Origin of the sequence: Lapillicoccus sp. (assembly GCF_046595215.1) — a bacterium.
GTDB lineage: Bacteria > Actinomycetota > Actinomycetes > Actinomycetales > Dermatophilaceae > Lapillicoccus.
This window is the reverse complement of sequence record NZ_JBKJPP010000139.1, coordinates 1-40,457: the sequence shown is the minus strand read 5'-3', so window position 1 is coordinate 40,457 and position 40,457 is coordinate 1. Positions and strand designations below refer to the sequence as shown.

The 40,457-nt window shown below is 70.1% G+C and carries 32 protein-coding genes, 1 tRNA gene and 1 pseudogene; 27 read left to right on the top strand and 7 right to left on the bottom strand.

What is annotated here, in order from left to right; translation table 11 throughout:
* Nucleotides 1–142 precede the first annotated feature (142 nt).
* Nucleotides 143–568, top strand: a complete 426-nt coding sequence (locus ACLL9L_RS12480) for an Rv3654c family TadE-like protein (protein WP_411284979.1) — start codon at nucleotides 143–145, stop codon at nucleotides 566–568.
* A 17-nt stretch (nucleotides 569–585) separates the two neighbouring features.
* Here ACLL9L_RS12480 and ACLL9L_RS12475 read toward each other — a convergent pair whose 3' ends face one another.
* Nucleotides 586–1,017 carry a hypothetical protein gene (locus ACLL9L_RS12475; protein WP_411284978.1) on the bottom strand — a complete coding sequence of 144 codons (432 nt, stop codon included), beginning with the start codon at nucleotides 1,015–1,017 and terminating at the stop codon, nucleotides 586–588.
* A 52-nt stretch (nucleotides 1,018–1,069) separates the two neighbouring features.
* Nucleotides 1,070–3,514, bottom strand: coding sequence for a DEAD/DEAH box helicase (locus tag ACLL9L_RS12470; RefSeq protein ID WP_411284977.1), 2,445 nt, complete (start codon nucleotides 3,512–3,514; stop codon nucleotides 1,070–1,072).
* Nucleotides 3,515–3,615: 101 nt separating this feature from the next.
* On the opposite strand from ACLL9L_RS12470, the gene ACLL9L_RS12465 reads away from it, so the two are divergent.
* The 7 genes from ACLL9L_RS12465 (at nucleotide 3,616) to ACLL9L_RS12435 (ending at nucleotide 13,779) form a co-directional block, all read left to right on the top strand.
* Nucleotides 3,616–3,957 (top strand): STAS domain-containing protein, encoded by a 342-nt coding sequence (locus ACLL9L_RS12465; RefSeq protein WP_411284976.1) that lies wholly within the window; start codon nucleotides 3,616–3,618, stop codon nucleotides 3,955–3,957.
* Between the two features lie 175 nt (nucleotides 3,958–4,132).
* Nucleotides 4,133–6,583 carry a sodium-translocating pyrophosphatase gene (locus ACLL9L_RS12460; protein ID WP_411284975.1) on the top strand — a complete coding sequence of 817 codons (2,451 nt, stop codon included), beginning with the start codon at nucleotides 4,133–4,135 and terminating at the stop codon, nucleotides 6,581–6,583.
* Between the two features lie 182 nt (nucleotides 6,584–6,765).
* Nucleotides 6,766–8,268 carry a methyltransferase gene (locus ACLL9L_RS12455; RefSeq protein ID WP_411284974.1) on the top strand — a complete coding sequence of 501 codons (1,503 nt, stop codon included), beginning with the start codon at nucleotides 6,766–6,768 and terminating at the stop codon, nucleotides 8,266–8,268.
* A gap of 515 nt (nucleotides 8,269–8,783) precedes the next feature.
* Nucleotides 8,784–9,512, top strand: coding sequence for a TetR/AcrR family transcriptional regulator (locus ACLL9L_RS12450; protein WP_411284973.1), 729 nt, complete (start codon nucleotides 8,784–8,786; stop codon nucleotides 9,510–9,512).
* A complete protein-coding gene (locus tag ACLL9L_RS12445; RefSeq protein WP_411284972.1) occupies nucleotides 9,512–11,248 on the top strand; it encodes an ABC transporter ATP-binding protein in 1,737 nt (578 codons plus the stop codon). Before ACLL9L_RS12450 ends, ACLL9L_RS12445 begins: the two co-directional genes overlap by 1 nt.
* Nucleotides 11,245–13,308: an ABC transporter ATP-binding protein gene (locus ACLL9L_RS12440; protein ID WP_411284971.1), complete on the top strand. Its 2,064-nt coding sequence runs from the start codon at nucleotides 11,245–11,247 to the stop codon at nucleotides 13,306–13,308. Before ACLL9L_RS12445 ends, ACLL9L_RS12440 begins: the two co-directional genes overlap by 4 nt.
* Before the next feature lie 36 nt (nucleotides 13,309–13,344).
* Complete coding sequence (locus ACLL9L_RS12435) at nucleotides 13,345–13,779, top strand: GNAT family N-acetyltransferase (RefSeq protein WP_411284970.1); 435 nt, start codon at nucleotides 13,345–13,347, stop codon at nucleotides 13,777–13,779.
* A 16-nt stretch (nucleotides 13,780–13,795) separates the two neighbouring features.
* On the opposite strand, the gene ACLL9L_RS12430 is transcribed toward ACLL9L_RS12435, so the two are convergent.
* Together ACLL9L_RS12430 and ACLL9L_RS12425 are read right to left on the bottom strand one after the other, a co-directional pair.
* Nucleotides 13,796–14,650, bottom strand: coding sequence for an ABC transporter permease (locus ACLL9L_RS12430; RefSeq protein WP_411284969.1), 855 nt, complete (start codon nucleotides 14,648–14,650; stop codon nucleotides 13,796–13,798).
* On the bottom strand, nucleotides 14,647–15,660 hold the full coding sequence (locus ACLL9L_RS12425) for an ATP-binding cassette domain-containing protein (RefSeq protein ID WP_411284982.1): 1,014 nt from the start codon (nucleotides 15,658–15,660) through the stop codon (nucleotides 14,647–14,649). The genes ACLL9L_RS12430 and ACLL9L_RS12425 overlap by 4 nt, the downstream gene beginning before the upstream one ends.
* Before the next feature lie 159 nt (nucleotides 15,661–15,819).
* On the opposite strand from ACLL9L_RS12425, the pseudogene ACLL9L_RS12420 reads away from it, so the two are divergent.
* Nucleotides 15,820–16,207, top strand: a pseudogene (locus tag ACLL9L_RS12420) (low temperature requirement protein A); the annotation flags it as partial.
* A 16-nt stretch (nucleotides 16,208–16,223) separates the two neighbouring features.
* Complete coding sequence (locus ACLL9L_RS12415; RefSeq protein ID WP_411284968.1) at nucleotides 16,224–17,006, top strand: low temperature requirement protein A; 783 nt, start codon at nucleotides 16,224–16,226, stop codon at nucleotides 17,004–17,006.
* Here the strand turns inward: ACLL9L_RS12415 and ACLL9L_RS12410 are convergent.
* The gene (locus ACLL9L_RS12410; RefSeq protein WP_411284967.1) at nucleotides 16,954–17,826 is read right to left on the bottom strand and encodes a DUF6597 domain-containing transcriptional factor; all 873 of its coding nucleotides are present in this window, start codon (nucleotides 17,824–17,826) and stop codon (nucleotides 16,954–16,956) included. The two genes, ACLL9L_RS12415 and ACLL9L_RS12410, sit on opposite strands and share 53 nt — an antisense overlap.
* Before the next feature lie 68 nt (nucleotides 17,827–17,894).
* On the opposite strand from ACLL9L_RS12410, the gene ACLL9L_RS12405 reads away from it, so the two are divergent.
* Nucleotides 17,895–18,350 carry a VOC family protein gene (locus ACLL9L_RS12405; protein ID WP_411284966.1) on the top strand — a complete coding sequence of 152 codons (456 nt, stop codon included), beginning with the start codon at nucleotides 17,895–17,897 and terminating at the stop codon, nucleotides 18,348–18,350.
* Nucleotides 18,351–18,558: 208 nt separating this feature from the next.
* Here the strand turns inward: ACLL9L_RS12405 and ACLL9L_RS12400 are convergent, their stop codons facing one another.
* Nucleotides 18,559–19,980 carry an MFS transporter gene (locus ACLL9L_RS12400; protein WP_411284981.1) on the bottom strand — a complete coding sequence of 474 codons (1,422 nt, stop codon included), beginning with the start codon at nucleotides 19,978–19,980 and terminating at the stop codon, nucleotides 18,559–18,561.
* Between the two features lie 280 nt (nucleotides 19,981–20,260).
* Here ACLL9L_RS12400 and ACLL9L_RS12395 point away from each other — a divergent pair, with 280 nt between their 5' ends.
* The 7 genes from ACLL9L_RS12395 (at nucleotide 20,261) to ACLL9L_RS12365 (ending at nucleotide 29,393) form a co-directional block, all read left to right on the top strand.
* On the top strand, nucleotides 20,261–22,066 hold the full coding sequence (locus ACLL9L_RS12395; RefSeq protein WP_411284965.1) for a glycoside hydrolase family 3 protein: 1,806 nt from the start codon (nucleotides 20,261–20,263) through the stop codon (nucleotides 22,064–22,066).
* 109 nt (nucleotides 22,067–22,175) lie between these two features.
* Complete coding sequence (locus tag ACLL9L_RS12390; protein ID WP_411284964.1) at nucleotides 22,176–23,486, top strand: exo-beta-N-acetylmuramidase NamZ domain-containing protein; 1,311 nt, start codon at nucleotides 22,176–22,178, stop codon at nucleotides 23,484–23,486.
* Complete coding sequence (locus tag ACLL9L_RS12385) at nucleotides 23,483–25,246, top strand: serine hydrolase (RefSeq protein WP_411284963.1); 1,764 nt, start codon at nucleotides 23,483–23,485, stop codon at nucleotides 25,244–25,246. Before ACLL9L_RS12390 ends, ACLL9L_RS12385 begins: the two co-directional genes overlap by 4 nt.
* Nucleotides 25,247–25,381: 135 nt before the next feature.
* The gene (locus tag ACLL9L_RS12380; RefSeq protein ID WP_411284962.1) at nucleotides 25,382–26,308 is read left to right on the top strand and encodes an N-acetylmuramic acid 6-phosphate etherase; all 927 of its coding nucleotides are present in this window, start codon (nucleotides 25,382–25,384) and stop codon (nucleotides 26,306–26,308) included.
* Nucleotides 26,305–27,600, top strand: a complete 1,296-nt coding sequence (locus ACLL9L_RS12375; protein WP_411284961.1) for an extracellular solute-binding protein — start codon at nucleotides 26,305–26,307, stop codon at nucleotides 27,598–27,600. Before ACLL9L_RS12380 ends, ACLL9L_RS12375 begins: the two co-directional genes overlap by 4 nt.
* 6 nt (nucleotides 27,601–27,606) lie before the next feature.
* Nucleotides 27,607–28,506, top strand: coding sequence for a carbohydrate ABC transporter permease (locus tag ACLL9L_RS12370; RefSeq protein ID WP_411284960.1), 900 nt, complete (start codon nucleotides 27,607–27,609; stop codon nucleotides 28,504–28,506).
* Entirely contained in the window at nucleotides 28,503–29,393 is an 891-nt protein-coding gene (locus ACLL9L_RS12365) for a carbohydrate ABC transporter permease (protein WP_411284959.1), read from the top strand. Before ACLL9L_RS12370 ends, ACLL9L_RS12365 begins: the two co-directional genes overlap by 4 nt.
* 60 nt (nucleotides 29,394–29,453) lie before the next feature.
* Here ACLL9L_RS12365 and ACLL9L_RS12360 read toward each other — a convergent pair whose 3' ends face one another.
* Entirely contained in the window at nucleotides 29,454–30,236 is a 783-nt protein-coding gene (locus tag ACLL9L_RS12360; RefSeq protein WP_411284958.1) for a dioxygenase, read from the bottom strand.
* Between the two features lie 160 nt (nucleotides 30,237–30,396).
* Here ACLL9L_RS12360 and topA point away from each other — a divergent pair, with 160 nt between their 5' ends.
* The 9 genes from topA to ACLL9L_RS12315 form a co-directional block, all read left to right on the top strand.
* A complete protein-coding gene (topA, locus tag ACLL9L_RS12355) occupies nucleotides 30,397–33,222 on the top strand; it encodes a type I DNA topoisomerase (protein ID WP_411284957.1) in 2,826 nt (941 codons plus the stop codon).
* Between the two features lie 3 nt (nucleotides 33,223–33,225).
* Entirely contained in the window at nucleotides 33,226–34,596 is a 1,371-nt protein-coding gene (locus ACLL9L_RS12350; RefSeq protein WP_411284956.1) for a serine hydrolase domain-containing protein, read from the top strand.
* A 186-nt stretch (nucleotides 34,597–34,782) separates the two neighbouring features.
* A complete protein-coding gene (locus tag ACLL9L_RS12345) occupies nucleotides 34,783–35,586 on the top strand; it encodes a MerR family transcriptional regulator (protein WP_411284955.1) in 804 nt (267 codons plus the stop codon).
* A 45-nt stretch (nucleotides 35,587–35,631) separates the two neighbouring features.
* On the top strand, nucleotides 35,632–35,829 hold the full coding sequence (locus ACLL9L_RS12340) for a hypothetical protein (RefSeq protein WP_411284954.1): 198 nt from the start codon (nucleotides 35,632–35,634) through the stop codon (nucleotides 35,827–35,829).
* Between the two features lie 94 nt (nucleotides 35,830–35,923).
* Entirely contained in the window at nucleotides 35,924–36,523 is a 600-nt protein-coding gene (tmk, locus tag ACLL9L_RS12335) for a dTMP kinase (protein ID WP_411284980.1), read from the top strand.
* Nucleotides 36,520–37,659, top strand: coding sequence for a DNA polymerase III subunit delta' (locus ACLL9L_RS12330; RefSeq protein WP_411284953.1), 1,140 nt, complete (start codon nucleotides 36,520–36,522; stop codon nucleotides 37,657–37,659). Before tmk ends, ACLL9L_RS12330 begins: the two co-directional genes overlap by 4 nt.
* A 101-nt stretch (nucleotides 37,660–37,760) precedes the next feature.
* Nucleotides 37,761–39,353 (top strand): alpha/beta hydrolase, encoded by a 1,593-nt coding sequence (locus ACLL9L_RS12325; protein WP_411284952.1) that lies wholly within the window; start codon nucleotides 37,761–37,763, stop codon nucleotides 39,351–39,353.
* 89 nt (nucleotides 39,354–39,442) lie between these two features.
* A tRNA-Thr gene (locus ACLL9L_RS12320) sits at nucleotides 39,443–39,519 on the top strand.
* 540 nt (nucleotides 39,520–40,059) lie between these two features.
* Nucleotides 40,060–40,457 (top strand): hypothetical protein (locus ACLL9L_RS12315; RefSeq protein WP_411284951.1); only part of this gene is annotated, 398 nt, incomplete at its 3' end.

Sequence of the window (40,457 nt, the reverse complement as noted above, 5' to 3'; positions counted from 1 at the left end):
CAGGCCCCAGCGGCGCCGTCGTCACCGTGTCCGCGGGTGGCCCACAGGTCAGGGTCGAGGTGTCCGTCCGCCGTCAGGTGTGGGGTCTCGGCCCCGGGTTCGTCGTGGGCGCCACCTCGCTGGCCCAACCAGAGCAGCAGCAATGAGGCACCCGGGCGGGCAGCGGCTGCGGGGGTGGCAGCCCGAGACGAGGGAACGCGGATCGGCGACGGTCATGGTCGTCGCCGCACTGGGCGTCCTCCTCACCGTCGGCATCGGTGGCCTCGCCCTGGTCAGCGCCGTGGTCGCCTCCCACCGAGCTCATGCAGCAGCCGATCTCGCGGCCCTCTCGGGCGCGGTGGCCCTGGTGAGCGGCGACGGAGCCGTCGCTGCCTGCAGCCGGGCCGATGCCATCACCCGCGCCAACGGTGCGACCCCCCTGTCGTGCCGGGCGGGGTCTGATCAAAGCATCGAGCTCGTGGTGAGCGTCCGGGCCGGGGTCGTGGGTGTGGGCACTGCGACAGCCCGGGCTCGCGCCGGCCCCGATCCATCGGTCTCCGGACCGTCGCACATCGCGGTGGGCGGATGAGCGTGCCGCCTGCGCGTTCAGGCCCGCGGGTCGGCTTTGCGGTCGTTGTCCGCCTTGCGCTCGGTGTCGGCCCGGCGCTCGAGTCCCACGTCGCCCTCGGACGCGACCCGCTCCGCCCGGTCGGGCCCGGTCGGGCCCGGGCGGCCCGACGCCGTGGGCGTGGGCGCGGTCGTGGTCGTGGTCGTGGTGGAGCCTCCCGCCTGGCGCAGCTCCTTGAGCTCGCGGCGCTGGGCCCGCTTGCGGCGGAGACCAGAGGCGGCGAGACGGGTGCCGATCCCCAGCAGGATCACGGCGATGGCGCCGGAGGCAAAGAGGGTGATGGGCAGCAGACCGAACGAGATGCCGCCGCCGGACAACGTGACCGAGGTGGCGGTCTGAAGCGCCAGCCAGCTGAGGTAGGCGCCCCCACCCACCGCGAGAAGGATGAGAATGAGGCCGATCGCGAGCATGGTGCACCTCCAGGTGAGCCCGATCGCGGGTGCGCGACCGCGCCACCTGACCTTACTGCCCCCTGCGGCGGGGTGCAGCCGCCGTGACGGGCCGACTGACCCCCCCTCCCGCTCCAGATCCGGGGGCGCACCCGGGTCCGGCTGCGGCGAGGGTCACGTCGAGCAGGACCACGGCGGCGGCCTTGTCCAGTGGCTCGTTCCCGTTGCCACACTTCGGGGACTGGACGCAGGAGGGGCACCCGGTCGCGCACCGGCAGGCCCGGATCGCGTCACGGGTGCCGGTCAGCCAGGTGCGGACCGCCTCGTACCCCCGCTCCGCGAATCCCGCACCGCCCGGGTGCCCGTCATAGATGAGGATCGTCGGCAGACCGGTGTCGGGGTGCAGCGCCGTCGAGACCCCGCCGATGTCCCACCGGTCCGAGGTCGCGACGAGGGGGAGCATGCCGATCGCGGCGTGCTCGGCGGCGTGCGCTGCGCCGGGGATGTCGGGCTCGCCGATCCCCGCGGTCTCGAGGACCTCCGGGGGGATGGTCCACCACACCGCCTTGGTGGACAGGGTGCGCAGCGGCAGGTCGAGGAGGTGCTCGCCGAGCACCTCCCCGGTCGGCAGTCGCCGCAGGAACGAGGTCACCTGGGTGTGCACCTGGACCGCCCCGAAGCAACAGCTCAGCCGGCCCCATTCCTGCGAGCGCTCGACGCGGACGATGTTGAAGGCGCTCACCGAGCGGGCCTGGGTGGACCAGCCCGGGTCACCGGCCACGACGAGCGCCGAGGCGTCCTCGAGGTCGAGCTCGGTCACGACGTAGGCGTCACCCCGGTGCACGTGGACCGCCCCGGTGTGAACCGCCGCATGGGCGCGGGAGTCGTCGACGGTGCCGAGCACCCGCCCGGTCCGCTGCTCGACGATCCGGACCGTCTCCCCCGACCCACGCAAGGAGACATGGTCGCTCGCCCGGTCCGCCCGCGCCCAGAACCAGCCGCGCGGGCGCCAGCGCAGGATGCCCCGGGCGACCAGGGCGTCGAGCAGCGGAACCATCTGCGGCCCGAAGTAGGCCTCGTCCTCCTGCGTGATGTGCAGCTCCGCGGCGGCGGCGGCGAGGTGGGGCCCGAGCACGTGCGGGTTCTCCGGGTCGAGGACGGCCGCCTCGACCGGGGCGTCGAAGATCGCCTCGGGATGGTGCACGAGGTAAGTGTCCAGCGGGTCGTCAGCGGCCACCAGGACCGCGAGCGACTCCTCGCCGGCTCGTCCGGCACGACCAGCCTGCTGCCAGAGCGAGGCCAGCGTGCCCGGCCAGCCGGCCAGCAGCACCGCATCCAGCCCGTGGACGTCGATGCCGAGCTCGAGGGCGTTCGTCGCCGCCAGCCCCATCAGCTCGCCGCTGCGCAACGCCTGCTCGAGCTCGCGCCGGTCCTCGGGCAGATAGCCCCCACGGTATGCCGCGACCGCGCCCTCCAGGGTCGGGTCCACCTCGCGCAGGTGGGTGCGGGCTGCGGCAGCCACGACCTCGACCCCGGTGCGGGAGCGAGCGAACGCCACGGTCTGGACGCCTTGGGCAACGAGGTCCGCGAGCAGGTCCGCCGTCTCGGCCACGGCGCTGCGCCGACGGGGAGGCGAGCCGTCCGCGCCATTCCCGGCGATCATCCCGGGCTCCCACAGTCCGAAGGTCATCGCCGCGCGGGGCGAGCCGTCCTGCGTGACCGGGCGCACCGGCATACCGACGAGGCGTGTGGCGTGGGCGCCGGGGTCCGCGACGGTCGCCGACGCAAGGACGAAGGTGGGGTAGGAGCGGTAGCGGGCCGCGACCCGGCGCAACCGGCGCAGCAGCAGCGCGAGGTGGGTGCCGAACACGCCGCGATAGACGTGGCACTCGTCGATGACGACGTAGCGCAGGGCCCGCAGGAAGGGGGCCCAGCGCTCGTGGGCCGGCAGGAGCGAGTGATGGACCAGGTCGGGGTTGGTCAGGACGTAGTTGGCGTGGTCCCGGATCCAGCGGCGTTCCTGCGTCGGGGTGTCCCCGTCGTAGGTCGCGGGCCGCAGCCCCGGCAGGGCCAGCGCCTCGAGCCGGGTGAGCTGGTCGTGGGCCAGCGCCTTGGTGGGGGAGAGGTAGAGCGCCGTCGCCGCGCGTCCCGTGGGCGCCATCGCGCCGTCGACGAGGTCCGACGCAACCGGCAGGAGATAGCCGAGGGACTTGCCGGAGGCCGTCCCGGTCGAGAGGACGACGTGCTCGCCCGCGTGGGCGGCGTCGGCCGCCTCCCGCTGGTGGCTCCAGAGCTCACCCACGCCGGACTGGGTCAGCGCCCCATAGAGGGTCGGGGTCACCCAGTCGGGGAACGGGGCAGGCGAGGCCTCGCGGGCCGGCACCCGGTGGATGTGGGTGAGGCGCTCGGCCCGGGCCCCCCGGGAATCCCGCCCCCGCGCCAGCCCGCGCAGCAGGCTCTCCGGAGTGCGGGCCGACGTTGCCGGACGCCCGAGCGGGGCACTGGAGGGTAGGGACATCGTGTTTACGGTATGCCGGGGTGCCGACGCATGTAGGGTTTTGTCGAGCAGAGCACAGTGGCAGGGCCGTGCTTCAGCAAGTCCCCGAACAGGTAGGCACCGTGGATCTCGACATTTCTACGTCCCAACGGGACCACCACACCGTGGTCCACGTCGGCGGCGAGATCGACGTCTACACCGCCCCGGCGCTGCGGGAACGGCTCGACGAGGAGATCGAGCGAGGCGAGCACGACCTCGTCGTGGACCTCAGCGAGGTCACCTTCATGGACTCCACCGGCCTCGGCGTCCTCGTGGGGCGCCTCAAGCTGATCCGGGTCCATGAGGGCGCAATGCGCCTCGTCTGCGACTACGACCGGGTCTTGAAGGTGTTCACGATCACCGGCCTCGACAAGGTCTTCGAGATCTTCCCCACCGTCGACGAGGCTCTCGCCGCCTCCGCCTGACCCGCCGGGGCGCCCTCGAGGCGCTCGCCCGTCCTCGATGACGTGTCCTCGCTCACCTTCTGCTTTGATGGGCCTCGACGCCACCGGCCGGTAACGTGACCCGCGACGTCCCCCGGTTCTCAGGCGCCATCGCACGCCGTCCGGGTGGCTGAGTACCTCAAGGAGGAAGTGCACCATGCCGAATCTCGCCCCGGCCGCGTCACCCACGCTGGCCCTGGACGGCACCAACCTCGTGCTGGTCTACGCGGTCCTCGCGATCGCGCTCATCGCCCTCGCCATGGGCGTCGTCTTCCGGAGGCAGGTCCTCGTCGCCGACCCCGGCACCGAGAACATGCAGACCATCGGCGCCGCGGTCGAGGAGGGCGCCCAGGCCTACCTCGCGCGCCAGTTCAAGACGCTCGGCATCTTCGTCGTCCTCGTCTTCGGCCTGCTGTTCCTCCTGCCGGCCGACACCGGCGGTGTCCGGATCGGCCGGTCCCTCTTCTTCATCGTCGGCGCCGTCTTCTCGGCCGCCATCGGCTATTTCGGGATGTCGCTCGCGGTCAAGGCCAACGTCCGGGTCGCCTCGGCCGCCCGCATGGGTGACCGCGACCTCGGCATGAAGATCGCCTTCCGCACCGGCGGCACGGTCGGCATGGCCACCGTCGGCCTCGGCCTGCTCGGCGCCTCGGTCGTCGTCCTGCTCTACAAGGGCGAGGCGCCCAAGGTCCTCGAGGGCTTCGGCTTCGGCGCGGCCCTCCTCGCGATGTTCATGCGCGTCGGTGGCGGGATCTTCACCAAGGCCGCCGACGTCGGCGCCGACCTCGTCGGCAAGGTCGAGGCGGGCATCCCCGAGGACGACCCGCGGAACGCCGCGACGATCGCGGACAACGTGGGAGACAACGTCGGCGACTGCGCCGGCATGGCCGCGGACCTCTTCGAGTCGTATGCCGTGATGCTCGTGGCTGCGCTCATCCTCGGCTCGGTCGCGCTGGGCGCCCAGGGCCTGGTCTTCCCGCTGCTCATCCCCGCCATCGGCGCGGTCACCGCGATCATCGGCGTCTTCATCACCAAGGTGAAGCCCGGGCAGAACGCCCTCACGGCGATCAACAACGGCTTCTACGTCTCCGCCGCCATCTCCGCGGCGCTCAGCGTCGCGGCGGTCTTCCTCTACCTCAACCCCACGGTGCCGGCGGTCGTTGACGCCGCCACCCAGCAGATCACCTCGCCGGCCATCGAAGGCCTCCGGATCCGGGCCTCGGTCGCGGTCATCATCGGCATCGTCCTTGCCGGGGTCATCCTCTGGCTCACCGGCCACTTCACCGGCACCGACAAGCGTCCGACCAAGGACGTGGCCCGCACCTCGCTCACCGGCGCTGCCACCGTCGTCCTGTCCGGGATCGGTGTCGGCCTGGAGTCCGCGGTCTACACCGCGGTCATCATCGGCGCGGCGGTCTACGGCGCCTTCCTCCTCGGCGGTGGCTCGATCGCCCTGGCGCTCTTCTTCGTCGCCGTCGCCGGCACCGGCCTGCTCACCACGGTCGGCGTCATCGTCGCCATGGACACGTTCGGCCCGGTCTCCGACAACGCCCAGGGCATTGCCGAGATGTCCGGTGACGTCGACGGCGAGGGCGCCAAGATCCTCACCGACCTCGACGCCGTCGGCAACACGACGAAGGCGATCACCAAGGGCATCGCGATCGCCACCGCGGTCCTGGCGGCGACGGCGCTCTTCGGGGCGTTCACCGACGCCTGGAAGACCTCGGTCCGGGCGCTGCTCGACGGCGGCAAGGTCACCGAGAACCCCTCGGTCTTCGACCAGTCGACGATCGTCACCGACATCGTCACGCCCAACGTCCTCGTGGGCGCGCTCCTCGGTGCGGCCGTCGTGTTCCTCTTCTCCGGACTCGCGATCAACGCGGTGACCCGAGCCGCCGGCGCCATCGTCTTCGAGGTGCGCCGCCAGTTCCGGGAGCACCCGGGCATCATGGACTACACGGAGAAGCCGGACTACGCCCGGGTCGTCGACATCTGCACCAAGGACTCGCTGCGGGAGCTGGCGACACCCGGCCTGCTGGCCGCTCTGACCCCGGTCGTCGTCGGGTTCGGCCTGGGCATCGGCGCCCTCGCCGGCTTCCTCGCCGGGGCGATCAGCACCGGCTGCCTGATGGCCGTCTTCCTCGCCAACGCCGGCGGGTCCTGGGACAACGCCAAGAAGATCGTCGAGGACGGCCACCACGGCGGCAAGGGCACCGAGGCGCACGCGGCCACGGTCATCGGCGACACGGTCGGTGACCCCTTCAAGGACACCGCCGGCCCGGCCATCAACCCGCTCATCAAGGTGATGAACCTCGTCTCGGTGCTCATCGCCCCGGCGATCATCACCCTGACGTTCACGACGGGCACCAGCCCGATGATCCGATACGGCATCGCCGCGGTCGCGCTCATCATCATCGTGGCCGCCGTCGCGGTCTCGAAGTCACGCGACATCGCCATCGGCGGGGACGAGGACGAGGAGCCCCCCGTGGGCCATCTGCCGGCGACCCCGCCGGTCGAGGACTCGTCGCCCGCGGAAGGGCGCGAGGAGCTCTCGGGGAGCACCAGGGCGCCCGGGTCCGACTCGTCCGGAACCTCGCTGAGGCACTGAAGCACCGAGGCACTCACACACTGAGGCACCGAGGCACTCACGCACTGAGGCACTAAGGCACTCACGCGCTGCCGCGTGGAGGCACCACGGAAGGGGTCGCCCATCGGGCGGCCCCTCCTGCGTGTCCCGCACGACGGGCCGGGCGGGCCGGTCGTTCCGGGCGCACGGCATACCCTGTCGCGGTGAGCGCCACCCCCGTCGTCCAGGTCGACCTCGTCGCGGCACTGCGAGCCGACCTCGGGGCAGCCGGTTTCACGGTCGACGGTGTCGCGCAGGCCCTCGGTCCAGTCGCCGTCGCTGCCCTGCGGCGGGAGCAGGGGCTGCCCGCCGAGCTGGTCACCAGGGGGCGCACCGACCCGCTCGCCCACCTCATCCGGCTCTTCACCCTCGGCCTGCCGCTGACCGCCCGCGAGCTCGACGGGGTGCTGCCGACGCTCGGCGCGAAGGGCGCGCGACGGTTGGGCCTCGTGGTGGCGCACGGCGACGACGTGGCGGCCGCGTGCGACCTGCGGCCCCACGTGGACGAGACCCACGAGTGGTGGGTGGCCTCCGACCTGTCCGAGATCGAGACCGGGAGGCCGCTCCTGGAGGGCCACGTCCTCGGCATCGGTGCTGCGTCGATGACGTTGGCTGCGTGGACGATCCGGTCCGACGTCGACCGGGCGCTCGACCTCGGCACCGGGTGCGGCGTCCAGGCCCTCCACCTCGCTGGTCACTGCCGGAGCCTTGTCGCGACGGACCTGTCGCAGCGGGCGCTGGACTACGCCCGGTTCAACGCGGCCCTGGCCGGCACAGACCTCGACCTGCGCCACGGCGACCTGCTCGGACCCGTTGCCGGAGAACGGTTTGCGCTCGTCGTCAGCAACCCACCCTTTGTCATCACGCCGAGGGTCGGGGGCGTGCCGCTGTTCGACTACCGCGATGGTGGGCTCGTCGGCGACGGCGTCGTCGAGCGCCTCGTGCGCACCGTCGGGGACCACCTCGAACCGGGCGGGGTCGCGCAGTTCCTCGGCAACTGGGAGATCCTCGCGGGGGCGTCGTGGCGGGGCCGGTGGCACGACTGGCTGGAGGGCACCGGTCTCGACGCATGGGTGATCCAGCGTGAGGTCCAGGACCCCGCCGAGTACGCCGAGCTCTGGTCCCGCGACGGCGGCAGCCGGGCCGGGGTCGAGGGCTTCGAGCAGCTGTACGCGGCATGGCTGGCAGACTTTGCCGCACGCGACGTCGCGCAGATCGGCTTCGGAGTGATCACCCTGCAACGGCCACGCACCGCCCGTGCCCCGTGGATGGACCTCGTCGAGGTGCGCGGCCCCGTGGCCCCGGCGATGGGAGCCTCGGTCGAGGCCGGTCTGGCGGCACGGACGTGGCTCGCCGAGGCGGGGCGGGACGGGCTGCTGGACACGGCCTGGCGCTGCGCCGCCGACGTCACCGAAGAGCGGCACTCCCGCCCGGGCGCTGAGGACCCGGGCGTCATCCTGATCCGGCAGGGGGGTGGTTTGCGTCGCTGCTTCCAGGCCGACACCGTCACCGCCGCCCTGGTCAGCGTCTGCGACGGGGGCCTCACGGCACGACAGGCACTCGTGGCCATCGCGGCCCTGCTGGAGCTCGATCCAGCTGAGGTGATGGCGTCTGCGCTGCCCAGCCTGCGCGACCTCGTCGCCGATGGGCTGCTCGTCCGCGACTGATCCCCCCGACTGCGTCCTCCTGCCGCGTCCCCCGGCTGAGCCCACCTGCCGCGTCCGGCACGTCGGCGATTCTGGCGACCGACCTGCCGGACGCCACGGACGTGATCACGGGAGCTGCGGCCCGCAGTACCGTGGAGCGGCCAACGGCACGGGGAAGCGGGGACAGGGTGAGCGACGACCACGGCGCGGACGTCACGACCTGGCTGACGAGCACCTGTCTGCGGCCCTGGACGACCCACTCCCCGACACGGAGTCGCTCACCCGGGGCCTCCTCGGGGTCGAGCGCGCCCAGCCGGACGAAGACCATCTGGACCATCACGGCGCCGGCCACCCGTCCGGGAGGCGTCAGCAGGCCTCCCCGCTGGCATACGGGAGCGAGACGTCGATCGGCCACCGGCCCGCGTCCATAGAGAAGGCGCTTGACCCTGACCCCGGGTCACGCCGGAGGCTGGAGCCGTGTCGGCAACGTCTTCCCCGGTCTTGTGAGTGAGCACTCACTCACTTATAGTGGATCGGTGCCACCCCGTGCGAAGGCCCTCCCGCCCACCCAGCGACGTGCCGCCCTCGTCGACGCCGCCCGCTCCCTCATCCGCGAGCGTGGCGAGGTCCCGAGCACCAAGGACATCGCCGAGGCGGCGGGCGTTGCCGAGGGCACGATCTTTCGGGCCTTCGAGACCAAGGAGGAGCTGATCGAGCAGGTGATCGCCTCGACGTTCTGCCCCGCTCCGCTGCTGCGCCAGCTGGCGGAGATCGAGATCGCCCAGCCGTTGCGGGACCGGCTCGTCGAGGTGGTCGGTGTGCTGCAGCGCCGCTTCTCTGACGCCTTCGACCTCATGGTGGGCCTGCGCCTGTCCGCGCCTCCCGCGGGAGCGGCAGCCGGCCACCACGCCTGCACGCCCGAGGGAGGACACGTCCCGTCGGACGGCGCCGTCGGGCCGGCGCCCTGCCATGGGCCGGGCCCCCGTGAGCTGGACCGCGGTCATGCCTCGAGCCAGGTCGCCGCCCTCATCGAGCCGGACGCCCACCTGTTGCGCTGCACCCCGCTCGAGCTGGCGCGCTACCTGCGCCTGCTGACGTTCTCCGGCAGCCACCGGGGGATCACCGACGGCAACCTGCTCACCCCCGAGACCATCGTCGACATCGTCCTCAGCGGCGTCATCGCGCAGCCGGCAGCCCGAGGCCGGGCAGGCGGCATACGCAGCTCCAGACCCACCCACGGCCCCCGCTCGAGGAAGGCACCCTGATGTTGCTGCGGATCGTTCGCACCCACCTGGCCCCCTACCGCGGCCAGCTGACGCTCATCCTCGTCCTGCAGCTCGTGGGGACGATCGCCTCGCTCTACCTGCCGAGCCTCAACGCCGACATCATCGACCAGGGCGTGGCCCGCGGGGACACCGGCTACATCTTCCGCACGGGTGGGTGGATGCTCGCCATCAGCCTCGTCCAGATCGTCGCGACCGTCACTGCCGTCTACTTCGGCGCGCGGATCTCGATGGCCCTCGGGCGTGACCTGCGCGGGGCGGTCTTCCACCGCGTCGGGGACTTCTCCGCTCAGGAGGTCTCGAGGTTCGGCGCCCCGACCCTCATCTCGCGCAACACCAACGACGTCACCCAGATCCAGATGGTCGTCTTCATGGCCCTGGCTCTCATGGTCTCGGCGCCGATCAGCATGGTGGGGGGCATCGTCATGGCCCTGAAGCAGGACGTCGGCCTGTCCTGGCTCGTTGCCGTCGCCGTCCCCCTGCTGGCACTGGCCGTCGGCCTCGTGATCCGCCGGATGATCCCGCAGTTCCGGATCATGCAGACGTCCATCGACAACGTCAACCGGATCATGCGCGAGCAGATCACCGGGATCCGGGTCGTGCGCGCCTTTGTCCGGGAGGACTTCGAGGAAGCCCGGTTCGCCGGCGCGAACACGACGCTCACCGGCACGGCGCTCGCGGTCGGCCGCCTCCAGGCGCTGATCTTCCCCATCGTCATGGTCATCCTCAACGCGTCCACCGTCGGCGTGCTGTGGTTCGGTGCGGGGCGGGTCAACAGCGGCGACATGCAGATCGGGTCGCTCACCGCGTTCATGGCCTACCTCGTGCAGATCCTCATCGCGGTGATGATGGCCACCTTCATGTCGATGATGATCCCGCGGGCATCGGTGTCAGCAGAGCGGATCGGGGAGGTCCTCGACACGGTGTCCTCCGTCGCCGAACCGGCCAACCCCGTCACATCGCTCTCCTCCACGTCCCGGGTGGTGTTCGACCGCATCGACTTCCACTACCCCGGCGCCGACCACCCGGTCCTCGACCGGGTCTCCTTCACGGCCGAGCCCGGCCACACCACGGCGGTCATCGGGAGCACCGGCTCGGGCAAGACCACGCTGGTCAACCTCGTCCCGCGCCTCTTCGACGTCACCGGAGGCTCCCTCATGGTGGGCGGCGTCGACGTGCGGGAGGTCGACCTGGACATCCTGTGGTCGCGGATCGGTCTCGTCCCCCAGCGGCCCTACCTCTTCACCGGCACGGTCGCCAGCAACCTGCGCTACGGCAACCCCCAGGCCACCGACGGGCAGCTCTGGGAGGCCCTGGAGATCGCTCAGGCAAGGGACTTCGTTGCGAGGATGCCGGACGGGCTCGAGTCCCCGATCGCGCAGGGCGGGACGAATGTGTCGGGGGGACAACGACAACGGTTGGCCATCGCGCGCGCGCTGGTGCGCCAACCGCAGGTCTTCCTCTTCGACGACTCCTTCTCGGCGCTCGACCTCACGACGGACGCCCGACTGCGGGCGGCCCTGCGACCCGTGACCCGGGACGCGACCGTCATCATTGTCGCCCAGCGGGTGTCGACGATCATCGACGCCGACCACATCGTCGTCCTCGACGACGGACGGGTCGTCGGCCAGGGGCGGCACGACGAGCTGCTGCAGACCTGTGAGACCTACCAGGAGATCGTGCAGTCCCAGCGATCGGCAGAGGGGGCCGCGGCATGAGCGAGGAAGGCGTCAAGAGCGCGGAGGAGAAGGCGGCCGAGGCCAGGCGCGGGCCGGGTGGTGCCGCACGTCGCGGCGGCGGTCACATGCAGATGGGTCTGCCCGGGGAGAAGTCCCAGAACTTCGGCCCGTCCGCCAAGCGCCTGATCCGCCGGCTCCGACCCGAGCGGGGGCTGGTCCTGGTCGTCATCGTGCTGTCGGTGGTCAGCGTGGTCCTCAGCGCCGTCGGGCCGAAGATCCTCGGTCACGCGACCAACCTCATCTTCGAGGGCTACTTCGGGTCCAGGCTGCCCGCGGGTGCGACCAAGGCAGCGGTCATCGAGGGCCTGCGCGCCAGTGGTCAGGGCCAGCTGGCCGACCTGCTGTCCGGGATGAATGTCGTCCCTGGTGTGGGCATCGACTTCACCGCTCTGGGGCAGGTGCTCCTCTTCGTCATGGGCCTCTACGTCCTCGCGGCGATCCTGCAGTGGCTCTCCGGCTGGTTGCTCGCATCGGTGGTCCAGCGCACCGTCTTCTCCCTCCGCGAGGACGTCGAGGCCAAGCTCAACCGGTTGCCGTTGCCCTACTTCGACGGTCAGCCACGTGGTGAGCTGCTCAGCCGGGTGACGAACGACGTCGACAACGTCCAGACGAGCCTCCAGCAGACCCTCAGCCAGCTGCTCACCTCGGTGCTCACCGTCGTTGCCATGGTCGCGATGATGTTCAGCATCTCGTGGATGCTCGCGCTCATCGCCCTGGTGACGATCCCCATCTCGATCGCCCTCACGGCGGCGATCGCCAAGCGCTCGCAGAAACTCTTCGTCCAGCAGTGGAAGCACACCGGCGAGCTCAACGGCATCATCGAGGAGACCTTCACCGGGCACGGCCTCGTCAAGGTCTTCGGCCGTCAGAAGGAGTCGCAGCAGGCCTTCGAGGTCAAGAACGACGACCTCTACCAGGCTGCCTTCGGGGCGCAGTTCATCAGCGGCATCATCATGCCGGCGATGATGTTCATCGGGAACCTCAACTACGTCGTCATCGCCGTCCTCGGCGGGCTGCGGGTCGCGAGCGGGTCGATGACCCTCGGTGACGTGCAGGCCTTCATCCAGTACTCCCGCCAGTTCACCCAGCCGCTGACCCAGGTGGCATCGATGGCCAACCTCCTGCAGTCGGGTGTCGCGTCGGCCGAGCGGGTCTTCGCCGTCCTCGACGCGCCGGAACAGCAACCGGACTCCGCTGCGCCGCAACGTATCCACGACACGCACGGCCGCGTCGCGTTCGAGAAGGTCGCGTTCTCCTACACCCCGCAGAAGCCGCTCATCGACGGACTCGACCTCGTCGTCGAGCCTGGCCAGACGGTCGCCATCGTCGGGCCGACCGGCGCCGGCAAGACGACGCTCGTCAACCTCATCATGCGCTTCTACGAGCTGGACTCGGGCCGGATCACCCTCGACGGGGTGGATATCACCGACATGACACGGCACGACCTGCGATCCCGGATCGGCATGGTGCTCCAGGACACCTGGCTCTTTGCCGGCACGATCCGCGACAACATCGCCTACTCGCGGCCGGACGCGAGCGATGAGGAGGTCATGGAGGCGGCCCGGGCCACCTACGTCGACCGCTTCGTCCACTCGCTGCCGGATGGCTACGACACGGTGCTCGACGCCGAGGCGGGCAACGTCAGCGCCGGGGAGAAGCAGCTCATCACCATCGCCCGGGCCTTCCTCGCGCGGCCCGAGCTGCTCATCCTCGACGAGGCGACGAGCTCGGTCGACACGCGCACCGAGCTGCTGGTCCAGCACGCGATGGCGGCGTTGCGCAGCGACCGGACGAGCTTCGTCATCGCCCACCGGCTCTCCACCATCCGGGACGCCGACGTCATCCTCGTCATGGAGGACGGCCGCATCGTCGAGAAGGGCTCGCACGCCGAGCTCCTCGAGGCGGACGGCGCCTACGCCCGACTCTATGCGGCCCAGTTCAGCGGCGCGTCCGACGACCTCGACGGAGCACCGGCTCCCGGTGCCCCGGCTCCTGCTGGTCCGGTCATGGCCGGCGCGCCCATGGCCAGGCGCGACTGAGGGCTACGCTCGTCAGACGCCTGACAGAGGAGTGTCATGATCAGTGTGGACCGGCTCCAGCCGAGCGACCGGCCCGTCTGGGATGAGCTGTTCCGCGGGTACAGCGAGTTCTACGGGCAACGCCTCGATCCGGATGTGGCAGCGCGGGCCTGGGGGGCGTTCGCCGCGGACACCGAGATGCACGCGCTCGGGGCCCGACTCGACGGGCACCTGGTCGGCATCGCCCACTTCCTCGTCCACCCGAGCACGACCGGCCCTGACGTGTGCTATCTGGAGGACCTGTTCACGGCGGCCGATGTGCGCGGCGAAGGGGTGGGTCGCACCTTGATCGCTGCGGTGGCGCGGTGGGCCGGGGACCATGAGTGTTCACGGGTCTACTGGCAGACGGCGGAGTCCAACGAACCGGCCCGGCGGCTCTATGACCAGATCGCCGTGAACAGCGGCTTCATCGTCTACACCCTCTCCGTCTGATCGGCGCGCTCGCCGCTCAGCGGGCCACCGCGCGGCGATACTGGCGCGTCGCGAGCGGGATGAAGACCATGAGCAGGACGACGACCCAGATCAGGGTATAGAGCTCGGCGTGCTCCAGTGCCCACGTGTACTCGATCCTGGAGCGCATCTGCTCGGCCGTCAGGGTCGGGTCCTTGAGCGCCCCGAGGTTGCCGAAGTTGTCCCGGGCGGCGTGGGTGATCGTCGAGACGGGGTTCCACCCGGCGACCGTCCGGAGGGTCGCGGGCAGGTTCTCTGCAGGGACAAAGGTGTTGGCAATGAACGTCATCGGGAAGACGACGATGAATGACGCGTTGTTGACGATCTCCGGAGCACGCACGACGAGGCCGACGAAGGCCATTACCCACGAGACGGCGTAGGCGAACAGGAGCATGAGGGCGTAGGCCAGCACCGCATCGAGGACGCCTCCGTGGATGCGCCACCCAATGGCGAGCCCGGTCGCTGACATGACGACGAGGACGATGACGTTGTTGGCGACGTCGGAGATGGTCCGTCCGAAGAGCACCGAGCTCGGGTGCATCGGGAGGGTGCGGAACCGGTCGATGATGCCCTTCTGCATGTCCTCGGCCATGCCGTAGCCCGTCAGGGTCGCGCCGAAGACGATGGTCTGCGCGAAGATGCCGGCCATCATGAACTCGCGGTAGCTGGATCCGTCGCCCCCGTCGCCACCGGCGATGCCACCGATGGCGCTGCCGAACACGAAGCCGAAGAGCAGTACGAACATGATCGGCTGCAACGTCGTGAACACGAGCAGGTCCGGCACGCGCTTGATCTTGATGAGGTTGCGGCGGGCGACGGTGAACGCGTCGCTCACGAAGTAGCCGACGTTCACTTCGTCTCCTCCGCGGCGGCTGCACCCGAGTCGTCCGCGGCCTTGCGCCCGGTCAGGGAGAGGAAGGCATCATCCAAGGTCGGCCGCCGGATCCCGATGTCCTCCACGATGATGGCCGCGTCGTCGAGCCTGCGCACCGCCTCGAGCAACGATTGCGTGCCGCCGGTGACCGGCACGGTCACCCGACGGGACGGCTCGTCCCGATCGGGCGCCCCCGAGCCGATCTGGCCCAGCAGGTCTGCGACGGGACGCAGATGTGCAGGGTCGGTCACGATGATCTCCAACCGTTCCCCGCCGACCTGCTCCTTGAGCTGGTCGGCCGTGCCGCGGGCGATGACCTTCCCGTGGTCAATGACGATGATCTCGTCGGCCAGTCGATCGGCTTCCTCGAGGTACTGCGTCGTCAGCAGCAGGGAGGTCCCCTCCCGCACCAGGTCGGCGATCACGTCCCACATCTCGCCGCGCCCGTGAGGATCGAGACCTGTCGTCGGCTCGTCGAGGAAGATCACCGGCGGGCGGGCGACGAGCGCCCCGGCGAGGTCGAGGCGTCTGCGCATGCCGCCCGAGTAGCCCTTGGCCGGTCGGTCGGCCGCGTCCTCGAGTCGGAACTGGGCGAGCAGCTCTCGCGCCCGAGACCGGGCGTCGGCTCTGGGCAGGTGGTAGAGACGGCCGACCATCTCGAGATTCTCGTAACCCGTGAGGTATTCGTCGACTGCGGCGTACTGGCCCGAGACACCGATCAGCCGTCGGACGGCGCCCGGGTCCTTGATCACGTCCTTGCCGGCGACCGAGGCGTGTCCGGCGTCCGGTCGGATCAGGGTGGTCAGGATGCGGACGGTCGTCGTCTTGCCCGCACCGTTGGGTCCGAGGACCCCGAGCACCCTGCCGGCCGGGACGGTCAAGGACACCCCGTCGACCGCCGTGACGTCTTTGTAGCGCTTGACCAACCCTTCCGCGACGACCGCGTCGTCGCGGCTCCCCGTGACAGGGCCGGTCCGGACACGCGCCACTCCGCTCTCGACGCCGGCCTGGAGCGACCCGAGCCGAGTCGTCCTCGATTCCTCGACCAACGCTTCCTCCCTTACCAGTCGGGCGATCTTAGGCTTCCGCACGTCACGATAGGTGGCGAGGCGGAGGGCCCGCAACGGGCGATCGCCTGAGGTAGGGCCATGGCCAGACTGCCGCTGCGCCGGGTGGGTGCGCGCGAGGAGTCCGTCGCGGGGGCTGTCACCACGCTCGAGCTGTTCTTCGATCTCGTCTTCGTCTTCACCATCACCCAGCTGACGGCCACGCTCGGTCAGGACCACGGCGGGGGTGGGGCGGGCCGTCCTGCTCCTGGTGCCGATGTGGTGGATGTACGGCGGCGATGCGTGGCTGACCAACGCCGCCCCTCCGGTCACCACGGTCCGTCGGGTGCTCCTCCTGCTCGGCATGACGGGCAACGTCGTCATGGCGCTCGCCGTCCCGCACGCGTTCACGACAGATCGGGTCGTCTTCGCCGTCGGCTACTGCGTCGTCGTCGCAGTGCACACGGCGACCTACCTCACAAAGTCTGCGCGGGTCACCCCCCGGCATGGTGCTGCAGCCGCTCGTCTGGAACGTCATGGCCGCCGTGCTCATCCTCGTCGGCGCCCTCGTCGGGGGCACCGTGCTGCTGGTGCTGTGGATCCTGGCTGTCCTCACCGAGACGGTGGCCCCCCAGGTCGCTGCCCGGACTCCGTTGCGACGTCTCGACGGCGGTCCCGCCTTCCACCTCGCTCCGGGGCACTTCGTCGAGCGGCACGGGTCGATGCTCATCATCGTCCTCGGGGAGTCGGTCCGGGCGATCGGGGTGGGGGCGAGCAGCGGCGTCTCGGCGATCGGTGTGGCGCAGATCGGCTTCGCGGCGGTCAGCCTCGCGCTGGCCGCCTCGCTCCACTGGGCCTACTTCGGCTCCCACCAGGACGAGGCGCAGGAGGCACTGACGGCCGCGCCCCCCGAGCGGCAGCAGAGCGTCGCCCCCTGGCCCTTCGGTGATGCGCTCGCCGTGGTGCTGCTCGGTGTCGTGTTCGCCGCGTCCGGGCTGCACCACGCCCTGGAGAAACCGGCGGCGCGCCTCGAGACCACCTCGGCTGCCCAGCTCGCGGGCGGTGTCGCCGCGTTCTGGGTCGGCCTTGCCGGCTTCCGGGTCGCGGTCGGACGGCGCGACGTCGGGCTGCGACTGGTCGGCGGACTCGCCCTCGTGGCCGCCACCGTCATCGGCGCGCAGGTCTCCGGGTTCGTCGAGCTCGTCGCCCTGCTCGCCGGATCGGTCGCCATCCTGCTCATCGAGCGCGCACGGCATACCTCGCCGGCGGCATCCCGACCAGCGCGGTGAACTCCCTCGTGAAGTGGGCCTGGTCATACCAGCCCAGGCTCACGGCGAGCGCGGCCAGGTCGGTCACCTCGCCGGTGTCGATGAGGGTGACGGCGTCGTGGAGGCGGTAGCGCTGGAGCATCCACTTGGGGCCGACCCCGACGTAGCGGTGGAACAGCCGCTGCAGCGACCGCGCCGGTATGCCGTGTCGCCCGGTGACGTCCTCGACACGGGTCAGCGTGCGGTCGCCGAGCATGTCGCCGACGATGTCGAGGAGCTGGTCATAGCGGGCGTCAGGGCCGGGGCGCCGCGCGATGAGGAAGGCATCGACGAGGGCCTGTCGGTCGAGGTCGTCGTCGGCGCGAATCACGCTGTCCCGCAACCGGTCTGCGTCGTCGCCGAAGTAGGTGCGCAGGTCGACGGCCCGGTCGAGCGAGCCGGCGACGTCCAAGCCGGTGAACGCCCCGAAGCCGCCCGGTCGGAACTTCACCGCGAAGGCGCGCCCGGCCCCGGAGAGCTCGACCCGGAAGCGGGTGGTGATGACGCCGTGGAGGAGGGCAGCCGGCATACCGAAACCGTGGCGAGGGGCGGGGCCCGACTCGATGCTGAGGTGGATCGCCGGGTGGGAGATCACCTCTGAGACGTAGTGCGTCCCCGCCGGGAGGTCCCACCGCACGGACCAGCACCAGTCGACCCACCGATCGAGCAGCGGGTCCGGGGGGTAGTGGCCGAGGGTGGCGTACTGCGGGAGCTCGTCCGGGCGCAGGATCCCCGCGCGCGTGCTCGTCCTCGGGAGCCGCGCCGCGGGTGCCGCGAGCGTCGCGTTTGTCCAAGACGACATGGGGCCAGCGTAGGGAGAGTGGGGGACATGACACAGAACCTGACAGACCCGGCCCCTCGGTGACCCCGGTGCCGGCCGGATACACCGCGATCACGCCCTACCTCTGCGTCGCCGGCGGCGCCGCGGCGATCCAGTTCTACGAGCGGGTCTTCGGTGCCGCCGTCGTCGGGCGCAACGACGGCCCGGACGGCACCGTGGCCCACGCCGAGCTCGACTTCGGCAACGGTCGCATCCAGCTGAGCGACCCGGCGCCCGAGCACGACCTCGTCCCGCCGGACGGCAGCGACAGGGTCAACCACTCGTACGTGCACTACTGCGCCGACGTCGACGCGACGTATGCCGCAGCGGTGGCGGCGGGCGCGAAGGGGTACGGCGACCCGGAGACGTTCATGACGGGGGACCGCTACGGCGCGGTGCTCGACCCGTGGGGCCACCGGTGGACGCTGATGACGCGCGTCGAGGACGTCGACCCTGCCGAGGCGAAGCGTCGCGTCGACACCTGGCTGGCCTCCCAGAGCTCCTGACTCCCCGATCCGTCCCCGTCCCCGTCCCGTCCCGCCCCGTCCCCGCCTCTGTCCCCGGCCCCACATGTTGCGGTTGGCGCCGCGAGATTGCGGTCCCCGGGTCCCCAGAAGCGGTTCTCCCCGCAACAAGTGGGAAGAGGGGGGAAGGGGGGAGGAGAGGGGAGGGGGGAGCGGCGCGTGGAGGCTCCCGCAGGCCCTTGTCCAGAACTCAGCCGGCGTCGAGCGCGAGCTGGCGATCTCGCCCGTCTGCGGCAGACCGGTCAATCGAGTCGGCGCCCGACGGGGCGTCGTCGGCGCGGGCCCTGGGCATGAAGAGCGCGGCCAGGACCGTGAGCACCGCGGCGGCCAGGACGGCCAGGAACACGGCTGACCCGGCCGAGGTGATGACCGTGGGGTCGGACTCCCCGCCGCTCGAGGCGCCGATGATGCCGTTCGCCACGGCGCCGAAGATGGCGATCCCGACCGCGCTGCCGATGGAGCGGGCAAACATGTTCGTGCCGGTCACGACGCCCCGCTCGTCCCAGTCGACACTGGCCTGCGCGGAGATCAGGCCCGGGGTGGCGACGAGGCCCATGCCGAGGCCGATGACGAAGCAGCTCGCGGCCACGACGGCCAGCATGGGGGTGTGGGCGAAGAACGCGAGGGCGGCCGCGCCGCCGACGACGAACACCATGCCGATGAGGATGGTCGGGCGGAATCCCCGCCGCAGGTAGATCCGTCCCGAGAACGTCGCGGCCAGCGGCCACCCCAGGGTGAGCGCGGCCAACGCCAGACCGGCGACGAGCGGCGGGGACCCGATGGCGCTCTCGAGGTAGGTGGGGACGTAGGAGGTGAGTCCGATGAGGATCGCGCCGACGCCGAGGGCGAGAAGGCTGGTGGTGAGCAGCAGGCGGCGACTGAGCACCCACAACGGGAGCACGGGCTCGGCGGCGCGCTTCTCGGCAAGGACGAAGCCGACGAGGAGCGCGGCGCCGGTCGCGAAGATGGCGATGCTCGTGGGAGATCCCCATGCCCACGCCTGCCCACCCTCGAGCACGCCGAGGATGATCAGCGTCATCGAGATGGTGAGGAGGATCGCCCCCGCGTAGTCGATCCGATGGGGACGACGCTCGACCTGCTCGTGGAAGTTGCGGACCAGGAGGAAGCCGGCTAGAAGGCAGAGCGGCACGTTGACGAAGAAGATCCAGCGCCAGAGATTCAGCTGCGAGAAGAGGCCGCCGAGGGTTGGCCCGACCACGGACGAGACGGCCCACACGCTGGCGAGGTAGCCCTGGGTCCGCGCTCGTTCCGCGACCGTGTAGATGTCACCGGCGATGGTGATCGCCATCGGCTGGACGGCGCCCGCGCCGAGTCCCTGCACGGCGCGGAAGACGATCAGGGCCGGCATGCTCCAGGCGAACCCGCAGAGGACCGAGCCGAGCAGGAAGAGGCCGACGCCGAGCAGGATGAGGGGTTTGCGCCCCAGGGTGTCGGCGAGCTTGGCGTAGACCGGCACCGAGACCGCCTGCGCGAGCAGGTAGACCGAGAAGAGCCAGGGGAAGAGCGCGAAACCGCCGAGGTCCTTGACGATGGACGGCACCGCGGTCGCGAGGATGGTCGCGTCGATCGCGATGAGCCCCGTCGAGACCATCAGCGCGAGGAGGATCGGTCCCCGCTCGGACCGCAGTCCCACACCCGTGTCCGCCACGACGCTCCTCCCGGGTACGCCGATGCGGACCACAGACGAGTTCAAGGTGTGCGGAGGGCAGATCATTCCCGGTCGTGCGTGCCCGTGACGGTGATCTCGCCCGCGAGGACTTCGAGCAACTGGTGGCGCTCAGTCGTTGACCCTACGGCAAGGAGTGACTAAGTTACGTTGGGTGGGAATCGCAGGTAAATAACTCACCCACAGTGAATCCCCCGGAGGCGTCATGCCCAACCCCGTGATCTCCCGCCGACTGCGTCTCACCGGCGTCCTGTGCACGGCCGCGCTGGCGCTGCCGGGCCTCAGCCCTGCGCAGGCCGCACCCGGGAGCCAGGCCCCCGGGCGCAACGCCGGGGTGGCCGCCGCCTTGCGGTTCATGTCGCTCGAGGAGAAGGTCGGCCAGCTCTTCGTCCAGAACGTCTACGGCTCTGACGCCACGACCCCGGACGTGCGCAACATCCCGTTGTACGGCGTCGCGTCGCCGGCCGAGGTCGTGCAGAAGTATCACCTCGGGGGGGTCATCTACTTCGCCTGGACCGACAGTGTGAAGAACCCGACGCAGATCACAGGCCTGTCCAATGGCCTGCAGAAGTCCGCGATCGGGTCGGGTGCCCACGTCCCGCTGATGATCGCCACGGACCAGGAGCAGGGCGTGGTCACCCGCGTCGGGCCGCCGGCCACGCAGTTCCCGGGCTCGATGGCCCTCGGCGCGGGACGGAGCATCGACGACGCCCGCACCGCCGCCACCATCACCGGGCAGGAACTGAAGGCGATGGGCATCAACACCGATCTCGCACCGGATGCCGACGTCAACGTGAACGCTCTCAACCCGGTCATCGGCACGCGGTCCTTCTCCTCGGACCCGGCGCTGGTCGCGTCGATGGTCGCCGCGCAGGTCAACGGCTACCAGAAGGACGGCGGCGTCGTCGCCGCAGCAAAGCATTTCCCAGGTCACGGAGACACGGCCACCGACAGCCACACCGGGATCCCGATCATCACGCACACCAAGGCGCAGTGGCAGCAGATCGACGCGCCGCCGTTCAGGGCCGCCATCGGGGCGGGCGCGGACATGATCATGAGCGGGCACCTCGTGGTCCCGGCACTGGACCCCTCAGGCGACCCCGCCACACTGAGCCAGCCCATCCTCACCGGCATCCTTCGCCACGAGCTCGGCTTCCGCGGCGTCATCATCACCGACTCGTTGGGCATGAAGGGCGTCCGCGACAAGTACGGCGACGGAGAAGTCGCCGTCCGCGCGGTTCTGGCCGGTGCTGACAACCTCCTGATGGCCCCGGACATGGATGCGGCCCACGCCGCGGTCCTCGCGGCGGTGGCAAGCGGCCGGATCAGTCAGAAGCGCCTCGACGAGAGCGTGGCGCGGATCCTGCTCCTGAAGCTCAAGCGGGGCATCCTCTTGCACCCCTACACCGACCCCTCCGGCCTCGACTCGGTGGTGGGCACGCCCGAGCATCTGGCCAAGGCCGCTGCGATCACCGACCGCACCACGACGGTCCTCAAGAACGACAATGCCACGCTGCCGATGGCTGCGGGTGGCAAGAAGATCCTCGTGACCGGCTACGGAGCCGCAGTCACCACCACGCTGAGCGACGCCCTTACCCGTCGCGCTGCGGTGGTGACCAGGCGCGAGACGGGCGCTGCCCCCGCCGATGCGGCGATCGCGGACACCGTGGCCAAGGCTGCGGGCCAGGACGCCGTCGTCGTGACGACCATGAAGGCCTGGGACACCACGGTGACCGACCGCCTGGGCGGGCAGCAGAGGCTGGTCGCGGCGCTGCTCGCCACCGGCAAGCCGGTCGTGGTGATCGCCGTTCGCGACCCCTACGACATCGCCTACCTACCCGGCGCGAGGACCTATCTGGCGACGTACTCCTACAGCCCGGTCGCGATCGAGTCGGCCGTCCGGGTCATCACCGGTGAGGTCGCACCGACGGGCAAGCTGCCCGTCGTCATCCCGGTCGCGGGTGACCCGGCCACGGCCCTCTACCCGTTCGGCTTCGGGATCACCTGGTGACCCCGGCCCACCCGATGCGGGCCAGTCCTCGGCGCGTGGCCCCTGGTGCCAGTGACCACCGACCGATGGTCGCCACGGCGCAGACACCTCTCGGATCGGAGCACCACGCATGAGCAACCTCAACCGTCGACAGCTGCTCGGCGCAGCCGGCCTCAGCCTGGCGGCCCTGCCCGCAGCCGCCGGAGCCGCCGGAGCCGCAGCGGCCACGCCGAGCGGGAGCGCGCCACCGTCGGCTCCGCGACGCGGTGTCACCACCGGTGCGGAGCACCTACGAGCCAGCGGCTGGGCCGCCTTGCGCGGTCAGCGCGTCGGTGTCGTGACGAACCCCACCGGCGTCCTGGGTGACCTGAGCCACGTCGTGGACGCGATGGTCGGCTCCGGCGACGTCAACGTGGTCGCGGTGTTCGGCCCGGAGCACGGGTTCCGCGGCACGGCCCAGGCAGGTGACTCCGAGGGGAACCACGTCGACCCACGGACCGGCGTCATGGTCTACGACGCCTACGGAGCGACGTCCACCAAGCTGGCCGGGTTCTATCGGGACGCCAAGGTCGAGACCGTCGTGTTCGACATCCAGGACGTCGGTGCCCGCTTCTACACCTACATCTGGACGATGTACGAGGCGATGAAGGCGGCCGTCGAGACCGGCGCGCGCTTCGTGGTGCTGGACCGGCCTAACCCCGTGGGCGGGTCGGCGCGTGGCCCCATGCTGCGCCCCGGGTTCACCTCTGGAGTGGGCAGGAAGGAGATCGTCCAGCAGCACGGCATGACGGTGGGTGAGCTGGCCCGGTTCTTCGACGGGGAGTTCCTGCAGGCCGAAGTCGGAGCACGGCTGTCCGAGCTCACCGTCCTCGAGGTGACGGGCTGGCGCCGAGAGCAGACGTTCGCCGACACCGGCCTCACCTGGGTCATGCCCAGCCCGAACATGCCCACCCCGGACACGGCGCTCCTCTATGCGGGCACCTGCCTCTTCGAGGCCACGAACCTGTCCGAGGGGCGTGGGACGACGCGGCCCTTCGAGCTCATCGGAGCCCCCTACATCGACCATCGGTGGGCGGAGGCGCTGAACACGCTGAAGATCCCGGGCGTCCGGTTCCGGGAGGCCTACTTCACCCCGACGTTCAGCAAGCACGCCACCAAGGTCTGCGGCGGCGTCCAGGTGCACGTCACCGACCCGACCAAAGTCGAGGCGATCACCGTCGCGACACACATGATGGTCGAGGCGAAGCGGCTGTATGCCGGGTTCGACTGGCGTGGCGACGCCGGACGCTGGATCGACCTGCTCACCGGTTCGACCCGATTCCGCGACATGCTGATGACTGGCGCGCCGGCGGCCGAGATCGTCAACGCCTGGCGCACGGAGCTTTCCGAGTGGAACCGCCGAGGCCAGCAGTACCTTCTCTACCCGGGTTCGCTCGGATGAGGGTGCCCCGACGGAGTCTCGTCATCGCGTTCGTCAGCGTTGCCCTGGCCGGCGCGTCGCTCCTCACGCCGTTGACCGCGTCAGCCAAGGACGCACCCGTGGCCCGCTTCGACCGGCCCTTCGAGGGCTTCGCCAGCCCGAGGACGGTCCTGACGGACAGCACGCCGGCCGCCGCGGGGCTCGACGCCAGGCCGATCGAGGACGCCCTGACCCAGATCGCTGGCTGGGAGGAGCCGTCGGGCAGTACGCGCCCCCTGTATGCCGGTGCCGTCACGTTGCTGGGGCACGATGGTCACGTCGTGGCCCGCGAAGCCAGCGGCTACGCCCTGCGCTACGCCGACGGCGCCGGGACGGAGCTGCCGCGAGAGCAGTGGGTCCCCATGCGCGAGGACACGATCTTCGACATGGCGTCGGTCTCGAAGCTGTTCACCTCGATCCTGGTCGTGCAACAGATCGAGCGAGGCGCCATCCGGCTCGAGGAGCCCGTGGCCACCTACCTGCCCGCCTTCGGGGCCAACGGCAAGGGCGCCATCACGGTGCGCCAGCTGCTCACGCACACCTCGGGACTCAAGCCGTGGATGCCCCTCTGGAGCGGATGGCCGGACAAGGCGTCGCGGATCCAGGCGGTGATGGACGTCGCGCCGACCTCACCGCCCGGGACGACCTACGTCTACAGCGACCTCAACCTCATCACCCTCGGCGTCCTGCTCGAACGGCAGACCGGCAGGGGGCTCGACCAGCTCGTCCGCGAGCGGATCACGGCCCCGCTGCGGATGACGGACACCGGATACAACCCCGACCCCTCGCTGCGGCCGCGGATCGCCGCGACGGAGTTCGAGGCCAGCCCGTCCCGGGGGATGGTCCGGGGGGAGGTCCACGACGAGAACGCGTGGTCCCTCGGTGGGGTCGCCGGTCACGCCGGGATCTTCTCGACGGCACAGGACATGGCGGTGCTCGCCCAGACCATGCTCAACGGAGGCACCTATGCCGGCCGCCGCATCCTGTCGACGGAGAGCGTCACAAGGATGATCACCAACGACAACCAGGCCTTCCCCGACCATTCCCACGGCCTGGGATTCGAGCTGGACCAACGCTGGTACATGGGTGGCCTGTCGAGCCCGACGACCGCGGGTCACACGGGATACACCGGCACCTCGATCGTCATCGACACCATGTCGCGCTCGTTCGCGATCGTGCTGTCCAACCGCGTTCACCCGAGCCGCACCTGGGGCAGCAGCAACCCTGCCCGTCGAGCGGCCGCGCAAGGACTGGCGCTCGCGCTGGGCGTGGAGCCGCGACATGGTGCCACCGCGTGGTTCAGCGGCACGAACGACGCCACGACCGTGACCCATACCACCAGGACCCTCACCACCAGGACCCTCGACGTCCCCAGCCGGGCGTCCCTCGTGTTCGACCTGTTCGTGGACACCCCCTCGTCCGACCCGATGAGCCTGGAGTCCTCGACCGACGAGGGGACGACCTGGCATCCGGTGCCGTTTACGGTCCGTGACCGAGAGACGGTGTCGCAGAGCGACGGCTCGATCGCCATCAGTGGGACGAGACGCTGGCTGCGGGCGCGCGCCGATCTGCCGGCCGGTCCACAGCGCCTGCGGTGGCGTGTCACGAGTGACGCGAACGATGTCGCTCGAGGGGTCTACGTCGACGACGTGCGCGTCGCCGGTGAGCGGGGCGTCGTGCTGGACGGGGAGCGACACCCGGAGACCATGGTCGCGCTCGGCTGGACGCAAGCGCGCAGGTGACCGCACGTGACGCCGCGCAGCCGCGCCGTCCATCGATGTCGGTATGTAAGTTATTCACAGAGTTGACAAGCCCGCGGGAGTAACTAACATGGGATGGTGACCCATGGAGCAGCCCCACCGCAGCCCGAGGCATCCGTGAGCGCCCCGACCGAGGAACGCCATCCGGACACCGAAGCGATCGACTCGATGAGCACGTTGGAGCTGGTCCAGACGATCAACAGCGAGGATGCCCGCGTCGCGACGGCGGTGGCGCAGGTCCTTCCGGAGCTCGCCGTCGCGGTGGACCTCGCGGTGGAGCGGATCCGTGCCGGAGGGACCGTGCACTACTTCGGTGCCGGGACCTCCGGGCGCCTGGCGGTGATCGACGCGGCCGAGCTGATGCCGACCTTCAACGCCCCGGACGGGCTCTTCGTGGCCCACCAGGCCGGGGGAGCGGAGGCGTTGCTTCGGGCCGTCGAGAACGTCGAGGACGACGCCGATCTCGGTGCCGCTGATGCGTCCGTGATCCGACCCCTCGACGTCGTCATCGGGATCACCGCCTCCGGCCGGACGCCGTACGTCGCGGGGGCGCTGTCGGTGGCCCGCGCGCGGGGAGCGCTGACCGTCCTCGTCACCGCAAACCCCCGGGCCGAGCTCGCCGGCCAGGTCCAGCACCTCCTGGCCGTCGACACCGGCCCCGAAGTCATCGCCGGCTCGACCCGGCTCAAGGCGGGCACGGCGCAGAAGCTCGTACTGAACAGCTTCTCCACCTGCGTCATGGTCCGGTTGGGGCACACCTGGTCCAACCTGATGGTGGACGTCGTGGCCACCAACGCGAAGCTGCGCGGGCGGGTGATCCGGATCCTGCGCGAGGCCAGCGGGGCTGACGAGGTGGATGCTCGCAAGGCACTCGAGCTGACCCGCGGCGAGCTCAAACCCGCTCTGGTCGTGCTCATGGCCGGGGTCGACCCGGACACCGCCAAGGCGTCGCTGGAGCAGAGTCAGGGGTCGGTTTCAGGTGCCATGCGATCGTTGCAGCCCGAGGACGGCCCAACAATCGACCGACAGGAGATCGCCCGATGAGCAGCGCCCACCATCGGCACCTCGCCGTCCTCGCGCTGGCTTCAGCCGTGGCCGCCCTTGCTGCCTGCTCGCCCTCCGGCCCCTCGAGCGGCGCCGCCGGCGCCGGACGCAGCCAGGACGTGACCCTTTCGGTGTGGTCGTGGCGGACGGAGGACGTCGCGGCATACACCGCCATCTTCGCCGTCTACGAGAAGGAGCACCCGGGGACGAAAATCGACTTCACGTCCTTCAAGAACACCGAGTACAACCTGATCCTCACGACCGGCCTGGCCGGATCGAAGGGCCCCGACGTCGCGCAGGTGCGGTCCTACGGGCAGCTGCAGCCGACCATCGCGTCCAAGAGTCTCCTGCCCCTCGACGGGGTCGTTGACCTGAGCAGCTGGGACGCCAACGTCGTCAAGAGCGCCAAGGGCAAGGATGACGGCAAACTGTATGCCGTTCCGCTGGCCCAGCAGACGCTGCAGATGTTCTACAACAAGGACATCTTCGCCGAGAACGGCCTCACGCCGCCCACGACCTGGGCCGAGTTCATGACGGCCAACGAGACGCTCAAGAACCACGGCGTCACGCCGATCGCCGTGGGCGCGAAGGACTCCTGGACGCTCCCGATCGTGCACCAGGTGCTCGCGGCCCCCCGCTTCGGGGGCAGCGTGTTCGAGAAGGCGGTCGCGACCGGTCAGAAGACCTTCAACGACCCCGACTGGGTGGCGTCCGTGGACGTGGTCAACGCCCTCAAGCCATACCTGCCGGAGAGCGCCGTCGGGGTGGCCTACACCGACGCCCAGATCCTGTTCACCTCGGGCAAGGCAGCCATGTTCCCCGGCGGCTCCTTCGAGCTCGGGTTCTTCGAGAAGCAGAACCCGGGGCTGAAGATGGGCGTGTTCGAGGTGCCGGCGCCGCAGGGCTCGCCGTCGACGGCCCCGACCACCACCGGCTATGCCGACGGCGCCTTCGGTGTCTCGGCCAAGAGCGACGCCCAGGATGCCAGCAAGGAGCTGGTGAAGTGGATGGCCACCAAGGAGTTCGGTCAGCTCGTCGCGGACAAGGTCAAACAGCTCTCCGCGGTGCCCGGCGTCAGCTACTCCGACCCGCTGCTGAAGCAGATGGCCGACAACTACGCCAAGAACCCCACGCCGTACCTCCTGCTCGTCGACTTCCGTTACGGCACGCCGTCGGGGACGGACCTGCTCGGCACCGGAGTCCAGGAGATGTTGTTGGGGAAGAAGGACGCGTCCGCGATCAGCACCGACCTGCAGACCGGCGTGTCGCAGTGGTTCAAGCCCACGCCGTAGCAACGGATGTCACGACGTAGCGGGCTCTTCTTCGTCGCCCCGGCGCTCCTGTTGTTTGGTGTCTTCGTGCTCTATCCGATGGCCTCGGCATTGAGCTATGCGTTCTTCGACTGGCAGGGAACCACGCGTGGCGGGTTCGTCGGACTCGGCAACTTCGTGGTCCTCTTCACCCAGGAACCGTTCACGACCCAGCTGCCCCGGGCGTTCGGGCACAACATCGCCTTCTTCGTGGGGACGATGCTTATCCAGAACACCCTCGGCCTGGGCATCGCGGTGCTGCTGCACGCCCGGGCGCGCACGCGCCGGGTGCTGCAGACGCTCTACGCGATGCCCTACCTGGTCAGTCCGATCGTCATCGGCTACCTGTGGACGCTGCTGCTCTCGCCCACCTTCGGGCCGCTCAATGCGTTGCTGCGCACCATCGGTCTGGAGTCCCTGGCCCTGCCGTGGTTGGGTGACCCCTCGACCGCCCTCTGGGTGGTGGTGCTCGTGAGCGCCTGGCAGTGGGTCGGCTTCCCCGTCCTCCTCTACGGCGCAGCGCTTGGTGGGGTGCCCGAGGAGCTCGCGGAGGCTGCGCGGGTCGACGGCGCGAGCCACTGGCAGACCTTCCGCTCGATCGTCTTCCCGCTGCTGGTGCCCGCCATCGGTACGGTCAGCATCCTCACCTTCATCTTCGCCATGGAGGCCTTCGCCCTGCCCTACGCCTTTGGCGGTTCGACCGGCAACCCGGCAGGCGCCACCGACTTCATCTCGCTGCTGTTCTATCGGACGGCCTTCGAGAACGGGTCGACCAACGCCATCGGCAGCTCGTCCGCCATCGCCGGGCTGCTCTTCGTGGTGATCTTCGGGGGCGCCGTCGCGGCCACCCGGGTGCTGCGCCGACACCAGGACAGGGTCGCCGGATGACCACGACCCTGCGCAGGCCGGACGTCACGGCCGGGAGCGCGTCCTCGGAAGCGGCGCGGCGTCGTGGGCGGCGTCCGGTCGGTGGCCGCACGGGGAGCGTGGCCTTGTGGGTCTACGCCATCGCGGCGCTCATCCCCCTGATGCTCATGGTGGCCAACTCGTTCCGGACCACCTCCAGCCTCTACTCCGACCCGCTCGGCGCGCCGTGGCCGCTCAAGCTCGACAGCTATGCCAAGGCGTGGACCGAGGGCCGCTTCGGGGAGTACTTCACCAACTCCCTGCTGGTGACCGTGGGCGCCGTCGCGCTGTCCACGACAGTCTCGACCATGGCGGCATACGGGTTGGCTCGCAGCCGCTCGCGCCTCCTCACCATGCTGGAGTCGGTGTTCATCAGCGGCCTCATGCTGCCCATCCACCTGGCGATCCTGCCGATCTTCTACCTGCTCGACGGCTTTGGCCTCGTGGACTCCCGGCTCGGGCTCATGCTCGTGTATGCCGCGGCCGGGGTGCCGTTCTCGATCTTCGTGCTGACGACGTTCTTCCGGCAGCTGCCGCCAGAGCTCGAGGAGGCTGCCCGGATCGACGGCGCCAACAGCTGGCAGATGTTCGTGCGGATCATGGTCCCGATGGTGCGTCCCGCGGTGGCGACAGTCGTGGTGTTCCGCTTCGTGCCGATCTGGAACGACTTCCTCTTTCCGTTGGTGCTGTTGCGGACCCGGGAGAAATACACCGTCCCGGTCGGCCTGACCACCTTCTTCGGTGAGTACGCCACCGACTGGTCGTCGCTGTTCGCCGGCCTCGTGATCGCGACCGTGCCGCTGATCATTCTCTTCCTCGTGGCGACCAAGCAGATCGTCGCCGGCCTGACTGCCGGCATGAGCAAGTGAGCACCACACGGGGACCTGACTGACGGCGTCTGGACCGTGCTCCCGCTCAGAGGTCCGCGGTCAGCCGAGCTGCCAGGACCGCTTCGACAGGCCGAACCAGAACCCGTCGATGACGCTCCTGCTCGCCGTGCCGCCCGAGGCGTGGGCCGCGCCCAGCGCGACGAACAGCGGCGCGAAGTGCTCGGTGCGGGGGTGGGCCATGTGGGCCGCCGGCGCCTTGTCGAGGAAGTCGAGCAGCGCGTCGACGTCCTCGTGCTCCATGGCCTCCCTGGCCCAGGCGTCGAACTCGGCCGACCAGGCCGGCGCCGCCGCGTCGGAGGCGCGCGAGGGGTCGAACTCGCGCAGGTTGTGGGTCGTGAAGCCGGACCCGACGATCAGGGTGCCCTGCTCGCGCAGGGGGGCGAGCTTCTGCCCGATCCGGAAGAGGGTGCGCGGGTCGAGGGTCGGCATCGACATCTGGAGGACCGGGAGGTCGGCCTCGGGAAACATCTCGACGAGCGGCACGTAGGCCCCGTGGTCGAGGCCGCGGGCCTCGTCCCGGTGGACGGGGGTGCCCGGCGCCGAGACGAGCCCGGCCACCTCGTCGGCGAGCTCGGGTGCACCCGGGGCGGCATACGTCACGTCGTAGTAGCGCTGCGGGAACCCCCAGAAGTCGTAGACCAGCGGCGCGCCGGTGGTGGAGGACAGCACGAGCGGCGCCTCCTCCCAGTGGGCCGAGACCATGAGCACGTTCTTCGGCCGGGGTAGGTCGGCGGACCAGCTCGCCAGCTCACCCGACCAGGTCGCGTCGTCGGCCAGCGGCGGGGCGCCGTGACTGAGGTAGAGCACCGGTGTTGCGGTCATGTGGCCAGCCTATCCCGTAGTAGTTCAACATTCAACTATCGGACACCACGCCCCACCTGAGCGTCGCATTCCGGGCAGAGGCGTTACGGTGTGGCTCGCGACCCACGTCCGCGCAGCGACGATTCCGCTGCACGTGGGACCGGAGAGACAGAGGTATGCCGTGGCTGCAGGCAAGGGGCGCAAGCTCGTCATCGTCGAGTCGCCCGCCAAGGCGAAGACGATCGCCGGGTATCTCGGGGGTGACTTCGACGTCGAGGCGTCGGTCGGTCACATCCGTGACCTCCCGAACCCGTCGGAGCTGCCGGTCGAGATGAAGAAGGGCCCGTTCGGGAAGTTCGCCATCGACGTGGACAACGGCTTCGAGGCCTACTACGTCGTCGACAACGACAAGAAGAAGAAGGTCGCCGAGCTCAAGCGCCTGCTCAAGAACGCCGACGAGCTCTATCTCGCCACGGATGAGGACCGCGAGGGCGAGGCCATCGCCTGGCACCTGCTCGAGACCCTCAAGCCGCGAGTTCCCGTCAAGCGGATGGTGTTCCACGAGATCACCCGCGAGGCGATCCAGCGCGCCGTCGCCGACACCCGCGAGCTCGACACCCGTCTCGTCGACGCCCAGGAGACACGGCGCATCCTCGACCGGCTCTACGGCTACGAGGTCTCCCCCGTGCTGTGGCGCAAGGTCCGCCAGGGCCTGTCCGCCGGGCGCGTCCAGTCCGTCGCGACCCGGATGGTCGTCGAACGCGAGCGCGAGCGGATGAAGTTCGTCCGGGCGTCCTACTGGGACGTCGAGGGCGACTTCACGACCCGCACGAGCGCTGGCGAGACGGTGGCGAGCGACACCTTCACCGCCCGGCTCAGTGCCGTCGACGGTGACCGGGTCGCGTCCGGTCGCGACTTCCTCGACAGTGGTCAGCTCAAGTCCACGGCCGTCGCCCACCTCGACGAGACGATGGCCCGGGCGATCGCCGCGGCGGTCCGCGAGGCCCCGGTCGTCGTGTCCTCCGTCCAGGAGAAGCCCTACACCCGGCGGCCAGCAGCGCCGTTCACGACCTCGACCCTCCAGCAGGAGGCCTCGCGCAAGCTGCGGCTCAGCTCCAAGAACGCGATGCGCGTGGCGCAGCGGCTGTATGAGAACGGCTACATCACCTACATGCGCACCGACTCGGTGACGTTGTCCGAGTCGGCCACCACGGCGGCCCGCAGCCAGGCCCGCGACCTCTACGGCGCCGACTACGTCCCTGCAGACCCTCGCCGCTACACCGTGAAGGTCAAGAACGCCCAGGAGGCGCACGAGGCGATCCGCCCGGCCGGGGACCGCTTCCGCACCCCGGCGCAGGTCGCGGGGGAGCTGCGCGGCGACGAGTACGCGCTCTACGAGCTGATCTGGAAGCGCACCGTCGCCTCGCAGATGGCGGACGCCCGCGGCTCCACCGCCACGGTCAAGCTGGCGGCCACACTGAGCGGTGTCGAGGTGGCCCGTCAGGTCGAGTTCACCGCAAGCGGCACGGTGGTCACCTTCCGCGGCTTCCTCGCGGCATACGAGGAGGGTCGTGACGAGGAGGGCGCCCGCAAGCGCAAGGAGGTCGCCGAGGAGGAGCGACGCCTGCCCAAGCTCAGCGAGGGCCTGCCACTGGCCGTCCTGCGCGCCGACGCCGACGGTCACGAGACCACACCGCCGCCGCGCTACACCGAGGCGACCCTCGTGAAAGCCATGGAGGAGAAGGGGATCGGACGACCCTCGACGTATGCCGCGACGGTCGGCACGATCCAGGACCGTGGCTATGTGGGCACCCGGGGCAACGCCCTGATCCCCACCTGGCTGGCCTTCGCCGTGACCCGTCTCCTCGAGGAGCACTTCTCCAAGCTCGTCGACTACGACTTCACCGCCTCGATGGAGGAGGACCTCGACCGGATCGCCAACGGTGAGGAGGAGCGGGTCGCCTGGTTGCAGCGCTTCTACTTCGGCGACGAGGCGACGTCCGTGACCGGGCTGAGCGAGCTGGTCCAGGACCTCGGCGAGATCGATGCCCGGGAGATCTCCACGATCCCCCTCGGCGAGGGGATGGTCGTGCGGGTCGGCCGTTACGGGCCCTATGTCGAGGAGGTCGTCCCCGTCGGGGTCGATGCCGCGACGGGTGAGCTCGGCGACGACGCGACGGTCCCCGTGACTCCCCGGCGGGCCACGATCAACGACGACATCGCCCCCGACGAGATGACGCCGGCGAAGGCCCGCGAGCTGCTGGAGGCGGCGGCCGACGACGGCAAGATCCTCGGCAGGCACCCGGAGTCCGGTCTCGAGATCGTGGCCAAGGCCGGTCGTTACGGTCCCTACGTCACCGAGGTCCTGCCGCCTGACGACCCTACGGTGGCCTCCGGTACGACGAAGTCGCGCGGCAGGACCAAGGTCAAGCCACGCACCGCGTCGCTGTTCAAGGACATGGAGCTCTCGATGCTCGACCTCGACGACGCCGTGAGGCTGCTCTCGTTGCCCCGGGTCGTCGGCGCGGCGAGCGAGGAGGACGGGACGGCCGTCGAGATCACCGCACAGAACGGGCGCTACGGCCCCTACCTCAAGAAGGGCACCGACTCGCGCTCCCTCGTGTCCGAGCAGCAGCTCTTCGACATCACACTCGCGGAGGCGCTGGCGATCTACGCCCAGCCCAAGCTGCGGGGCCGGGCTGCCGTCGCGCCGCTCAAGGAGCTCGGCGACGACCCGGTGTCGGGCAAGCCGACGGTGGTCAAGGAGGGGCGCTTCGGGGCCTACGTCACCGACGGCGAGACCAACGCGACGCTGCGCCGCGACGACGACCCCGAGACGATCACGCCGGAGCGTGGTTTCGAGCTGCTCGCCGAGAAGCGCGCCAAGGGCCCGACGACTCGCAAGCGGGTTGTCAAGAAGGCCGCGAAGAAGACGGTCAAGAAGACCGCCGCGAAGAAGGCGGCGAAGAAGGCGACCACTACGAGGACGACGGCGAAGAAGGCCTGACCCGTGCCGCCGCCCCGGATCGAGATCGACCCCAGCACGGCTCGGGCCCTGTCCCAGCGGATCGCGGTGGAGCAGAAGGAGAGTCGACTCCCGTCCGTCGCCGCCGGGGTCACCCGCAAGGGCGCTCTGGTCTGGGCCGACGCCCGCGGCACGGTTGACGGACGCGCCGACGGGGTCGCTGCCGATCCGGACACGCAGTACCGGATCGGCTCGATCACCAAGACCTTTGTCGCGGTCGCCGTGATGCGGCTGCGGGACGAGGGCCGGGTCGACCTCGACGACCGCGTCGAGGACCACGTGACCGGGACGGACTTCGGGCGGGTCACCATCGCCCAGCTGCTCTCACACGCCTCCGGTCTCCAGGCCGAGACCGACGGCCCCTGGTGGGAGCGGACGACGGGCGGTGACTGGTCCGACCTCACCTCGCCGTCCCCGGTGCAGCGGTTGCGCGCCGGCCGCCGCTACCACTACTCCAACGTCGGCTACGGAGCGCTCGGCGAGCTGCTCGCCCGGGCACACGGCATACCGTGGCACGAGGTCGTGGCCCGAGACCTCCTCGCACCGTTGGGCATGACCCGCACGACCACCCGCCCCGACGGCAAGGCCGCGCAGGGTCTTGCGGTGCACCCCTTCGCCGACCTGCTCCTCGCCGAACCGGAGCACGACGGCGGCGCGATGGCTCCCGCCGGTCAGCTCTGGTCGACCGTCGAGGACCTCGCGCGGTGGGCGGTGCTGCTCGGTGGCGACACCGGCGACATCCTTCGCCCGGACACGCTGGACGAGATGCTCGAGCCCCAGGTCGTCAGCGACCTCCCGGGCCAGGCCTGGACCTCGGCGCACGGGCTCGGCTGGCAGGTCTGGAACCACGAGGGCACCCGGTATGCCGGGCACGGAGGCTCGATGCCCGGCTTCCTCGCGGGGTTGCAGGTCGACGTCGAGAGCGGTGACGGGGCCGTCTGGTTCGCGAACTCGACGACCGGGATGAAGCCGTTCGGCCGTGACCTGGTGACCATGCTCGGCGAACGTGAGCCGCTCGAGCCCGCGCCGTGGCACAGCGGCGGGTCGAGCGCCGACGCGATCGAGATCGTCGGGATATGGCACTGGGGTCCGGCGGTGACCATCGTCCGCGCCATGGGTGACGGTGACCTCGCGCTCGGCGTCCCGGGGGAGGGGCGGGGTGCGCGCTTCCGGTCGGTCGGCGACGGCTCCTGGGTCGGGCTCGACGGCTACTACGCGGGCGAGCCGCTGCGGGTCGTGCGCGATGAGGCGGGCTCGGTGAGCCACCTCGACCTCGCGTCGTTCCGCTACACCCGGCTGCCCTACGACCCCGCGCGGGACATCCCCGGCGGCGTCGACGACGCCGGCTGGCGCTGACTCTCCTCAGCGCGGCGTGATTCCCTCCTTGAGATGGGTCGCGATGTCCGCATACGGCGGATGCCGTTCTCGCTCGGCGTCCACAACTCCTCACGAGAGGATCTGTGAACGGCACCCGAGACGAGGCTGCGTGACGGCGAGAAGCCGCTTGACCCTCCCCCGACGTGAGGCGGCACGCTGGACGACATGACCGAAGGGACCTGGATGGGGACCATGGGCGCGGCACTGACCGTCGGCCAGGTCGCCGCCGAGCTCGGCGTGACGGTGCGCACGCTGCACCACTACGACGAGATCGGCCTGCTCAGCCCGAGCGGGAGAAGTCGCGCGGGGTATCGCCTCTACAGCGAGGCGGACCTCGAGCGGCTACAGAACGTCGTCGTCTACCGGCGGCTCGGGTTCGGGCTCGACGAGATCGCGAAGCTCGTCGACGCGACCGGAGCCGACCTCGAGGGCCACCTACGCCGCCAACGGGCAGCGGTCATGTCCCGGCTGGACGAGATGCACGACCTCGTGACGGCCATCGAGCGAGCACTGGAGAAAGAGATGTCTGGCATCAAGCTGACCACGCAGGAACAGCGGGAGCTCTTTGGTGAGAGCTATTCGGAGGACTACGCGCAGGAGGCGCAGGAGAGGTGGGGTGACAGCGACGCGTGGAAGCAGTCGCAGCAGCGCACGTCCGGCTATTCCAAGGAGGACTGGGTCGAGATCAAGGCGGAGATGGATGCCGTTGGCGCCGCTCTCGTCGTGGCCAAGCGGTCCGGGAAGCCGGCCTCGAGCGTGCAGGCCATGGACGCGGCTGAGGCGCACCGCCAGCACATCCATCACCGGTTCTACGACCTGACGCCGCAATTCCACCGGAACCTCGGGGACATGTATGTCGCGGACCCGCGCTTCACCAGGACCTACGAGGACCAGGAGCCGGGGCTGGCGCAGTACGTGCGCGACGCGATCCACGCGAATGCGGACCGGCAGGACAGCAGACGGTGTTGAGGTAAGGAAGCCAGGCTTGGCCTGTAGGCCTTCACGCAGTATGCCGTGCCCACCGTGGTGGGCCCGGAATACTGCGTGACGGGGTCCGGCCTCACCCACGACGAGCCCCCCGTCATCCTCCCGACGGGGATCGTGCCCGGCTCAGCCGTCGCGGTCCGCCTCGTTGACGGCCCGCTGGTCGATCTGGTCCTCCTCGTCGAGGGACTGGCTGGCGACGGTGAGGGTGTCGGGCCTCTGGCCTAGGCTCGACGCCGTGGACGAGGCGAGGACACCGGGCGATGCGCCGGCAGCGGAAGGCGAGCGTCCGGCATACGCCGGAGGCCCTGCCGGCCTTTTCATCGCCTTCGAGGGCGGCGACGGCGCCGGCAAGTCGACGCAGGTCACGCTCCTCGCCGCGGCGCTCGGACGGGGCGGACGTGACGTCCTCGTCACCCGGCAGCCGGGGGGCACCGAGCTCGGGGCACAGATCCGCCAGCTCGTGCTGCACGGTGACCACGTGTCGGCGCGGGCGGAGGCGCTGCTCTACGCGGCGGACAAGGCGCACCACGTCGACACGGTCATCGCGCCGGCGCTCGCGGCGGGCGCGGTCGTCGTCACCGACCGCTACGTCGACTCCTCCATCGCCTACCAGGGCGCCGGGCGCGATCTTGGCGCCGACGAGATCGCGCGCCTGCAGGACTGGGCGGTCGCCGGGGTGCTGCCCGACCTGACGATCGTCCTCGACGTCACCCCTGAGGTCGGCAGGTCCCGCCGGGGAGCGGTCCAGGACCGGCTCGAGGCCGAGGGCGACGACTTCCACGCCGCCGTGCGCGAGCACTTCCTGCTCCTGGCGCGGGCCGCTCCGCAGCGCTATCTCGTCGTCGACGGGTCTGCGGCCCCCGAGCTGATCCACGCCGAGGTCGTCGCCTGGCTGAGCGCCGCCGGGGTCCTGTCGTGACCGTCTGGGATGACGTCATCGGGCAGCCGGAGGCCGTCGAGACCCTGGTGCGAGCGGTCGGGGTCCCGGGTGCGATGACCCACGCGTGGCTCTTCACGGGTCCGCCCGGATCCGGCAGATCCGTTGCGGCGCGGGCATTCGGGGCCGCGCTGGAGTGCCCTCGTGACGGCTGCGGAGAGTGCCGGGAGTGCCGCACGGCCCTGGACGGCACCCATGCCGACGTCACCGTGGTCGCGACCGAGGGCCTGTCGATCAAGGTCGAGGACACCCGCGCGCTCGTCCAGGAGGCGGCGCTGCGACCGTCGGTCGGGGCGTGGCGCGTCATCGTCATCGAGGACGCCGACCGGCTCACTGAGCGCGCAGCCGACGCCCTCCTGAAGGCCCTCGAGGAGCCGACACCGCGCACCGTGTGGATGCTCTGCGCGCCGTCGCTCGAGGACGTCATCATCACCCTCCGCTCGCGCTCGCGGCACGTGCGGCTGCGGACCCCGCCCGTCGAGGCGGTGGCCGCGCTGCTCACCCGGCGGGACGGCATCGACCCCGCCCTGGCGTCGTATGCCGCGCGGGCCGCCCAGTCCCACGTCGGGCTGGCCCGCCGGCTGGCCCGCGACGAGGGCGCCCGGATCCGCCGGCGCGACGTCATCTCGCTGCCCGGCAAGATCCGCACCATCGGTGACGCGATCGGCGCCGCGGCGGACCTGGCCTCCATCGCCGACGAGGAGTCGAGCGCGTCGTCGGCCGAGCGGGACGCCGCCGAGCGCACCCGGCTCATGGAGACGCTCGGGGCCGATCCCTCGGCCAGGACACAGCCGCCGCACATCCGCTCCCAGCTGAGCTCCCTCGAGAAGGAGCAGAAGACGCGCGCGACCCGCTTCGCCCGCGACGTCGTCGACCGCTCGCTCGTCGACCTGCTCTCGATCCACCGGGACGCGCTGGTGCTGCGCCTCGGGGCCAGGGTGGACCTCGTCAACCAGGACAGCATCGACCTCGTTCGATCCCTGGCGTCCTCCCACCCTCCGGAGGTGTTGCTGAGGGCCATGGACGCCATCGGTGAGGCCCGAGAGCGGATCAACGCGAACGTGCCGCCCCTGTTGGCGCTCGAGGCGATGACCGTGACCCTCCAGCAGCACCACTGACGGCGCAGCGGGCACGGCGCCATGCTGTCAGGATCCCGGGATACGGTGCAGGCGACGCGCGGGCAGGGGCACGCGCCCGCAGTGGACACCGAGGAGCAACCATGACCCAGCCCGCCCGACGTCTGAGGGCGCGACGCGTCGGGGCTCTCGTGGCCGGCGTTGCTGCTGCCAGCCTGACCCTCTCCTCGTGCTTGGTGCTGCCGTTCGTGCCAGACGGGAGCTCGGCGGGTCAGTCGTCCGGAGGGGCCCCCAGTGGCACGTCCGGCGGGACGCAGGCGCCCCCGACGGGGACGACGGGTCTGGGCGCGTTCTATGCCCAGAGGCTCAGCTGGTCCTCCTGCACCGGGGGAGAGTGCGCCCAGCTGACGGTGCCGATCGACTACGCCGCCCCCGACGCCGGGAGCATCCAGCTGGCCCTGCTGCGCGTCAAGGCCCGCAACTCCGGCTCGCGGATCGGCTCGATCGTCGTCAACCCCGGGGGCCCGGGCGGCTCCGGTGTCGACTACGCAAAGTACGCCAACCAGATCGTCGGTGCGGACGTGCGGCGCAGCTACGACATCGTGGGCTTCGACCCCCGCGGGGTGGGCAAGTCGTCGCCGATCGACTGCCTCGACGACAAGCAGCTCGACGCCTTTCTCGGCGCCGACCCGACGCCGGACGACGCGGGCGAGGAGACGGCATACATTGCCGCCTCGAAGCAGCTCGCGGACGCCTGCGCGGCCAAGAACCCGAAGCTCATCGCCCACGTCTCCACGGTCGACGTCGCCAAGGACATGGACGTGCTCCGGGCGGCCCTGGACGAGCAGAAGCTGAACTACCTCGGCAAGTCCTACGGGACCTTCCTCGGGGCGACCTATGCCGACCTCTTCCCCACGCTCGTCGGCCGGATGGTCCTCGACGGGGTCGTCGCTCCCGACCTCACCTCCAAGGAGATCAGCATCGGGCAGGCCAAGGGGTTCGAGCTGGCGACCCGCTCCTACGTGCAGGACTGCGTCGGCAGCTCGAACTGCCCGGTGGGGCGGTCGGTCGACGAGGGGATGAAGTGGTTCCGTGACTTCCTCGCTGGCCTGGACGCCCAGCCGGTCCCCGTCACCGACGACCAGCAGGTCACCCGGCTGACCGAGGGCTGGGCCTCCGTGGGGATCGCCGAGGCGATGTATGACCAGTCCACGTGGCCCAAGCTGTCGGACGCCCTGCGGGCCGCCAAGAACGGCGACGGCAACGCCCTGATGAGCTTCGCCGACAGCTATGCCCAGCGCACGTCCGCCGGCAAGTACACCGGCAACCTTCTCGAGGTCATCTACGCCGTCAACTGTCTCGACAAGCCCGACACCGCCGACCCGAAGCAGGTCGAGGCCAACGCCGCCGAGGCCGAGCAGGTCGCTCCGACCTGGGGCAAGGCGCTGGCCTGGGGCTCGGTGGCCTGCGGTGTGTGGCCGGTCAAGCCGACGACGACGGCCCACAAGGTCAGCGCCCCCGGCTCCGGGCCGATCGTCGTGGTGGGCACCACGCGTGACCCCGCGACCATCTACGAATGGTCTGTCCGCTTGCGTCAGCAGCTGTCCAACGCGGTCCTGATCTCCTTCGACGGCGACGGGCACACGGCGTACACGCGCTCGAACGCGTGCGTGGACAAGCCGATCGACGCCTACTACGTCAAGGGGACCGTGCCCACCGACGGGCTGAAATGCTGACCGGCTGAGCTTGTGGACGGGGTGCCTGAAGCCGGTTCGGAGATTTGACCGGACTTCCGTATACTCTTGCCCCGCGCCCTTGGGCGTATGCCGCCTTAGCTCAGTCGGCCAGAGCGATTCACTCGTAATGAATAGGTCATCGGTTGGATTCCGATAGGCGGCTCCACAGCAAAACCGCAGGTCAGGCCTCCACGACGCCAGTCGAGGGGGCCTTTCCCATGCCCTCCGGACTGTCACATACCCCCGCCGTTGACAGCCGGCATATCCCCCGACGGCACCACCCCTCAAGGACAACTGCTCGCAACGGTATGTCGCGCATCCTTGGCTGTCCCACCTGCACCTGCACCTCGCGTGGTCTATCTGCTCGGCTTCATAGCAGCGGACGCGTCGTTCTCGCACTGGGCAGTACGACGCTGCGGGTCGGGCCGTCGCCGGCGGGAGCGAGCACGGCTTCCAGCAGCACCAGGGGCGGGGCCTGTCCCGATCTCCACATGATGTCGCGGTCGAGCCGGGGTTGCGCGACTCGCTGACGCGGCTTCGTCGCCATGGCGTTCGTAGTCACCTGATCTACAGCACACGGTGGAGTGATGGGCCTCGGCGGGCTGGGACTGTTAGCGCCGTCGTAGTACGAACGGCTGGCACAACTCAGCCACTAGTCCTTAGATGATCCCCCCGGTTCAGCCACTGACGGGGGGGTTTACATCGTTTGGCGCTGCGTATCGATGGACCGCAGTTCACATTTCAAAGGCTTCAGGATCGGATCTCAATGTCTACTCGCAGGGAACGCAGGTCTGGCCTGCTGAAGTCGAAGAAGAGCAAGCTTCTTCTAGGTGGTGGAACTGCGCTCGCCCTCCTCGGAGGAATCCCGGCGGCGCAGGCATCGATACCGGCCGCGAACGGCGTGATCAGCGCCTGTTTCCTCAAGAGCGACGGTTCGACGCGGATCATCGATTCTGCCAACGCGACCTGCAAGGGCAACGAAAGGCTCATCACCTGGAACCAGATTGGCCCGATGGGTCCTCAGGGTGCCACTGGCGCAACGGGCGCAACGGGCGCAACGGGCGCAACGGGCGCAACGGGCGCAACAGGCGCAACAGGCGCAAC

What these genes read in the sequence shown, in the direction of transcription:
- ACLL9L_RS12370 (WP_411284960.1), top strand. Translation starts at nt 27,607, where the DNA reads ATGTCACGACGTAGCGGGCTCTTCTTCGTCGCCCCGGCGCTCCTGTTG.
- ACLL9L_RS12365 (WP_411284959.1), top strand. Translation starts at nt 28,503, where the DNA reads ATGACCACGACCCTGCGCAGGCCGGACGTCACGGCCGGGAGCGCGTCC.
- ACLL9L_RS12345 (WP_411284955.1), top strand. Translation starts at nt 34,783, where the DNA reads ATGACCGAAGGGACCTGGATGGGGACCATGGGCGCGGCACTGACCGTC.
- ACLL9L_RS12360 (WP_411284958.1), bottom strand. Translation starts at nt 30,236, where the DNA reads ATGACCGCAACACCGGTGCTCTACCTCAGTCACGGCGCCCCGCCGCTG.
- ACLL9L_RS12375 (WP_411284961.1), top strand. Translation starts at nt 26,305, where the DNA reads ATGAGCAGCGCCCACCATCGGCACCTCGCCGTCCTCGCGCTGGCTTCA.
- ACLL9L_RS12385 (WP_411284963.1), top strand. Translation starts at nt 23,483, where the DNA reads ATGAGGGTGCCCCGACGGAGTCTCGTCATCGCGTTCGTCAGCGTTGCC.
- ACLL9L_RS12390 (WP_411284964.1), top strand. Translation starts at nt 22,176, where the DNA reads ATGAGCAACCTCAACCGTCGACAGCTGCTCGGCGCAGCCGGCCTCAGC.
- ACLL9L_RS12460 (WP_411284975.1), top strand. Translation starts at nt 4,133, where the DNA reads ATGCCGAATCTCGCCCCGGCCGCGTCACCCACGCTGGCCCTGGACGGC.
- ACLL9L_RS12415 (WP_411284968.1), top strand. Translation starts at nt 16,224, where the DNA reads ATGGTGCTGCAGCCGCTCGTCTGGAACGTCATGGCCGCCGTGCTCATC.
- ACLL9L_RS12435 (WP_411284970.1), top strand. Translation starts at nt 13,345, where the DNA reads ATGATCAGTGTGGACCGGCTCCAGCCGAGCGACCGGCCCGTCTGGGAT.
- ACLL9L_RS12400 (WP_411284981.1), bottom strand. Translation starts at nt 19,980, where the DNA reads ATGGTCTCGACGGGGCTCATCGCGATCGACGCGACCATCCTCGCGACC.
- ACLL9L_RS12440 (WP_411284971.1), top strand. Translation starts at nt 11,245, where the DNA reads ATGAGCGAGGAAGGCGTCAAGAGCGCGGAGGAGAAGGCGGCCGAGGCC.
- ACLL9L_RS12410 (WP_411284967.1), bottom strand. Translation starts at nt 17,826, where the DNA reads ATGTCGTCTTGGACAAACGCGACGCTCGCGGCACCCGCGGCGCGGCTC.
- ACLL9L_RS12470 (WP_411284977.1), bottom strand. Translation starts at nt 3,514, where the DNA reads ATGTCCCTACCCTCCAGTGCCCCGCTCGGGCGTCCGGCAACGTCGGCC.
- ACLL9L_RS12475 (WP_411284978.1), bottom strand. Translation starts at nt 1,017, where the DNA reads ATGCTCGCGATCGGCCTCATTCTCATCCTTCTCGCGGTGGGTGGGGGC.
- ACLL9L_RS12395 (WP_411284965.1), top strand. Translation starts at nt 20,261, where the DNA reads ATGCCCAACCCCGTGATCTCCCGCCGACTGCGTCTCACCGGCGTCCTG.
- ACLL9L_RS12445 (WP_411284972.1), top strand. Translation starts at nt 9,512, where the DNA reads ATGTTGCTGCGGATCGTTCGCACCCACCTGGCCCCCTACCGCGGCCAG.
- ACLL9L_RS12480 (WP_411284979.1), top strand. Translation starts at nt 143, where the DNA reads ATGAGGCACCCGGGCGGGCAGCGGCTGCGGGGGTGGCAGCCCGAGACG.
- ACLL9L_RS12325 (WP_411284952.1), top strand. Translation starts at nt 37,761, where the DNA reads ATGACCCAGCCCGCCCGACGTCTGAGGGCGCGACGCGTCGGGGCTCTC.